This window comes from SAR86 cluster bacterium, assembly GCA_029268615.1.
Taxonomy (GTDB): domain Bacteria; phylum Pseudomonadota; class Gammaproteobacteria; order Magnimaribacterales; family Magnimaribacteraceae; genus JAQWNM01.
The window spans coordinates 113,166-153,989 of sequence record JAQWNM010000007.1 but is presented as its reverse complement, the minus strand read 5'-3'; the positions used below and the strand labels follow the sequence as shown (position 1 = coordinate 153,989).

38 protein-coding genes and 1 tRNA gene (1 of these 39 cut by a window edge) are annotated in these 40,824 nt (G+C 32.8%); 17 read left to right on the top strand and 22 right to left on the bottom strand.

Going from position 1 to position 40,824, the window contains the following annotated elements; genetic code table 11:
- On the top strand, window positions 1-2,994 hold a 2,994-nt coding region (locus tag P8J93_03275), incomplete at its 5' end, for a cadherin repeat domain-containing protein (protein MDG2060824.1).
- Window positions 2,995-3,057: 63 nt separating this feature from the next.
- Here P8J93_03275 and P8J93_03270 read toward each other — a convergent pair.
- Both P8J93_03270 and P8J93_03265 read right to left on the bottom strand, forming a co-directional pair.
- Complete coding sequence (locus tag P8J93_03270; protein ID MDG2060823.1) at window positions 3,058-3,447, bottom strand: nuclear transport factor 2 family protein; 390 nt, start codon at window positions 3,445-3,447, stop codon at window positions 3,058-3,060.
- A gap of 44 nt (window positions 3,448-3,491) precedes the next feature.
- Window positions 3,492-3,893 carry a nuclear transport factor 2 family protein gene (locus P8J93_03265; protein ID MDG2060822.1) on the bottom strand — a complete coding sequence of 134 codons (402 nt, stop codon included), beginning with the start codon at window positions 3,891-3,893 and terminating at the stop codon, window positions 3,492-3,494.
- 405 nt (window positions 3,894-4,298) lie between these two features.
- Here P8J93_03265 and P8J93_03260 point away from each other — a divergent pair, with 405 nt between their 5' ends.
- The 3 genes from P8J93_03260 to P8J93_03250 all read left to right on the top strand — a co-directional run bounded on the left by P8J93_03260 (window position 4,299) and on the right by P8J93_03250 (window position 7,393).
- Complete coding sequence (locus tag P8J93_03260) at window positions 4,299-5,750, top strand: NAD(P)/FAD-dependent oxidoreductase (protein ID MDG2060821.1); 1,452 nt, start codon at window positions 4,299-4,301, stop codon at window positions 5,748-5,750.
- A 38-nt stretch (window positions 5,751-5,788) separates the two neighbouring features.
- Window positions 5,789-6,298: a hypothetical protein gene (locus P8J93_03255; protein ID MDG2060820.1), complete on the top strand. Its 510-nt coding sequence runs from the start codon at window positions 5,789-5,791 to the stop codon at window positions 6,296-6,298.
- A gap of 114 nt (window positions 6,299-6,412) precedes the next feature.
- The gene (locus P8J93_03250) at window positions 6,413-7,393 is read left to right on the top strand and encodes a sulfotransferase domain-containing protein (protein MDG2060819.1); all 981 of its coding nucleotides are present in this window, start codon (window positions 6,413-6,415) and stop codon (window positions 7,391-7,393) included.
- Here P8J93_03250 and P8J93_03245 read toward each other — a convergent pair.
- Window positions 7,387-9,540 carry a pyruvate kinase gene (locus P8J93_03245; protein ID MDG2060818.1) on the bottom strand — a complete coding sequence of 718 codons (2,154 nt, stop codon included), beginning with the start codon at window positions 9,538-9,540 and terminating at the stop codon, window positions 7,387-7,389. The two genes, P8J93_03250 and P8J93_03245, sit on opposite strands and share 7 nt — an antisense overlap.
- Window positions 9,541-9,640: 100 nt before the next feature.
- Entirely contained in the window at window positions 9,641-10,372 is a 732-nt protein-coding gene (locus P8J93_03240) for a TSUP family transporter (GenBank protein ID MDG2060817.1), read from the bottom strand.
- Window positions 10,373-10,690: 318 nt separating this feature from the next.
- On the opposite strand from P8J93_03240, the gene P8J93_03235 reads away from it, so the two are divergent.
- Window positions 10,691-11,866: an acyl-CoA dehydrogenase family protein gene (locus P8J93_03235; GenBank protein ID MDG2060816.1), complete on the top strand. Its 1,176-nt coding sequence runs from the start codon at window positions 10,691-10,693 to the stop codon at window positions 11,864-11,866.
- Complete coding sequence (locus P8J93_03230; protein ID MDG2060815.1) at window positions 11,863-12,993, top strand: acyl-CoA dehydrogenase family protein; 1,131 nt, start codon at window positions 11,863-11,865, stop codon at window positions 12,991-12,993. The genes P8J93_03235 and P8J93_03230 overlap by 4 nt, the downstream gene beginning before the upstream one ends.
- Before the next feature lie 36 nt (window positions 12,994-13,029).
- On the opposite strand, the gene P8J93_03225 is transcribed toward P8J93_03230, so the two are convergent.
- The 10 genes from P8J93_03225 to P8J93_03180 form a co-directional block, all read right to left on the bottom strand.
- Window positions 13,030-14,259 carry a hypothetical protein gene (locus tag P8J93_03225; GenBank protein MDG2060814.1) on the bottom strand — a complete coding sequence of 410 codons (1,230 nt, stop codon included), beginning with the start codon at window positions 14,257-14,259 and terminating at the stop codon, window positions 13,030-13,032.
- Between the two features lie 28 nt (window positions 14,260-14,287).
- Complete coding sequence (locus P8J93_03220) at window positions 14,288-15,226, bottom strand: tyrosine-protein phosphatase (GenBank protein ID MDG2060813.1); 939 nt, start codon at window positions 15,224-15,226, stop codon at window positions 14,288-14,290.
- 28 nt (window positions 15,227-15,254) lie between these two features.
- Window positions 15,255-16,064 carry an SDR family NAD(P)-dependent oxidoreductase gene (locus tag P8J93_03215; protein ID MDG2060812.1) on the bottom strand — a complete coding sequence of 270 codons (810 nt, stop codon included), beginning with the start codon at window positions 16,062-16,064 and terminating at the stop codon, window positions 15,255-15,257.
- Window positions 16,065-16,157: 93 nt separating this feature from the next.
- The gene (locus P8J93_03210; GenBank protein MDG2060811.1) at window positions 16,158-17,078 is read right to left on the bottom strand and encodes a putative sulfate exporter family transporter; all 921 of its coding nucleotides are present in this window, start codon (window positions 17,076-17,078) and stop codon (window positions 16,158-16,160) included.
- A gap of 10 nt (window positions 17,079-17,088) precedes the next feature.
- A tRNA-Ile gene (locus tag P8J93_03205) sits at window positions 17,089-17,165 on the bottom strand.
- 28 nt (window positions 17,166-17,193) lie between these two features.
- A complete protein-coding gene (rpoD, locus tag P8J93_03200; protein MDG2060810.1) occupies window positions 17,194-19,071 on the bottom strand; it encodes an RNA polymerase sigma factor RpoD in 1,878 nt (625 codons plus the stop codon).
- A 76-nt stretch (window positions 19,072-19,147) separates the two neighbouring features.
- Complete coding sequence (gene dnaG, locus P8J93_03195; GenBank protein MDG2060809.1) at window positions 19,148-20,971, bottom strand: DNA primase; 1,824 nt, start codon at window positions 20,969-20,971, stop codon at window positions 19,148-19,150.
- 1 nt (window position 20,972) lies between these two features.
- On the bottom strand, window positions 20,973-21,377 hold the full coding sequence (gene ruvX, locus P8J93_03190; protein ID MDG2060808.1) for a Holliday junction resolvase RuvX: 405 nt from the start codon (window positions 21,375-21,377) through the stop codon (window positions 20,973-20,975).
- A gap of 18 nt (window positions 21,378-21,395) precedes the next feature.
- The gene (gene gshB / locus P8J93_03185) at window positions 21,396-22,337 is read right to left on the bottom strand and encodes a glutathione synthase (protein ID MDG2060807.1); all 942 of its coding nucleotides are present in this window, start codon (window positions 22,335-22,337) and stop codon (window positions 21,396-21,398) included.
- A gap of 25 nt (window positions 22,338-22,362) precedes the next feature.
- Window positions 22,363-23,088 carry a 16S rRNA (uracil(1498)-N(3))-methyltransferase gene (locus P8J93_03180; protein MDG2060806.1) on the bottom strand — a complete coding sequence of 242 codons (726 nt, stop codon included), beginning with the start codon at window positions 23,086-23,088 and terminating at the stop codon, window positions 22,363-22,365.
- A 62-nt stretch (window positions 23,089-23,150) separates the two neighbouring features.
- Between P8J93_03180 and P8J93_03175 the strand changes: the two genes are divergently transcribed.
- The 6 genes from P8J93_03175 to P8J93_03150 all read left to right on the top strand — a co-directional run bounded on the left by P8J93_03175 (window position 23,151) and on the right by P8J93_03150 (window position 27,940).
- The gene (locus P8J93_03175) at window positions 23,151-23,726 is read left to right on the top strand and encodes a histidine phosphatase family protein (GenBank protein ID MDG2060805.1); all 576 of its coding nucleotides are present in this window, start codon (window positions 23,151-23,153) and stop codon (window positions 23,724-23,726) included.
- A gap of 97 nt (window positions 23,727-23,823) precedes the next feature.
- Window positions 23,824-24,087, top strand: coding sequence for a helix-turn-helix domain-containing protein (locus tag P8J93_03170; protein ID MDG2060804.1), 264 nt, complete (start codon window positions 23,824-23,826; stop codon window positions 24,085-24,087).
- Window positions 24,088-25,659: a bifunctional phosphoribosylaminoimidazolecarboxamide formyltransferase/IMP cyclohydrolase gene (gene purH, locus P8J93_03165; GenBank protein ID MDG2060803.1), complete on the top strand. Its 1,572-nt coding sequence runs from the start codon at window positions 24,088-24,090 to the stop codon at window positions 25,657-25,659.
- A gap of 4 nt (window positions 25,660-25,663) precedes the next feature.
- Window positions 25,664-26,944 carry a phosphoribosylamine--glycine ligase gene (gene purD, locus P8J93_03160; GenBank protein ID MDG2060802.1) on the top strand — a complete coding sequence of 427 codons (1,281 nt, stop codon included), beginning with the start codon at window positions 25,664-25,666 and terminating at the stop codon, window positions 26,942-26,944.
- Window positions 26,941-27,573 carry a 2-polyprenyl-3-methyl-6-methoxy-1,4-benzoquinone monooxygenase gene (gene coq7 / locus P8J93_03155; GenBank protein MDG2060801.1) on the top strand — a complete coding sequence of 211 codons (633 nt, stop codon included), beginning with the start codon at window positions 26,941-26,943 and terminating at the stop codon, window positions 27,571-27,573. The genes purD and coq7 overlap by 4 nt, the downstream gene beginning before the upstream one ends.
- Window positions 27,574-27,694: 121 nt before the next feature.
- On the top strand, window positions 27,695-27,940 hold the full coding sequence (locus P8J93_03150; GenBank protein ID MDG2060800.1) for an RNA-binding protein: 246 nt from the start codon (window positions 27,695-27,697) through the stop codon (window positions 27,938-27,940).
- Window positions 27,941-27,989: 49 nt separating this feature from the next.
- Here P8J93_03150 and trpC read toward each other — a convergent pair whose 3' ends face one another.
- From trpC to P8J93_03110, 8 genes are read right to left on the bottom strand one after another with little or no spacing between them, the layout of a single operon-like run.
- Window positions 27,990-28,781 (bottom strand): indole-3-glycerol phosphate synthase TrpC, encoded by a 792-nt coding sequence (gene trpC / locus P8J93_03145; protein ID MDG2060799.1) that lies wholly within the window; start codon window positions 28,779-28,781, stop codon window positions 27,990-27,992.
- Between the two features lie 2 nt (window positions 28,782-28,783).
- Complete coding sequence (gene trpD / locus P8J93_03140; GenBank protein MDG2060798.1) at window positions 28,784-29,806, bottom strand: anthranilate phosphoribosyltransferase; 1,023 nt, start codon at window positions 29,804-29,806, stop codon at window positions 28,784-28,786.
- Between the two features lie 5 nt (window positions 29,807-29,811).
- The gene (locus tag P8J93_03135) at window positions 29,812-30,375 is read right to left on the bottom strand and encodes an aminodeoxychorismate/anthranilate synthase component II (GenBank protein ID MDG2060797.1); all 564 of its coding nucleotides are present in this window, start codon (window positions 30,373-30,375) and stop codon (window positions 29,812-29,814) included.
- Between the two features lie 2 nt (window positions 30,376-30,377).
- On the bottom strand, window positions 30,378-31,823 hold the full coding sequence (gene trpE, locus P8J93_03130; GenBank protein ID MDG2060796.1) for an anthranilate synthase component I: 1,446 nt from the start codon (window positions 31,821-31,823) through the stop codon (window positions 30,378-30,380).
- 13 nt (window positions 31,824-31,836) lie between these two features.
- Window positions 31,837-32,505 (bottom strand): ribulose-phosphate 3-epimerase, encoded by a 669-nt coding sequence (gene rpe / locus P8J93_03125; GenBank protein MDG2060795.1) that lies wholly within the window; start codon window positions 32,503-32,505, stop codon window positions 31,837-31,839.
- A gap of 33 nt (window positions 32,506-32,538) precedes the next feature.
- Window positions 32,539-33,195: a sugar phosphate nucleotidyltransferase gene (locus tag P8J93_03120; protein MDG2060794.1), complete on the bottom strand. Its 657-nt coding sequence runs from the start codon at window positions 33,193-33,195 to the stop codon at window positions 32,539-32,541.
- Complete coding sequence (locus P8J93_03115) at window positions 33,192-34,232, bottom strand: phosphotransferase (GenBank protein MDG2060793.1); 1,041 nt, start codon at window positions 34,230-34,232, stop codon at window positions 33,192-33,194. The genes P8J93_03120 and P8J93_03115 overlap by 4 nt, the downstream gene beginning before the upstream one ends.
- Complete coding sequence (locus P8J93_03110) at window positions 34,233-35,093, bottom strand: NAD(P)-dependent oxidoreductase (GenBank protein ID MDG2060792.1); 861 nt, start codon at window positions 35,091-35,093, stop codon at window positions 34,233-34,235.
- A gap of 116 nt (window positions 35,094-35,209) precedes the next feature.
- Here P8J93_03110 and lptD point away from each other — a divergent pair, with 116 nt between their 5' ends.
- The 5 genes in view from lptD to P8J93_03085 are tightly spaced (at most 27 nt apart) and all read left to right on the top strand, a layout consistent with a single transcriptional unit that may run on beyond the window.
- Window positions 35,210-37,426, top strand: a complete 2,217-nt coding sequence (lptD, locus tag P8J93_03105; protein MDG2060791.1) for an LPS assembly protein LptD — start codon at window positions 35,210-35,212, stop codon at window positions 37,424-37,426.
- Window positions 37,427-37,453: 27 nt separating this feature from the next.
- The gene (locus tag P8J93_03100; GenBank protein ID MDG2060790.1) at window positions 37,454-38,776 is read left to right on the top strand and encodes a peptidylprolyl isomerase; all 1,323 of its coding nucleotides are present in this window, start codon (window positions 37,454-37,456) and stop codon (window positions 38,774-38,776) included.
- Complete coding sequence (gene pdxA / locus P8J93_03095) at window positions 38,773-39,750, top strand: 4-hydroxythreonine-4-phosphate dehydrogenase PdxA (GenBank protein MDG2060789.1); 978 nt, start codon at window positions 38,773-38,775, stop codon at window positions 39,748-39,750. Before P8J93_03100 ends, pdxA begins: the two co-directional genes overlap by 4 nt.
- A gap of 5 nt (window positions 39,751-39,755) precedes the next feature.
- A complete protein-coding gene (gene rsmA / locus P8J93_03090) occupies window positions 39,756-40,538 on the top strand; it encodes a 16S rRNA (adenine(1518)-N(6)/adenine(1519)-N(6))-dimethyltransferase RsmA (GenBank protein ID MDG2060788.1) in 783 nt (260 codons plus the stop codon).
- 2 nt (window positions 40,539-40,540) lie between these two features.
- Window positions 40,541-40,824, top strand: partial view of a symmetrical bis(5'-nucleosyl)-tetraphosphatase gene (locus P8J93_03085; GenBank protein ID MDG2060787.1) — the start only. It continues 553 nt past the right edge of the window; the window shows 284 of its 837 coding nt (coding positions 1-284); the start codon lies at window positions 40,541-40,543; the stop codon falls past the right edge of the window.

The window sequence follows — 40,824 nt, the reverse complement described above, 5'->3', positions numbered from 1 at the left end:
AGTACAAATAATTCTTCTAGCTTGGCAAGTTCAGATTCTTCGAATACTTCTAATTTGGCAAGTTCAGGTTCTGCAAATACTTCTGCATCTGGTTCTAGTGCTTCAGAAGACTCCTCTAATTCTTCAATTCAAGCTTCTGAGATAAAATTAAATCGCGCTCCAGTTATATTGAATACCTTGAGTAGTTCTATGGATTTTTCTGAGAATCAAAAGGATTTACTTTCTGTATTTACAGAAGATGATGATGGAGATGAAATAAGTATTTCTATTACAGGTCCTGATGCAGATATTTTTGAATTAGTTAAAGTAGAAAACATTATTGATATTAGTTTGTCATCCATTGAAGTTAAAGACGGTTCCTTTTCTTCATCCATTTCTGAAACGGGATCTAAAGGTTCAACTAACTACACGATAGGTGGTACGGATAGTGAATTATTCGAAATTCTATCGAGTAATTCTGGAGAAATTCTTTCTTTAAAATCTGATTCAGAGATCAAGTCTACATATTCCGTGTTTCTGACAGCAACAGATGAACAAGGCAATTCATCCACAAAATATTTTACTATTACAGGAAAAAATACCAGAGAAGTTGATTCTTCTTCACTTAATTCTACTAGCTCTTCAAGAGCTTACTTAAGTTCGACAGGTAATATCACAGATGACTCTTTAGTTTGTGATTCATCATTTACATCTGGATTAGATGGATTTAGATATTGCTGGGAAGAAGATCAAACAACTTCAGGTACAGAGTATTCCGCAACCCCTATCAGTCCTTTAGAAGTAGAGTTTCTAAACGAAACTGTATCCGTTGTAGATTCTTCCTTTGCGGAAAGACTTTATATAGATTACGGAATTATTTTATCTGATGAAGGTGAAAGAATATGGACACAAGACATGTCCTTTGCTGTGTATGAGACCATGCAACAAATTCCACAATTTGTACGTAATGAAAACTTTAATAGTGAAAATAGGACTTTAAGTAAGTGGACTTTAACAGACTCTAATTTAGTTGATGATATTTCTATTGAAGATAATGGAGAAGTAAAAAATGTCAATATATCCAGTATTACTTTTGAGAATGCAAATCCAAGGATTGCTTTAATAGAAGGCAAAAGAGGTACATATTTTTCCAATAGACTTCATCATGCAATAATAAGATTTGTTACCAATAATGGAAATGATTCTGTGGCTGTGTCCAAGATTCTTTTTGAGAAGTATGGCATTAAGACAGAAATACCAGATTATCTAGAACTTACTGGTGAGGTTGAACAAAGGTTTCAGCCTTTTCATCCATCTGAGCTGGTAGAAATTATTAGTATGTTTGAAGAGATGCCAAGAGGCATGCATAAGATAGTAGGATTGAATTATTTAGTTAGAAGACTGGATGGAACGAGAAATGATTACATGCCAGAAGCTCCAGCTATAGCTTGGGTAGATTCTGGTTATATAGAATTTATGGAATTAGGATTTAATAGTGATAGTTTAGATTATGTCCACAGACTAATTCTTCATGAAAAAGCACACTTTTTATGGGGATTAGTATTTGATGAGACTTTAAAGGATGACTGGATTGAGCTAGGTGGATGGTATGAAGACTCAAGCAAAGTAGAGGGCTGGTCAACTACAAAAACTACAGAATTTGTGAGTGCTTATGCACATCTCAAGAATCCCAATGAAGATATGGCTGAATCTATTTCATTTTTTATTATCAATCCAGATAAATTAAGATCCAGGTCCAATTCTAAATATGAATTTATAAGAGATAGGATTATGCAGGGAAATGTTTATATCTCAAAAATAAGAGAAGATTTAACATTTGAAGTTTACAATCTTTATCCAGATTATGTGTACCCTGGAAAAATAAGAAGAATAAATGTTTCTGTAATAGGACAGCCCACGGATGAAAAGCTGGTCACAGTAGAGTTGGAATTACATGCGCTAGATGGCGTTTTAGAAGGTGCTCAGTGGGCAAGAATGAGAATCTTTAGCACTGAAGATACTTACTTTGATTTATACATGTATCCAAAAAATGGTAACTCTACAGGAACTGTATTAAGTGGATCTTATACACTTCCCGCGAACGCTGCCAATGGCTACTGGCAAACAAGTCAAATTGTTCTTCAAGATCAAGTGGGGAATCAACGGATGGAGTCTACGAATGATTTCGGTTGGCGAATGTATGTAGATAGTCCTGGGGAAGATCTGATACCACCAGAATATATAGCTAATAGCGCAGCTCTCTCTTTAGACACCAAAATAATTGAAGATAAGATTACTGACGTCATTATAGCGACTTGGGATTTTTCTGAAAATAGCAATAATAGAGATGATTTTACATGTTACGGTGCATTAAATGACGAGTTAATCTCCACTTATTCATTAGAACTTTATGGAGAAGCAAGGAATAACCAATGTTACTTAGAATATTGGATGCCAAATTATATGCCTAGTGGAATATATAGGCTTAACTATACTAGAATGCTTGACCAAGCTGGCAATGAAACAAGAACCTATCTAACTGCTCCAGAAGAATCAAGAGGCTCTTTAGTGAGTAAGGAAAATAATGGCTCTGCAGATGAAGCGGCACCGCAAATATATTTGGAAACGACTAATCCTGATACCTCTCCACCTCAGTTAGATTTAAATATCATCAGTATTTCTGCAGAATCAACTAATCCTTCATCACCTAATGGTGAAACGGAAGTAAAATTTACTTTTAGAATAAAAGATGACATTTCAGGTTACAAGTTAGGTTACTTTACCTTCAGGGATCCCCAGGGTCTGACAAAAGGATATTATCATTATCCACCGAGAAGGTCGGATCTTTATCCTAATAATATAGATTTAGATTGGTATGAATATACAGCTACCGTGATGCTGCCAGCAGGATCTGCTCCGGGTACTTGGGGAGTTACTGAATTTACTTTAAGAGATAGAGCTTTAAATTTTAAAACTTATGATTTTACCGAGACCATCACATTCATAACAGAATAATCTAATCTCTTCCTTCAGGGGGCACCAAACTATAGAAGGTCTAATAGATTTATATTTACGACTCTAAGTCCAGAAAGGATCTAAAGCCTGATCTTCAGATGGATTAAAATACGTATGACATCGGACAATTCTGCCGCAATCACCAATCCAATAAATTTCTATTGATTCTAGTTCAATTTTATTGCCGTTAACATTTCCATGATTGAGAAGGTGAACAGCTACTTGATCACCACACACTGACATAAACAATAATTCTAAATTCCAACTATGCCCTGGTTTAAAAGCATTTTCCCACATTCCTTCTATTGCGGATAATCCTTGCTTTACTTTTCCAGTCCCAACAGGATCTTGCATGATTACATCTGGATGCCAAGCAGGCGTCCATTTTTCTCGATCGCTAGCATTCCAACAATCTATGTGGGTATGCACAGCCGTTTCAATTGATTCTTTCATAATATTCCCCTAAAAAACTATTTCTAATAATACACTAGTTCTTTTTATTCAGTCCATCCTGTTGTAAACCACGGATCCAAAACCTGATCTTCAGATGGATTAAAATACGTATGACAGCGAACAATTCTTCCGCAATCACCAATCCAATAGATTTCAATAGATTCTAGATCAAAAATATTGCCGTCCAAGTTACCATGGTTGATAAGGTGTACGGCTACTTGATCACCACAAACTGACATAAAAGCGAGTTCTAAATTCCAACTATGCCCTGCTTGAAAAGCTTTATCCCAAGTATTTTCTATGGCAACTATTCCATTCTTTTCCTTACCGCCTACAGGATCTTGAAAGATGACATCAGGGTGCCATGCACTTAGCCACTTATCTCTATCTCCGGCATTCCAACAATCTAGATGAGTATGAACAGCTGTTTCAATTGGGTCTTTCATAAGGCCTCCTAACAATAATATACATACAAAATAGCATTATTCCTCCCAAGAGCGAGAAATATTAATAAAATCTTCAATTAACTCTTTCTCATTATCTAATTCACTCATTAATAAAGAGAAAAATTCTGAGAAAAAAATTGAGGATCAATCACTCCAGATTCAGGAGCCAAAACACCTTTTTTGGTTATCTTTCCCTCTATTAGCATCTTTAACGCGCAAGCTAACGGGTATCCCGGTTATTGCGCCCATTCCTCCGCTGCCACCAATTGCCAAAACTTTCATGTTTGAGTTCCTCTTTTATTGTTTTCAAATATTCTTGTAAATATTCAAGAAGTCAGTTTAACTAACTCAGAAGAAAATTTACTTAAAATTTATATTAAATAGTTAACTGGGTCTTAAGATTTTATGGCTAAAGAGATAAAAATTATTATCTTAGGAGCTGGCATGGCAGGAATACTTGCGGCGATTAAGCTTATAGAGAATGGATTTTCAAATATTATTATTTATGAGAAAGCGAATAATCTTGGAGGCACATGGAGAGATAATACTTATCCGGGTCTTATCTGCGATGTCCCTTCACATCATTACACTTACAGCTTTAAAAGAAACCCTAATTGGTCAACACACTATTCTACTGGTAAAGAAATCCAAGAATATTTCGAAAATGTCGCTATAGAATATAATCTTAGATCTAAAATAGAATTTAATAAAGAAGCTGTAAAAGCTAATTTTGTAAACAAAAAATGGCTTCTAGAATTTAATAATGGGCCTAAAGATGAGGCTGATATTCTCATAGCGGCAACCGGTGTCTTGCATCATCCAAAATATCCAAAAATTGATGGCATAGATTCTTTTGAAGGTGATATATTCCATAGCTCAAACTGGAACCACTCCATAGATTTAGAAAATAGTAGAGTAGGAATAATAGGTAATGGCTCAACGGGTGTTCAGATATTAAGCTCACTGGCAGGTAATTGCTGGCACACCTATCATTTTCAAAGGACACCACAATGGATGATGCCATTAATAAATAACTCTTTTACAAAAAAAGAAAAAGAATCTTTTAAAGATCCTTTAATTTTAGAAAAAGCAATGGGATTTGAAGAATACCAAGCTGGAGTTGAATTATATTCTCAAGCTATTTTAGATATGAATTCACAAGAAGCCGAGCAGTTACAAAAAATATGTTTAGATAATTTAAACCTAAATGTAATGAACCGTATTTTAAGAGAGAAACTTATGCCAGATCATAGAGCTCTTTGTAAAAGATTAATTTGGTCGTCTGAATATTATCCTGCTATACAAAAACCGGACACTTCTTTAGTAACAGAAGAAATTTTAAAAATAACTAAAAATGGGATAAAAACTAACAAAAATTCTTTTTCTCTAGATGTGATCGTTCTTGCTACTGGATTCAAAACTAATCAATTCATGAGGCCAATGAATATTTATGGAAGACACTCCACAAGCTTATCAGAATATTGGAACCCTTCACCAGAAGCATATCTTTCAATCTGCATGCCTAACTTTCCAAACTTTTTTATGCTGAATGGCCCAAATGGTCCTGTTGGTAATTTTTCTTTAATTGACATAGCTGAGCATCAAATGAACTACATCTTGCAATTAATTAATGGGATTGCAAAAGAGGAATTTAATTTTATTGAACCTAGTAAAAAAGCTACTCATTCATATGAGAAAGATAGAGTGAATGCAGCTAAAAAGACTGTATGGTACCTTGGAGGCTGTTCAAGTTGGTATCTAAATGAAGCCGGTATACCTGCAAGCTGGCCTTGGACCTATTCTAGATTTACTAAAACAATGGAGAAACCTAACTTAGCAGACTTTATTCTTACCTAATCAAAATCTTATATAAATTAAATAAACATTTTTAATACATGAATCAAATTAAAAGGTACAAAATATTTTCTGGGCAACCTAAAATACTAATTATATCTATTGCCCTTCTCTTACTTTGTTCTTTAGCTTTCCAAGCGCTTCCAAGTAGTATTTATGAAAATATGCTTGATCTAAAATTCGGTTTTAACTATCAAGATATTATTACCCTTTTTGAAGTTCTTAGCAGTGAAGAAAGAAATGTATATATTATTTCCTCTTTAACCTTGGATATCATTTTTCCTGCCCTATACGTAACTTTTTTTTTGGGTTTATACTCTGTATTAGAAATAAATAATAATAAACTAATAATCGTCCCAGTACTTACCGGAATAAGTGATATTCTAGAAAATATCCAAATAGCTCTTCTGATGTATTCAAAACCTGATCAAATCACTAATATACAGCTTATTTTCGGAAGCAGCTTCAACCAAATTAAATGGATCTTGGTATTTCTATCTTTAGTAATATTAATTTTTGCAATATTCAAGAAAGGATTAAAAAGATTTTAAATTTTAATACATCATATACTATAAAATATTAGTTAAACCTAGGAACATTTTTCTTAAATAAAAGCAAAACTATTATTTTAAACTTAAAAAGATGGAACGCTTAAAAAATAATAAATGAAAGAATTAAAAACAAAAATTTCTTCGAGAGAACCTATCTATGATCAAGTCCTTTTTTTAGATGGTGTATCAAGAGCGGGAAAGTTTTTATTGGGAAAAATCTGTTCAAATTTCAAGAGGGTTGAATATTTTCAATATATAGAATCTTTAGAACATTTTCCTATATTAAATTCTTTAGGCTTCATAGAAAAAGATGCAGCTAAATCTATGATGCAAATATATTTAGACTATGCCATCTATAATATGTCCATAGGTAGAGGCCTCAACCAAAGGTTAGATGATAGCTCCTCAATAACTCATGCAACTGACTTTGAAGACTATGCAAACAGGTCAAAAGATCATGATGGCGAAGAAGCAATTCAAAAACTAAAGATCAACAACCGGCTTCCATCTTTTCTAATTCATGAATGCATGCCTTTCGTAGAGTTCTTTTTTGAGACATTTCCAAATCTCCAAATGATTCATATTGAAAGACACCCGATAGATCTTGCCCACTCTTGGTTTTCAAGAGGTTTAGGTAAAAGGTTTGGATTAGACCCTCTGGTATTTGCACCAACCTTACAAAGTAAAAAAGGACCCATACCTTGGCACGCAGAAAGCTGGAAAGATCTATATGCAGATATGTCTGAAGTCGATAGAGCTATAAAAAGTGTCTGTAATCTTTATATGATGAGTGACAAGAGTTATGAAAAAATAAACTCGGATAGAAAAGATAGAATATTGAAATTAGGCTATGAAAATTTCTTTTCTAGTCCCAATACTGTAATTGAACAGTTATCTAAATTTCTAGAAAGTTCTCCCTACTCTAATATGGGAGAAGTATTGAAAAGAGAAGGTTGCCACTCAGAAATCCCCCTCAGTTCTAGGCAAGCAAAACTCAAAGAACTAAAGAATTCTGCTTCTAAAGAGATATTTGAAGAGTTAAAGGAAGCTTCTGCAAAGTATGAATCTTATTGGGATCTAGAAAAGTCTTATTGAATAAATACTTTTTTCTTTTGATTGATTTTTAAACGAATCATATTTTGAATTTCTTTTCTCATATACCAATTGGGAAGCTTTTTATTAGTCTTAAAAGAGGCCCTTACATCCGAACCGCTTATTTCTTTAAATGACTTTGAATTTGAGTAATTAGCAAACTTTTTTTGTTTTGAATTAAAACCTATCTTATTAAAGAAGATTAGTTCAATCTCTAGATTGTTGAGTTTATTAAAGAACTCTTTATTTTCATTCTCTTTGTAGAAATCCTGAACGCCAGTATGATCTCTTCCTATGATGAAATGACTGCAACCTAAGTTCTTTCTGCATATCGCAGTAAAAATCGCTTCTCTAGGCCCTGAATATCTAGAATAAGTATTAAAGCCACCTAAAAGAACAGATTTATCTGGATATATTTTATTAGCTATTAATATTTTATAGCTCTCTAGAATAATTTCAGTCGAGAAATCTCCAGTTTTTTTCTCACCTATGACAGGATTAATAAACAGGCCATCTGCCTCAGACTCTTTTAACGCCCTCAATTGAATATGTTCATGGACTCCATGAGCAGGATTTCTAGTATGAAAACCAACTACTCTAGACCAATTTCTTTGGCTGAAAATATATCTTGTTTCATGAGGTGTAAGTTCATAGCTTCTATAGACAGATTTTCTTCTATTAATAAGAGTAACTTTTCCATTAATTACTATATTTCCTTTAGATAAAAACCTTTTTACCCCTGGATGGTCTTCAGAATTAGTTCCAAACCACTTTAAGGCAACTTTCTCCAAGTCAATATTATAAATATTTTGAACATCTAAAAATGCTATTTTTTCTCCCTTTTTAGAAGTTAAAATGACTCTCTCTCCAATTTCAGGCATCAAACCATTTCTTTTTATTTGAAGAATAATTGGCAAAGTCCACACATTTCCATCTAAAAGCTTATTTGTTTTTAAAACACTATTTAATTCTTCTTTACTCATAAATGAATCGATAGGAGAAAAAGTACCTAAAGCAATTTGCTCTGCATCAATTAAATCAGAATCTTCTACAACCAACTTCCTTGAACTCCCATCTCTCTTAACTTGTTCTATGGATGCCATATTTAGAATTAAAGAACCTCCATGTGGCTTGATTAAAGAAGGATCTTCAAATAATAAATTTGATGACGCAACAGGTGCATTAAATTCATTAATTAATTTCTTAATCATATTTGCACATGCAATAGGATGATTTCCTATGGCAGTTTCTGCTGCTAAAACTAGGCCATTTGCGCCTGACTCTAGAAGATTGTAGACATCATTTACTTCTGCCCTAGTAGGAGATGAATTCTGAATCATAGATTCTAGAAGGTTAGTTGCAACATAAACTTCTGTTTTCTTACTATTGGCTAGTTTAATAATATCTCTTTGAACCTGAGGAATTCTATGGATAGAAACTTCTCTTGATAAATCTCCTCTATCTATTAGGACAGCATCTGAAAATTTAATAATTTCTTTTTTGTTAATAAGCCCTTCTGCAGATTCAATTTTTGATATCAAAAAACTCTTTTTACCTATTCTCTTTCTTATGCCTTTGACATCTTCACCTTCATTAGCAAATGATAAAGCGAAGTGCTTAATATCATTTTTTAGACCTATATCAATGGCTCTTATATCTTTGGCAGTCAAAGAGCTAAGGTTTACTTTTCTGTTCACAGATACTGCCTTATTACTTCCAATCATTCCTCCAGTTATGACTTTAAGATCTAATTTATTTTTAGATTTTTTAACTACCTGAAGTAAGGCTGAATTAAAATCTATGCTTAAAATATCTCCTACATGAAGCTCTTGAATAATATTCTCTGGGTATAAGTTAAATTTCTTTTCATCCCCTTTAATTATCTTCTCTGAAACCTCTACGATACTATTTTCTATCAAACTTAATTCACCTTTTTTTAAGGTTCCTGTTCTTATTTGAGCTCCTTCAGTATCCAAGCATAAGGGTATATTGGTATTGGACTGGATTAATTTGATTTGATCCTGGAGATTTTCTATCTTAGTGTGTGAAAGATTTAAACGAAATATTTCGACACCCAAATCCTCTAATCTGCCAATTACCTTTTTATTTAAAGACGCGGGACCTAATGTACAGAGTATCTTTGTGTGCATTTTAGATTTTTTAAGATTCTCAAGGTTTGATAAATCAGAAGTTTAGACTTCTTTTCAATCCTTATCAATCTTTTAGCCAGTCAAAACCTTATTGGAAAGGTTAAAGAAAAGAGAATATCCCATAACAAAGAATAAGTAGAGTAATGAAATACTGATATTTTTCATTACTCAAAAGTAGTGATAATTTTTTTCCCAGAAAGAAATAGCTTATTATCGCAACTAAGGTGAGCATCAAGTATGAAGGGTTAAATGACTCTAAGCGAGTTATTGAAAGAACTAGTAGTTGAAAAAATGCGAATAAAAAATATATTTGAGCAATGTTTGCCCTAATAGATTCTTTGGTCGCATGCAGACTTGACATTAACACAGTAAGTGGACCTCCGCCCATATTTGATATTCCATGAATCCCGCCGAGGAAGAAATAAAATAAGATTGTATTTTTTGATAAAAATATCTTGAGTATTTTCTCTAAACGCTTGGATATTCTCAATAAGCCTATTAATATTAGAGCTGCTCCTACAACTTTAGTTATATCTATAAAGTTTTCATTAGTCACTACTAAAAAAAGGCCTAAAACAAGCGGTGGTAAAGTCGCAACATATAATTTCTTTTCAGTTACAATCAAATCATTATTGCCTATGACTTGGGATAAAGAAATAAGCATTGAAGCAGGTAATAAAATCCATAAAGTAACATCATAAGAATAGCCTAAAAGTAATAAAGTAGGAGTACCAAATAAAAGAAGACCAACTCCAAAAATAGACTGAACTAGACTTAATAATAAAATTATTAAGGATAACAACATGAATTCAAGATTTAAGAAAACTGACATAATTTAAGAATAATTAGAAAATTTTTAGTGATTTTTTATTAAAATAATTAATGTTCTTTGATGCAAAATTACTATCGTAAGTACAAAATATAAGTATCTCGAAACAAGCTCATAATAACGGATAATCACCTTCTTAACCATCAACAAGAATGATAAAAGAAGCCTTGTACCAATAATCATAATAAAAATAAGTTATATGATTTATAGAAGTAATCTAATGTAATGATGATTACTACTTTTTAATAAATCTTCCCTTTGTAAAAATTCTGAAAACAAACTAGTATGCAAAGTCTTGAATCAATAAATTTTTGAAAAATTATGGATATAGAACTTAGTAAAGAAGATCTCTCATTTAAAAAAGAAGTTAATGATTTTCTTGAGCTCAATAAAAGAAAAAAAGATTCGGACTATTTCAAATGGCGTTTTGAGTGGTTTGAAAAAGCAAAGGAAAAAGGTGGCTGGGATGTACCTAAATGGCCTTCAGAGTTTGGTGGTCCAGGATGGAGTCCAACGCAACATTACATATGGGAACAAGAAACTGCAAAAATAGATATACCTTTTGATATCCCTATGGGAATCGGGATGTTAGCTCCAATATTAATGACTTATGGAAATAAGGTACAGCAAGAAAAATTCTTACCAGATATAAGGGCTAGAAAAGTAAATTGGTGTCAGGGTTATTCAGAACCAGGGGCTGGATCTGATTTAGCTAATTTAAAAACAAAGGCAGAAATTTCTAAAGATGGTAAATATTATCTGGTTAATGGCTCAAAGATATGGACATCTCTTGCTCATATTGCAGATTGGATTTTTTGCTTAACTAGAACAAACGATCAAGGAACAAAACAACAAGGTATTACCTTCCTTCTCTTTCCTATGAAACAAGAAGGTATTGAGGTAAAACCAATTATTACACTTGGAGGTTCACATACTGTAAATACTGTGCATCTAACTGATGTCAAAGTTCCAGTGGAAAATAGAATAGGTGAAGAAGGTAAAGGTTGGACCTATGCAAAAGGTTTGCTCCAACATGAAAGAACGGGGCTAGCTGGTTTGTCTAAATCACTATTTGCTCTTGAAAAGTTAAAAGAAAATGCAAGATCAGTAACACGAGGTAATGAAACTTTAATGGATGATCCTTCTTATCAGTCAAAGATAGGAGAACTGGAAATCGATTTGATGGCTGCTGAATTTACTGAACTAAGAAGCTTAGCCAGTGCAACATCAGGAGGTGAATTAGGGCCAGAATCATCAATTCTTAAATTAAAAGGAACTGAAATCCAGCAAAGGATCCAAAAATTGACTGTAGAAGCTAGTGGAATCTATGCAGCAGCCTGGGGAAATAGCTCCATCGGCACACCTTTTGCAAAGGCAGGAATGTCTGGATATTTATCAAGTAGAGCTTATACAATTTATGGAGGAGCTAGTGAAGTTCAGCGCGATGTTATTGCTAAAAATGTACTTGGGATTGCAAGTAAGAGGAAAGAAAAATGAACTTTGATTTCACGGAAGAACAAACAATGATTCAACGAAGTGTAGAACGCTTTGTACAAGAAAAATATGATTTGGATAATAGAATAGAGCTGAGTAAAAATGAGCTTGGCTATAGTTTTGAAAATTGGAATTCTATGGCTGAATTAGGATGGCTAGGATTGCCTTTTGAAGAATCTGATGGAGGTTTTGGCGGAAACCAGATAGATGTACTTTTAATCATGGAACAATTCGGAAGAGGTTTAGTTCTTGAACCTTATCTAGCTAGTATTGTCATGGGCGGTGGAGCTTTAAAACGAAGTGATTCAACCAAGATAAAAGAAGAATTTATTCCGGGACTAATAGACGGAAGCAGACATATTGCTTTTGCGTATGCTGAAAATCAAAGTAGATTTGACTTAGAGAATGTCCAGACTTCTGCCATTATAGCTAAAGAAGGCTTCATTCTAAATGGCCAGAAATCAATGGTACAAAATGCTGAGAGTTCTGACCAGATTATAGTTACGGCTAGAACGAGCAATAGTAATACGAGTAAAAAAGGCATTTCTTTATTTCTAGTAGATACAAATCAAGAGGGTATAACATGTGAAAACTTTCCAACTGTAGATGGATTAAGAGCCTCAGAAATAAATCTTAAAGATGTCCATATAAACCCAGATAGATTGGTAGGACCAATAGATGAAGGATTTAAAATATTACAAGGGGTATCTAATGACGCTATTTTAGCTTTGTGCGCTGAAGCTATTGGTATTATGGAAATACTTTATAAAGACACGTTGGAGTATACTCAACAAAGAGAACAATTTGATCATCCATTATCTGAATTCCAAGTCATTCAGCATAAACTTGTCGATATGTTTATGGAATATGAACAATGTAAATCATTATTATATCGGGCAACAATGGAATCCGTTGAAGGAGAAACTTCAGCTCAAAGAACTGTTCATGCTCTAAAACATTTGATTGGAAAATCTGGAGTTTTTATAGGAGAAAATTCAGTACAACTTCACGGAGGTATGGGAGTAACAGAAGAACTTAGAATAGGACATTATTTCAAAAGGTTAATAATTATTGATTCCATCTTTGGAAATTCAGATTATCATCTCCAGAAATTTAATAGTTATAAATAATGAATGCCAATTTGATAATCTTTAAATCAACAAATATTACCTAGATTTCAGTGTTTGCAAAGATTCTAAGTAATTATCTTCCTCTATCAATTCTTTAATTAATCTTGATTCTGAATTCCAAAAATAAGATCTTCTTTCTAAAGGGTAAACACTTTCTAACTTATCATATTTATTCTTTGTATTATCAGAGATGCAGATTGGAATTATTCCAGCATTCAGAGATTCACAAATAGTAGTAGAAAGAAAAGAAACTGTAAATTCAGGTTTTTCTATATCTAATAGTTGATTTATTTCTATTTCCTCATCACAAAATCCAATATTTAATAAACTACAAAGATTTCTTCCTATCTCACCCCATTCTGCTGGATGTCTACGAGCAAAGATCTCATAATCTTTTGAATTAAAAAATTGAACTAAATCTTTGATATGCTCTAGCTCCTTTTCTGACATCCTTGAATCTGGATTAAGAAATAAAATAACCTTTTTTTCCTTTTGCTTTAATTCCAAACTTGGGTATTTTTTAATCTCTGAATTTTTAAGGATAGCAGAAAGATAGGTAACTTCTTCATCTGAATATACATAAATTTTATCATCTCTTGGTATATTTATACTGGGGATTTTATTTATGAAACCATGAGAATATAGAGATGTTCTTATATTGATCATATTTGCAGCCAAAGCAACTAGGCCTGCACCTCCATGATAAATTTCTACACTTTTATTCATTGATTTGAGTTCACTCAAAAGAGCGCAAAAATAAGAGTAAATAGGTATATTTCTATAAATTATTCTAAAAACCTTAATTCTTACTTCGCTAGACATGCCAATACTTAAAAATTTATATACTTGAATTAGATTTTTAAAAAAATTTTGTAAAATTTTTATCAAAGGAATATATGTAATCTTAGTAAAATCATCTTTCTTAAAACATTTTATTAACAAATAGTTTTGACCGTGACCTTTTGGAAAAAACCTAAAATAATTCTTATGATGATGTTTTGCTTCAGACTCCACTAAAATATGATTTGGTACTTCAGATTTATTAAGGGTATTTGAAGGAAACTGTTTTAGAAATAAATAAATTGAATATATAAATCCTCTACTAAGAATTGGAATTAAAAATATAAACCTTTTTAAAGCAATATTTCTACCTAGTTCATTAACTGAAGATTTATTAAATATAAGATCCAGCTCTTCATCTCCAAATAGCATCCATCTATTAAATTCATTAATATTTTCTTCTAAGCTTGTCTTATTTGAAGCCATGATTTAAAGACTAGTAAAAAAATATTTTTTACTCAAGATATAGTGATTTAATTTTCTCTATCTCAAATTTGGAAAGCATTAACCCTTTTTCAAAGTAATTATCCATACCTCCCCACTGCTCATCTATTTGATTAAAAGCTGCCCTTAAATAACGCTCCTCTACGCCCAAAACTTTTTTTATATTCTCAGTATCCGCCTGAAAAAGGGAGAAAAGATTAATTTTAAATAGTTTTTTGTTAGTTTCATCTTCAGTATAAAAATTAGTCGCAAGATAATCATCCATCACTATATCTCTTGGAACTCCTAAAACTGACAATAAAAGAGCTGCTGCAAAGCCAGCTCTGTCTTTACCTGCAGTGCAATGAAAAACCAAAGGTAAGCCTTTATTGTTTATCAAGGTGTCGAAAAAATCTTTATAAACAGGAGTAAAATTAGATACGAGATCTCTATTAAAATCTACCAAATAATCTGAAAGGTCAAGATTTCCAGAAAACATTTCTTTTTGAAGATCTTCAAAAGACTGATCAGAATTCTCTGGTAAAATATCCTTAAAAGGATCAATACTCAGAAGATACATTCTAGTATTACCAATAAGTTTATCAGGATGGTCTTCTCTTTCGAAAGTAGATCTGAAATCTACAATGGAACTTAGCTTCAATCTTAGAAGATAATCTATGTCTTCATTGCTTAAAGCGTGAAGTGAGTCAGAACGATATAAAAGTCCCCACTTTATAGACCTATTGTCTAGTGTCTTAAAGCCTCCTAAGTCTCTAAAATTATGAGCTCCTTCTAATGGTAATTTTCTGAAATCTTGCCTATCAATAGAAATTGATTCTGAAGGAATAGGTCTATCTGCAGCTGGTAGATCATTAAGTTCTTTAGAGCAAGAATAAAGAAATAGAATCAAAATGAAGAAAGAGCAGTAAAGAATTACTCTGCTTAGATTTTTAAAAATAGCAAAATCCATGATCCTTTTGGGCCTTATAAAATTTTTATTAATCTCTAATAGGATATGGCGCAGCAAGGTTGCCATACTCATCTCTAATATCAAATTCTTTGCTTATATCTTCTACCCATTGAATTGATCCAGATCTCTCAGAGAGGTCTTCGGCAACCGCCAAAGCAACAACTGATCTTCCCACCAATAAAGGTGTTTGAGCATTCTCAACCGGATTGCCCATTTTTGCTGCATTCTCTAGTACGAACTCTGTCGAGACAGCGCCCGGATATAATGAAATGGTATTAACTTCCTTTTCCTTTAATTCAACAGCCATGTCTGCTGTCAATCTATCTAAACCTGCCTTTCCAGTCCCATAAGAGGAAGAAAAGTGATATGAAATTCCTCCAGGTGAAGAAATATTCATAATCAATCCACCCGATCCAGAATTAAAAATTAAGGGGGCTGCATGCCAACTAGCCACATAGTGGGCTCTTAAGCCAACACCCACTTGATCATCCCAAACTTGAATTGGATGTTCCCAAAATCCTCCTGCCCAAACAGGTTCATCAGGAATCTTGAAAACATTATTTACCAAGATATCTATCTTTCCTTGCTCTTGTCCTATTCTTTTAAAAAGGTTTTCAATTTCAGCATCAATGCTGTGATCCACGACAACACCGTGACCTTCGCCACCAACTTCATTGATTGATTTTACACTGCTCTCTATACTTAAAGGTCCTGTTTCAGTTCTCCCTGTGACGTAAACAGTTGCTCCTTCTTCTGCTAAAGCAATAGCAGTACCTCTACCTATTCCTCTCGTTGCTCCAGTAACTACACATATTTTATCTTTTAATCTTTTATTCATATCTTTTTTAAAATTAGAGAATGGATTGTGACTACAATTATAAAAGCCGTCAAGAAAGCTTTATATTTTAAGAAGAATAGAAAAATAATTATATTAATAAAATAAAACTATTAATAATGCTATTGGAACTACGAGAATCCATAATAAAGAACCTTGGAAGACTGCACTACTACTTAAGTGTGATAAAGATTCCTTATCTAATTGAGTCCCTATACAAAATAGTCCAATTAGAAGAAGTGTCCTAGAAATATTGCTCAAAATATCAACTAGAAATAAAGGAAAACTAAATATGTAATTTATAAATACTGCTAGTAAAAATAATAACGCAAAAACAGGAATCCCTAAAAAGTTTCTTTCTCCCTTGTATATATAACTGGTAATAAGAACAAGAGGTACAAGCCATAGAGTCTTGATGATCTTTATAGTAGCAGCTGCTTTCATCGCCTCATCTCCATATAAAGACGCTGCACCTAATACAGAACTTGTATCATGGATGGCTAAAGCAGACCAAAATCCAAAATCCACCTGAGATAAGTTCATAATTTTTCCAAAATAAGGAAAAGAGAATATTGCTATAAGATTTAAAATAAAAATTAGACCTATTACTGTTGAAATTTCCTTTGGTTTTGCGTTTATTAGAGGAGCTATAGTTGCTACAGCTGTTGCACCGCAAATAGCTGACCCAACTGCGAGTAAATAACTTTCCCTACTAGAAACCCTTAAAATTTTACCAATAAATAGTGCTAGTAAAAAAACAAAAATTACAAAACTAGAAATAATTAAAGAGTAATCTTGTCCGTATTCTATAGCTATATTCAGATTTATAGTTCCTCCAAGGATTACTATGGCAACTTGTAGAAGTTTTGAACCAATTTTTTTGGAAAAGAAATTTTCTGGTGTTGACCTTGTTAATACAAATAATATACCTCCAAATAAACTTAGAGCTGCATTACCCATAAAAAGACCAGGCAAACCAAAACAGGCCATTAAAAAGATTGTAATGAAATTTTGCACTTATTTACTTTGGTGGGCCCACGAGGACTTGAACCTCGGACCTGCCGATTATGAGTCGGACGCTCTAACCAACTGAGCTATGGGCCCTATATGAAAAATATACACTCTAATCTACTTAATCTCCAAGAAAACCTTTAAGGTGAGAAGATCTTGTAGGATGTCTTAATTTCCTTAGAGCCTTAGCTTCAATCTGTCTAATCCTTTCTCTAGTAACATCAAACTGCTTTCCAACTTCCTCTAAAGTATGATCAGTATTCATTCCAATACCAAACCTCATTCGCAATACTTTTGATTCTCTAGCAGTTAAACTCCCAAGAATGCCTTCAGTAGCATCTGTTAAGTTTTCATTTGTAGCTGAATGGTCTGGTGATTCTATCGAAGTATCCTCAATAAAGTCTCCAAGGGTAGTATCATCTTCATCTCCGATAGGTGTTTCGGTGGAGATAGGTTCTTTAGCTATCTTTAAAACTCTTCTCACTTTGTCTTCAGAAAGCTCCATTCTTTCACCTAACTCTTCTGGGGTAGGCTCCCTACCCATCTCTTGGACCATGGCTCTAGATATTCTATTTAACTTATTAATTGTTTCTATCATATGCACCGGTATCCTAATTGTTCTTGCTTGATCAGCTATCGATCTAGTGATGGCTTGTCTTATCCACCAAGTTGCATAAGTAGAAAATTTATACCCCCTTCTATATTCAAACTTATCCACAGCTTTCATCAATCCAATATTTCCTTCTTGGATTAAATCTAAGAATTGTAAACCCCTATTTGTATATTTCTTAGCTATAGAAATCACTAAACGCAAATTAGCTTCAACCATGTCCTTTTTAGCTCTTCTTACTTTGGCTTCTCCGATAGACATTTTTCTATTAATATTCCTAATCTCGGATATTTTCATTCCTACTAATTCTTCTAATCTATGAAGTTGTCTTTGAGATCTCTCTATTTCTTCTTTATGCCCCCTTGCTACTTTGCTCCATGCAGTTCTCTTATTTAATATTTTTGAAGCCCATTTAGTATCTGCTTCGCTACCTTGATATTCTTCTATAAAAAGCTTTCTTGGCATCTTTGCCTTCCTAACGAATAAGTTATAAACAGTTTTCTCATTTTTCTTAATTATTTGTAAGGCCTCTCTAGCAGGATTGGCTATCCTATCTATAAGATTTGGAGAGAGCTTAAGATATTTGAAAATTTCTCCTAGTTTCTCTAACTCTAATGTCGCTTGTTTCGAGCCCTTTTTAGATTCGATGACCTTTTCAGACTTATTAAACTGTCTTTTAACAGCCTTGAAACGCCTGTCTACTTCTTCTAGATCTATACCTACATTTTCTTCTTCTTCATCATCATTTCCTGATTCTTCTTGAAGCTTCTTTTGTTCTTGCGCAGAAGGAACAGGTTCGCTCTCTTCATCCATAAACCCTACTATGACATCAGTTATCCTTTTTTCTTCCTTTAGAAATAAAGCGTAATCATCAAGCACACCTTCTACTAAACCAGGATAAAAACAACAAGCATAAAGAAGCTCTCTTGCACCTTCTTCTATTCTTTTAGCAATAGCTATCTCACCTTCTCTAGTAAGTAAATCAACGGTACCCATCTCACGCATATAGAGTCTTACAGGATCAGTTGTTCTTCCTACCTCTGAATCAACGGAAGTCAATGTAGTTCTAGTATCGGCTATAGTTTCAGGAACGCTGTCATCTGAATCTGATCTTGAAGATTCATTAATCTCTACGCCTAAAGCTTCTAACATCCTAATAGCCTCTTCAACCTGGTCAGGATCAGAAACATCTTCTGGAAGCATCTCGTTAATGTCTTCGTAAGTTAAGAATCCCTGCTCTTTTCCCTTCTCAACCAATTCTGATAAACCAGAACTTTCTATTTCATCTTCGCTTACTACAAGCTCTTCTGTCTCATTTGTAAGTGAAGATTCATCTTTAGACTTATCTTGAGAAGACTTTTGTTGATTGTCTTTTGTTTTTTGTGCCATATTTAACTTTTTTTAGGATGAGCATTATATAGTTTTTACATCAATGATGCCCTTTTTTTATTCAATAGATTTTGAGTTACTTCTTTTGGCTAAGATTTTTGAGAAGCAACCTATCATCTTCTTTTAATTCACCAAGGTTTGAAACCAAATGTTGTTGCAATTCAAAAGTCTCATCGTCTGAAAGCTGCCTTTCCATATACATCTTTTTTAAATCTCTAATTCTTGAGGAAGAATCTTCTGCCAGAATTTTAGTGATACAATCTTGAAGATATAATGTCATATTTGTGTCGCCAATAGTTTCACTATTAGCTGCTAAATTACCTATAAAATATTTTTCGTCTGAATCTAATTCTTGTAGCAATTCAGCTAAACTACAATCAATATTTTGTTTAAATTTGTTTGCAACTTTTGTCAACAACATAACTTCTGGTTTTTTATTATCGCCTAAAGCTTCATCTATATTAATTTCCATAACTAACTTAGGATGTTGAAGAAGAACCTTTAAAGCCTTAGCAGAAAAAGAGGCTTCTTCAAAAATATTGCTTACAATGGTACTAGGATCTCCTTTTTGGATATTGCTACTTTGGTAAGTTCCTTTTAAAGGCTTGCTTAATTTCTTAATATCCTCTTCACCTAGCCCGGTTATTTTAGAAACTTCAAGTTCTAAGAGATTTTTTAATGCTCCATTAGGCATTGAATGTAACAAAACCATTGCTTTAGATGCTAATGAAGCTTTTTTTTCTAGAGTGGAAATTGTTCCAACGACTTCTGTTAATCTTTTAATGAAATAATCAGATAAGACTAAAGAATCAAATTCTCTTTTTAAAAAATCTTCCTTATCTTCATTTTCTAATAAGCTTGCCGGATCCTCGCCTTCAGGTAAAAAAAGGAATCTCATTTCAGCCTCGTCTTTTACAACTGGTAAACAGTTCTTTAGAGCATTCCATGCTGCTCCCCTTCCAGCTTCATCGCCATCAAAACAAAATATAACTTTATCCACCAATTGTAGAATCTTTTGTACATGAAATCTGTTAGAAGCAATTCCTAATGTTGCAACTGAATTATTGATATCTTGCTCAAACATAGAAATAACATCCATATATCCTTCTACTACAAAAATCTTGTTTAGACCTTTCTTGAACTTATTGGTTTCGTATAGACCATAAAGTTGATTACTTTTTTTGAACACAGGAGTATCTCCTGTATTAAGATATTTAGGCTGATCTTTATCGTTCATAACCCTGCCACCAAAGCCAACAGTCCTTCCTCTAGTGTCCCTTATAGGAAAAATAATACGATCTCTGAATATATCAAATAATTTCTTATCTTGATTCTCTTTCGCAAGACCGGCACTTATGATAATTTCTTTACTAAATCCTTTTTTAATTAAACTATCTGTTAAATAATTCCATGAATTCAAAGAATATCCTACCTCAAATAAATGACATGTTTCAGGAGATATCTTTCTTTGTTCTTTCAAATAAATTCTGGAATCATTGGCTGAACTGTGTTCTAAGAGATTTTTTTGAAATATTTTAGAAGCCTCATCTAGGGCTTCATAAACTAATTTATTGTCCCCATGTCCTTCTTTTTTATCTGAATAAGGAACTTGTTGGCCAGCTGATGCTGCCAAGGATTCTATAGTTTCTACAAAATTCATTCCAAGATGACTTTGAAGGAAGCTAACTATGTTTCCTGTTTCGCTGCATTTGAAGCAATAGTAAAATTGTTTTTGAGCACTAACACTAAAAGAGGGATTATTCCCATCGTTACAAAATGGACAAAGACCCCAATGATCTTTTCCCTTCTTTTTTAGAGGTACATAAGAATCAATCAACGATACAATATCAGAAGAAGATATTAAATCTCTTATAAATTCCTGAGGAATTGATCCAGACATATTAATGCTTTTCTCTAAACCAATCTTCTAAAATAATCTGCGCAGAGATACTATGAATATCTGACCCTGAAGAGGTTAAGTTTCTTAGATGAAGATCTTTTTGTCTTAACAAAGCCTCTTTTGAAGAAAGTCTTTCATCAACCAACTCAGGAATAATCTTATATCTTTCTTCTAATCTTCTTCCAAATAAATCACTCTTTTTCTTCATTAAACTTGGGGTACCATCCATATTAAGAGGGTTACCTAAAACAAAAATATTTGGTTCCCATTCTTTTACCAAACTATCTAAAAATTTCCATTTTGGTAATCCATTGTTAGCTTTTAAAGTATAAAAAGTATTAGAAGATCTAGAAATGTCCTGACCAATAGCTATGCCTATATTTTTCAAACCAAAGTCAAAAGCCATAATAACCATAAAAGCTAGTTAAAACTCATTCTTTTCTAGGCAATCAATAAAGATGCTCGCTACATCAATTCCACAAAGTTTTTGGTATTCTTGAATACAAGTTGGGCTAGTTACATTAATTTCAGTTAAATAATCTCCAATTATATCTACTCCAACAAATACTAAACCTAATTTCTTGAGTTCTGGACCTACTTGATCACAAATCCATTTATCTCTATCGGATAGAGGCCTGGCTATTGCTGTACCTCCTGCAGCAAGATTGCCCCTAAGCTCACCTTCAGCTGGCACTCTGGCAATGGCAGCATCCATAGCAATACCGTCTATTATAAGAATTCGTTTATCGCCATCCAGGATTTCAGGAATATATGTTTGAGCCATTATTTTTCTTGAAAAATTATTTGTCATATCCTCTAAAATTACACTAATGTTATGGTCATCTACTTTTAATCTATATACAGAAGACCCTCCCATCCCATCAAGAGGTTTAATAATAATATCTTCAAATTCTTCAATAAATGACTTAAGTTCAGAATAATTACTAGAAACTAAAAAGGGAGTTGAGCATTCAGGAAATAAGGTAGTGAAAACTTTTTCATTATAATTTCTTAAGCTGCTTGGTTTATTTACTACCAGCACTCCATCTTCTTCTGCCTTGTCTAGGACATAAGTACTATAAATATAGTCCATATTAAAAGGGGGATCTTGTCTCATCAAAATTATATCAAAGTAACTTAAATTACGTTTCTCTTCATCGGAAAGAATAAATTCTATGTCTGATTTGAGATCTACCTGAACCTTACTGGTTATAGCAAAAGAAGAATCAGGTTCAAGAGTTAATGAATTTGGACTTATATAATGGAACTCATAGCCTCTAATCTGCATTTCAAGCATCATTGCAAAAGTACTATCTTTAGAAAAATTAATTAACGCCAAAGGGTCCATAACGATCCCTATCTTCATAATTCTCCTTTAATTTTTATAATCATTAAAATTCTCCCTTAAGAGTTCTAAGAGAACTTAATGCTACTATTGCTGCAGTATCAGATCTAAGAATTCTTGAGCCTAAATTAAGTGTATCAAACCCATTAAGATTCAAAAGCTTAATCTCAGAATCTGAAAAATCACCTTCTGGGCCTATTATAATATCTAAATTAGACTTCAACTTTATTTCTGATAACCTTTTTGAGGCTCTTGGTACAAAGGCTAACCTTTGATTAGTATCCAAACTTCTTATCCAGTCCTCTAAGGAGTGAATACTTTTTATTTCAGGAAGCCAGTTCTGACCACATTGCTCACAAGCACCTATCGCTATCAATTTCCATCTTTCTAGTTTAGACCTGACCTTTTTAGGATCTAATTTAAAAATACTTCTTTCAGTCAAGATAGGCGAAATAGACCTAACGCCTAATTCAGTACACTTTTGAATTGCATATTCGAAAGGGCTAGGTTTTATAATACTAAGAGCAAGATTAACCTCGATTCCATCATTCTTCTGTTCTTGAATCTTAGACACTATTTTAACTTTAAACTCTTTTAAATCTGAACTAATAACTTCTGCAAAGCCAGAATTCCCTTTCCCATCAAATAATTCTATTTTTGCTCCCTGTTTCATTCTTAGAACTCTTGATAAATGCTTAGAGGCTAATCTATCCAAAGTTATATCCATATTTTTATATAATTTAGTATCTAAAAATACCCTCTGTAAATTCATAAATTGCACCTTTCTTTATTTAATTCTTACGTGTTAATCTTAGACAATAACAAATAGTCTTAATGGAAAAAAAAAATAATTCAATACCTATCTATTTAATTCGTCATGGCGAGGCCGGAAAATCTTGGGATGAGGATAAAGATCCTGGTCTAAGTTTTAAAGGAAAAGAGCAAGCTTTAAAGCTAGGAAGATTTCTTAATGAAGACTTAAAGAATAAAAAATTTAAAATTATTTCTAGCCCACTTAAAAGAGCCCAAGAAACAGCAAGACCTTTTTCAAAAGAAAGAAAACAAAAAATTACTATCAATACTAAATTTTCAGAAATCCCCTCTCCAGGAGTTTCAATGAAAGATAGAAGTAATTGGCTAGGCACTATTTTTAATATTGATATTGAAAACCTAGAAGAACCTCAAAATCTTTGGAAAAATAATATTCTAGAAGAAATTAAAAATACAAAAGAACCGACATTAATTTTTAGTCATTTCATGGTGATAAATGTTGTATTAAATAAAATTTTTAACCATAAGAAATTAGTTGTTTTTAGACCCGACAATTGTTCTGTCACAAAAATTCAAGTTCTAAATCAAAAAATAAAATTAATTGAACAAGGCCAAGAACTGTTTACCATTGTAAATTAAAGAAATAAACCATTTCTTTTAAAAAATCTCCTTGAAAGAAATAAAACGGTATGTATCATTGATGTTCTATTTTTTTAATTTTTTTCTATAAACATCAATGCTCAAATCATCACAGAAGAAGTTCAACGGAGAGGGTAAAGACCTTAGCAAGGGAGTTGAAAAAAGTTTAAAAAAATATTTTAATCAATTGGAAGGTGAAAAGCCTTGCGGGGTATATTCAATGGTTCTAAAAGAAGTTGAATTACCTTTACTTAGGGTAGTCATGGAACAATGCAACGGAAATCAAAGTCATGCTAGTGAGATCCTAGGCATCAATAGAGGCACTCTTAGAACTAAATTAAAAGAGTACAAGCTACTCTAAATGCCAGCAGACACATCTTCCCCGATAAAAAGAGCCTTAGTTAGTGTATCTAACAAAACAGGTTTAGTAGACCTTTGCTCTAAATTAGTTTTAGATTTTGGTATAGAAATTATTTCAACTGGTGGCACTTTAAAAACTCTCAAAGATGCTGGAATAAAAGCAATTGAGATAAGCAGCTTTACTGGGTTTCCTGAAATGATGGAAGGAAGAGTCAAAACACTTCACCCAAAAGTTCATGGGGGAATACTTTCTAGGAGAGAAGTTGATGAGGAAGTAATGAAAGAAAACGGAATTAAAGAAATTGATCTTGTAATTGTAAACTTATATCCATTCGTTGAGACGATTTCTAAACCAGAAACTACTTTAGAAATAGCTATAGAGAATATAGATATAGGCGGTCCTAGTATGCTTAGATCTGCCGCAAAAAATAATAAATATGTAGGAGTAGTTGTTGATCCAAAAGACTATGACTCTATCCTGGAAGAAATGAATAAATCCAAAGGAGCCCTTTCTTTAGAAAGGAGACAAAGTCTAGCAACCAAAGCATTTACTCATACTGCAGCTTACGATACTGCTATTTCTGGTTATTTATCTTCTCAAGATAAAAAAGAATTTCCAGATACAATCTTTTCAAGATATCAGATTAAAGAAAATCTACGCTATGGCGAAAATCCTCACCAAAAAGCAGCCTTCTATACAGACATTATAAAAACTAAAAATTATGGAGTTTCAAACTCTTCTCAACTCCAAGGTAAACAACTTTCTTATAATAATATAGCTGATACAGATGCAGCTTTCGAGTGTGTTAAATCATTCGATGAACCAGCATGCGTAATAGTGAAACACGCAAATCCTTGCGGAATAGCTACAGACAAAAATATTACCAAAGCTTACGAAAAAGCTTTTGAATCAGACACTACTTCAGCTTTTGGAGGAATCATTGCATTAAATAGAGAACTTAATGCGCAAACAGCTCATAAAATTATTAATAACCAATTCGTAGAAGTGATTATAGCTCCAAGTATTTCAGAAGATGCTCTTTTAATAACTAAAACTAAAGAAAATGTAAGAGTTTTAGAAACTCAACACCTTGGTGATCCAACAGTAGATTTTAAATTTCTAAGTGTAACTGATGGTTTACTAGTTCAAGAAACAGATAATGCAATCATTTCAAAAAATGATTTAACTATAGTTTCTAAAAGAAATCCTAGTGACATTGAAATAGCCGATTGCTTATTTGCTTGGAAAGTTTGTAAGTTTGTTAAATCTAACGCAATTGTATACGCAAAAAATAATCAGACTATTGGTATCGGTGCTGGTCAGATGAGCCGAATAGATAGCGCAAAGATAGCTGCTTCTAAAGCTTTAGAAAGAGGATTTAAAACTTCTGATTGCATCATGGCATCTGATGCTTTTTTTCCCTTTAGAGATGGTATAGATGCAGCAGCAAAAATTGGTATAACTTCTGTTATCCAGCCTGGGGGGTCAATGAGAGATAATGAGGTAATTGAAGCTGCAGATGAAGCGGGAATGGCAATGCTATTTACCGGAGTAAGACACTTCCGCCATTAAAAGTATGAAAGTATTGATTGTCGGTAGTGGAGGAAGAGAACACGCCTTGGCTTGGAAAATTGCTAAAAGTAATATTGTCACAGAAGTATTTGTTGCCCCTGGTAATGGTGGTACTGCAATGGAAGACTCTCTAATAAATATAGATATTCAATCTAATGATATTGATAGTTTGTCTAAATTTGCCTTAAAAAATAATATAAATCTCACAATTATTGGGCCTGAAGAGCCATTAGTAAATGGAATTACAGATAAATTTAATTCTATGAATCTAAACTGTTTTGGGCCTACAAGAGCCGCATCACAATTAGAGGGCTCGAAGGAATACATGAAAGAATTTCTGCAAAGGCATAATATTCCTACTGCTGATTACAAAAGTTTTGTGGATCCAGAAAATGCAATCAAATATATAAAAGAAAAAGGATGTCCTATAGTTATAAAAGCTGATGGACTTGCCGCAGGTAAAGGTGTCACTGTCGCATTAAATGAACAAGAAGCCATTCATGCGATAAATGAATGTCTAGTTTCAAATGTTTTTGGAAATGCTGGTTCAAAAGTTGTCATAGAGGAATTTCTTACTGGCGAAGAAGCAAGTTTTATAGTCCTTACAGATGGCAATTTGATTATTCCTTTTGCATCCTCTCAAGACCATAAGGCCAGAGATGATAATGACCTTGGACCTAATACCGGTGGAATGGGTGCCTATTCTCCTGCTCCTGTGGTTACAGATATAATTCATGGAAAAATACTGGAACAAATAATTGAGCCTACAATTTATGGACTAAATAAAGACAATACAACTTATTGCGGTTTCTTATATGCAGGAGTTATGATTGATAAAGAGAACAATTTGAAGGTTCTAGAATTTAATTGCAGGTTTGGAGATCCTGAAACTCAACCAATCATGATGAGGTTAGATTCAGATTTAGCTAAAGTTTGTTATGAAGCTACTACAGGAAATTTAAAACAACAAAGCCTTAAATGGAAACCAGGGGTTGCCTTGGGAGTAGTAATGGCATCTGGTGGATATCCTAATTCATACAAGAAGGGTTCTGTGATCAATGGAATTCCTGTTGAAAATAAAAAAATGAAGGTATTTCATGCAGGAACAAAACTGGTAAATGATGAATTGCTATCATCTGGCGGAAGAGTATTGTGTGTAACTGCTTTAGGAGACAATACACTTGAAGCTCAAGAACGCGCTTATGCTTCTGCAAAAATTATTACTTGGGAGGATTGTTTCTATAGATCTGACATAGGTTATAGAGCAATAGAGAGGGGGAAATGACTAAATTTATAGATTCATTAATTTTAGAATTAGATAAGGGTATTAAATATTCTATTGATAACCATGTAAGCAGTAAAAGGAAATATCCAGCGAGAGAGTTAAAAAAAGATTTACTTTCTTCCAAAGATAGAAATCATTCCTCTGCCTTAATGAGAGTCAATCATACTGGAGAAGTCTGCGCACAAGCCTTATATAGGGGCCAGGCATCAACAGCAAAACTCAAGGGTATGTCAAAAAACATGGAAAAAGCAGCTGAAGAAGAGTTAGATCATCTAGCTTGGTGCAATGAAAGACTTGATGAGCTTAATGCATCGCCTAGTATTTTTAATCCAATTTGGTATGGCCTATCATTTTCTTTAGGAGCATTAACTGGGCTTATTGGAGATAAATTTAGCCTAGGATTTGTTGAAGAAACTGAAAAACAAGTGGTGAAACATCTTGAAGGTCACCTTGAGGGCATATCAGACAAAGATGAAAGATCAAAAGTAATAATAAAAGAAATGAGAGCAGATGAGGAAGAGCATGCCTCCAAAGCTCATGAGGCAGGAGCAGAAGAATTACCTAGTCCAGTAAAAAAGGTAATGTCTGTAATGGCAAAAATTATGACAACCACTAGTTACCGCATCTAATTCAAAAATTTTAATTCTCCTTCAATAAAAAAATATGTGTATTGTAGGTTGCTAAATAGCAATAAGTAAGTATAGTAGCGGTGCGATTTCGCATGGATTTAATTAACAGGACAATTATCAAATGAATTTATATGTAGGTAATCTTCCGTGGTCTTCCACAGAAGAAGAATTAGAGAATCACTTTTCACAATATGGATCGGTAAAAGCAGTAAGAATAATTACTGAAGGGCACTCCGGACGATCTAAAGGTTTTGGGTTTGTAGAAATGGAAGATGCAGCCGCTGGGCAAGCAGCCATAGATGCACTAGATGGTAAAGATTACCAAGGAAGAGACCTTAGAGTTAATCAAGCGAAGGAAAGAAGCTAATTTTAAATTTCTCAAGAAAGCCGGCAAAAGTCGGCTTTTTCTTTTTAACTTACATCAATATCTCTTTTATTTTTGAACCTGGATCATCTTCTCTCATAAAAGCTTCCCCTATTAAATAGCCAAAGATTTTATTGTCTTTTAATAAAGCTATATCTTTAGCTGAATTGATACCACTTTCTGAAATTAAGAAAGTGTTGGGCTGTAATTTCTTATTCAATTCAATACTAGTGCTTAAATTGACTTCAAAAGTCCTTAAATCTCTATTATTTACTCCAATTAATTTAGGTTCTAAATTTAAGGCTAATTCAAGTTCTATTTCGTCATGTACTTCTAAGAGAACATCAAGATCAAGTTCCCCTGCTATAGCATAGTAATCTTCTAATTGAGTCAAACTTAAAGCGGCAACTATTAATAGGATGCAGTCAGCTAAGGCTTGCCTGCTCTGATAAATTTGAAATTCATCTATAATAAAATCTTTTCTTAAAATTGGTAAATTGACTACCGAACGTACTTCACCTATATGGCTCAAGTGTCCATAAAAAAAAGGTTCATTAGTCAAAATACTTAAGCAATCTGCTCCTCCATTTTCATAACTTTTAGCTATTACTCTTGGTTGAAAGTTCTTTCTAATAACTCCCTTGCTAGGCGATGCTTTTTTCATCTCAGCTATGATGGCACTTTCTCCTCTTACCATCTTTTGTAAAAGAGTATCAATAAATGGAAGTGAAGGAGGAAGATCTTTAATTACTGATTTCATGTCTGCTAGGGACGAGGATAATTTCTGCTCTAATATTTCTTCAGCAGTTTTTTCTAAAATTCTATTTAAATAAGATTCTTTCAATTTTAATTTTCAAGTTTTTTACTTAATTGAATCCATTCATCTAGTTTTACTAATCCTTTTTTATTTAAGATAGCATCTTGAGCAATTTCAATACCTTCCTTTAGGGATCCTGCCAAGCCAACCAAATAAATTCCAGCGCCTGCATTTAAAGCAATGATTGAACTGGCTATTTCATTTTCTCCACTTAGGCCTGACTTTACTTTTTTAAGACTTTCAGTGGAAGAATCTACCTTTAATTCTTCCAACGAAGAAAAATTAAACCCATAATCTTTAGGATCTATTTTGTAAGATTTTATCTGATTGTTATGCAACTCTGAAACAAAAGTCTTTTTAACCACACTTATTTCATCTAGACCATCTTCTGAGTGAACTATCATTGCTCTTTTTGTACCTAAAGACTTTAATACTTGAGTAATTGGCAATATAAGATCTTTCTTATAGACCCCCATGATCTGATAAGAAGCTCGTGCAGGATTAGTTAATGGCCCTAAAATATTAAAAATAGATTTTATTCCAAGTTCTTTCCTAGGACCGATAGCATATTTCATTGCGCTATGGTGCAAAGGTGCAAACATAAAACCAATACCTATCTTATTAATACATTTTTTAACAGATTTAGGAGATAGGTTTATATTAATACCCGCTTCTTCTAATAAATCTGCACTTCCACTCTTTCTCGTAGCCGTCCTATTTCCATGTTTAGCAACTGATACCCCGCAGGCTGCTGCTAAAATTGCAGAAGCCGTTGATACATTAAAAATTCCTAATGAAGCTCCACCTGTGCCGCATGTGTCTAATAAAAGATCATTATCTAACTCGACTGACTGAGACAAAACTCTCATAGCTTTTGCTGAAGCGGTTATTTCGTCAATTGTTTCACCTTTTACACTTAAACCCATCATAACTGCACCTATTTGGGCATCAGTAAGCTCGCCTGAAAGAATTTTAATCATCAAAGAATACATTTCATCAAAGGATAAATCTTCTTTATATGAGAGTTTCTTGACGGCTAATTTGATGTCCATAATCCTCAAATACTTAGGTAGTTTTCCAAAATTTGAATTCCTGATTCGGTTAATAATGACTCTGGATGAAATTGTAAACCAAATAAAGGGTATTCTTTATGGGATATTGACATGATTGTTTTATCTTCTGTTCTGGCATTAATAGTTAGTTCCTCTGCCAGAGTACTTTCATCAATAACTAAGGAGTGATATCTAGTTGCTTCAAAACCTTGCTTTAGATCTTTAAAGATTCCTGACGAATCATGAAAAATTTTAGAAACCTTTCCATGCATTAATTCTTGAGCTCTTATTATTTGAGCTCCAAAAGCCATACCAATACATTGATGACCCAAGCAAACACCAAGTATTGGTACTTTTCCTTTGAAGAAATTAATTGCATCAACTGAAATACCTGCCTCTGAAGGAGTACAGGGCCCAGGAGAAATCACTAGATAATCTGGTAATTTTTTTTCTATATCTTTTAAAGATAACTTATCATTTCTATGAACATGAACTTCTTGCCCTAACATTTCAAAATATTGAACTAAGTTATATGTAAATGAATCATAGTTATCTATTACCAATAACATTATTATCCTTTTAACTTGTCTTGAACCATTTCTACAGCTTTAAAAATAGCTCTACCTTTATTCATGGATTCTTTCCATTCTAGTTCTGGGTCTGAATCAGCAACAAATCCTCCCCCTGCCTGGATATATAGCATGCCATCTTTTATGACAGCTGTTCTAATTGCTATTGCCATATCCATATTACCATTCCAAGAAAAGTATCCCACTGCCCCTCCGTAAACTCCTCTCTTTACTGGCTCAAATTCATCAATTATCTCCATTGCCCTTATCTTAGGCGCTCCTGATAAAGTTCCAGCTGGGAAAGTTGCTTTGAAAACATCCATAGCTTTCAGACCATCTTTAATTCTAGCTTTTACATTAGACACCATATGCATTACATGACTATATTTTTCTACTCCAAATTTTTCTGTTACTTCTACAGAACCAGATTTTGCTATTTTGCCTATATCATTTCTTCCTAAATCAATGAGCATTAGATGTTCTGCTATTTCTTTAGGATCATTTACCAAATCCCTTTCCATAGCTAAATCATCAGAAGAATCTTTACCCCTTCTTCTTGTTCCTGCTATCGGCCTTACAGTTACTTCTCCTTCTTCCAATGTAGCTAAGATTTCTGGCGATGAACCCACAATATGAAAATCATCTAAATTTAAACAGTAAAGATAAGGAGAAGGATTTAAGTGCCTTATAGATCTATATAGTTCAGTTGGATCAGCTTCAAAAGGCACTGAAAGTCTCTGGGAACAGACAACCTGCATAACATCACCAGATTTTATATATTCTTTTACCTTTAGCACTGTTTCTTTAAATTCTTTTTCTCCAAAACTAGAGATAAAATCATCTTCGGAAATAGGATTATTAGCTTTGATTAGCTCTTTATCTATTAAAGGTTTTTTTAGTTTTTCTGAAAGCTCTAAAAGTCTTTTCTTGGATTTCTCTTTGTCTTGCTTAGATTCGCTATCTGAAAGCACTATAAGATGAAGTGTATTATTCAGATTATCAAAAACCGCTACCTCCTCAGAGATCATAAAAAGAGCGTCGGGAGTTCCTAGAGGGTCAGGAGGTTCTTTATTTTTGAGCCTAGGCTCTATATACCTAATACAATCATAACCAAAGTAACCTACTAATCCTCCTATAAATTTAGGGAGACTTTCAATGTGTTTAATTTGAAAAGTATCTTGAAAATCCTCTAAAAATTTTAAAGGATCTGGAGATATAACTTCTTCTATAATTTTACCATTCTCTATAATAAGAACTTTATTACCCTCAATCTTAATAATTCTTTTTGCTGGCAAACCTATTAAAGAATATCTTGCCCATTTATCTCCGCCTTCTACCGATTCAAATAAATATGAAAAAGGTTTATTAGCTAGTTTCTTGTAAACACTCAGAGGCGTCTCCATATCAGCTAAAATTTCAATTGAGATGGGTATCTTTGTAGACGTCATATAGAGATCTTATTTAAGAGATAAGTTTTCGCATTTTAGAAATAATTTCCTTATAACTGGAATGACCAAATATTGCAGATCCAGCAACAAAAGTATCAGCTCCAGCTTTAGATATCTCCTCTATATTGCTTAGTTTTATTCCTCCGTCTACTTCTAATCTAATATCAAAACCAGAATCATCTATTAATTTTCTGAGATCTTTTATCTTACTAAGAACAGAAGATATAAATTCTTGACCTCCGAAACCAGGAAAAACAGACATCAATAAAATCATATCCAACTTTGGTATATAATCTTCTATGACTTCTAAATCAATATCAGGGTTTAATACTAAGCCTGACTTGCAGCCTAATTTAACAATTGATTCAATAGATAGATTCACATCTTTTGATGCCTCCGGATGGAAAGTGATATAAGTCGCTCCTGCTTCACCAAAAGTTTGAATTAAACTATCCACTGGTTCTACCATTAAATGAACATCTATAGGTGCTTTTACTCCATAATCTCTTAAAGATTTACAAACCATGGGTCCAATTGTTAAATTGGGTACAAAATGATTGTCCATAACGTCGAAATGAATCCAATCAGCACCTGAGCTAATTACTTCTCCAACCTCTTCCCCCAATCTAGCAAAATTAGCTGATAATATTGAAGGGGCTATAATTTTTTCTTTTTTTGCCATACTTTTCTACTTAAAATATTAGAAGTCTAATCCTTAGAATATATTGTCGTCTATTTTCTGAATATCTTCTAATTGATTAACATTTATAATCTGATGTGAAGAAAGCTGTCCTGTAACCTTTCCTTTATCAACATTTGGTTTTAAAAAAGTTTCCCATAAATCTAAATTCTTTTTTTCATAAGAATAAAATAACAAGGGATTTATAATTGAAATGCCCGAATAAGAATATCTAGGGCCTTCATCTAAGTTATTTACAAGACCTAGTTGCAAATTTAAATCCCCTTTGCCATCCAAGGGTTCTACTAACACTAAATGCGCAATGGATTCCACTGGAAGCGACAAATCTTTAAAAGGAAACTTTGTCCAGATATCACTGCTCATCAACAAGAAAGGTTCGTTTCCAATTAAATCCAAAGCATTTACTATAGCTCCTCCTGTTCCTAGTAAACTTTCTTCTCTTGAGTATCTTATTTCAACACCTAATTTAGACCCATCACCTAGAAATTCTTCTATCTTGTTACCTAAGTAAAATAAATTAATAATTATTTCTTTAATTCCTGATTCTCTTAATGTTTCAATATTCCATTGAATTAAGGGTTTCCCATGAATTAATACCATAGGTTTTGGAATACTATGAGTTAAGGGCTGAAGCCTTTCTCCTTTGCCGCCAGCTAATAGAAAAGCTTTCATTTATAAGGAGCTAGAAATGCTAATAATTTAGGCTTGATATCTACTAGGAAGTTATAAAAATCTATCATTCCATGCAAACCTTCAGAGGACTTAATTAAATAATTCATAGTAGTCTCTAGATCTAAAAGCCTACTTTTCTTTTTATCTAAAATGTACATTCTTGAAAGCACTCCCATTATTCTTAATTGCCTCTGAATACCAGACCACTCAATCCAAGAGATAAATTCTTCCAGATTAACATTTTTTAAAACTCCACTATCAATTCCTTTACTGAGGTAAAGATCTGCATAATATATGATTCTATCATCACTTAAAGGATGATAAAGGTCCTTTAATAAGGATACTAAATCTAAACTTACAGGGCCTATTAGAGCATCTTGAAAATCAATAATGCCTGTACTTTCTTCTCCATCTGGATTTTCTAAAGCTAGTAAATTTCTTGATTCAAAATCAAAATGACAAATAGATTTTGGCTGTATCTCTAAATTCTTCCATACATTCTCGTAGGCCTCTTGTAAAACATTATAAGAATTAGACTCTTTTTCTTCATTTACAGAGATCACCAAAAGCTTTTCCAAAAACCAACTTCTAAAAAGATCCATTTCAGAAAATGCCCTGCTTTCATTTAACACCGGTAATGACAAACTATTAGTAGGTATATTCTGGATAATAAGAATTTCATCAATAGCGGCTGATAGCAACTTATCTGAATTAGAAGTATTTAAATGATACTGATAAAGTCTATCACCAAAATCTTCTTGCAATAAAAAACCTTTTTCTTCTTCTAATGAAAAAACTCTTGGAACCTTTACTCCTGCATTTAGAAAAATAGCACTTAATTCATTAAATTTAGAATTATCATTTTCTTTTGGGTTAAGGGTATTAACAATTAAAGATTCCCTCTCATTCTCCACCCTATAATATCTTCTCTTGCTTGCTTCAATTCTCAAAGGTTTAATGACATTAAATTTAGAAAAACCAACTTTTTGTGCTTCTTGGTTTACCCATTCTAGTAGTTCTTTAGTTTTAGGTTCCACTTAACTATCAAGAGATCCTTTTGGAGGAGGAATGTCACCTGGAACAAAAAAATCAGGAGCTAATTTATTGAAAGGAACATCTGCATAGATAGAAAAATCTTCTACACCATTTTCAGCTAAAATATTATCATCCAAGCAAAATTGTCCAGTAAATTCTTTTGAATTCTTTATTAGAATTACATGAGCAGCATCTGCCATAATAGAAGGATACCTAGAAATATTTATTGTTTCTTCGCCTCCAAGTATATTCTTAACTGCGGCTGTGGCTATAGCCGTACGCGGCCATAGTGCATTTACAGCCACTCCTTGTTCTTTAAACTCTTCTGCCATTCCTAAAACGCATAGGCTCATTCCATATTTAGCCATAGTATAAGCAACATGAGGACCAAACCAATTTGGCTTCATATCAAGAGGAGGAGAAAGGTTTAAGATATGAGGATTATCTGATTTTAATAAGTGAGGTAAACATACCTTACTTACTAAAAAGGTTCCTCTTGTGTTGATTTGATGCATCAGATCAAACCTTTTCATATCTGTTTGAAGGGTATTTGTAAGCTGAATAGCGCTGGCATTATTTATACAAATATCTATACCTCCAAACTCTTTAATCCCTTGATCAACAGCGCTTCTTACTTGATCTTCATATCTAATATCGCATAGAACAGGCAAAGCTTTTCCACCATTCTCTTCTACTTCCTTTGCTGCTGAAAAAATAGTTCCAGGTAGCTTTGGGTGAGGTTCAGCAGTTTTTGCAGCTAGAATTATATTAGCTCCATCTTTAGCAGCTCTATTTGCTATTGCAAGACCTATTCCTCTGCTTGCTCCTGAAATAAATAACGTTCTTCCTTTTAAATTTGACATATCTAATCTACTCTAATATTTAATTAATCGTATTTTAACCGCGCTGAGCATTATTTATCACCAAAAAATAAATAATTACATGAACCATAATAGTAATTAATGATCTAAAAAAGCTTATGTTATCTAAAGTAATAAGAAAACAATCAATAATGGGGCTATGTCTTATTATTTGTTTGTTCCGTATTAGTGTCATTAATTCTGAAATAAATGACATAGTTGAGATAAACAGCATTGATGCAGAAAAGATCACCAGTAATGAGAATGGTGACCTGATTTTCTCAGGATCTGTTGAAGTAAAAACAAATTTCTTAGAGCTGTCATCTAACAAAGCTGTATACAATGAGGAGAAGGAAATCTTAAATCTTTATGGAAATATTTCTATTTCATCTTCTGGAACTAAAGTTGAAGGAGAAAAGATGATTGCTAATTTCTCAAACCAACTATTCTCTGCAACAGATGCTAGATATACTCTTAATAAAGGAGCATCGGGCATAGCTTCAAACATTACATTGAATGCAGATGGTAATATTAAATTAGAAGGAGCTACATACATAAACTGTAATATTTCTGACCCTTTCTGGGAGATATCTGCAAAAGAGATTAATCTCTTAAAAAACCAAAAAAATGCAATCATCAAAGGGATTTCATTAAAGATAAAAGGGAAAAAGGTATTCTCTTTACCCATCTTGAGAACTGCAATAGGCAATGAAAGAATGACTGGATTTCTAGCTCCAGATCTAAAAAAAAGCAGCAAAGGTTTGGATATATCAATGCCATATTATTTTAACTTAGCTAAGAATTTTGACCTCACCCTGACGCCTAGACTAATTCAGGAAAGGGGGAATGGTATTTCAAATGATTTTAGGTATTTAAAAACCCATTCCAAAGGAAATATATTCTTTTCAGGAATCCTTGATGATAAGAAATTTGAAGAGGATACCGGTAGATCTCAAGATAGGTGGATAGTAAAATGGCAGCATGAAAGCCAATTCTTAGATAGCCTGTCTGGAAAGATTAATTTGAATAAAGTAAGTGATATCTACTATTTTAAAGATATTGGCAATGACCAATATGGAGAAGACAAAACTACATATCTAAAAAAAGAAGCTGAGATTAAATGGAAAAATAAATATGCCCAACTTCTTATAGGATTCAAAGATTATCAAAACTTAAACCCCTTTTCCCAAAAAGAACTTAGGTCTTATCCAAGAGTAGAACTTTCTGTTGACAGGAAAATAGAAAATTTTTATTACTCTATGCACACTTTATTAAATAAATATGAAGCTAACTCCAGAAAAATTCTAGGTAGAGAATTTAATAAGTTAGATAGAACCTTTATTTCTAATTCAATCCAATATAAAAAAGAAAACACGTTTTCTTCTAGTTTTATAAAAATAGGATTTGATTATTTAAATCACAAATCCTCTTTTGCTAATAAATCAGAAAACCTTAAATGGCTTACACTTGAAAGTAAGATTTTTTTTGACAAGAAGACTGAATCTTCTTTTATGTCTATTTCTCCGTTATTAAGATACGTTTATTCTGAAGAAAGTAATAATCCTTTCTTAACAAGAATTGACTCAGCAATACTCCCTTTAAGTTACAGTAATCTTCTGAACGGTAATGTTTATTCTGGCTATGACGGAAGAAGTGGAGCAGATAATATTATTTTAGGGCTTGAGCATAGTTCCATTAAAAGAAATTCTTTTGCAAAACTAGTTATAGGAAAAGCATTCTATTTAGATAATAATCCATATAGTTTCATAGAAAAAAGAAAGGAGAATTCTCCTCTTATTATTGAGTATTCTTTATCTTCAGATAAAAAATTTAGCTCTTATGGGTCCTTAGAATGGGATAATAAAAGTAAGAAAGTTAACTCTGCCTTTTTAGCCTTGAGCTATAGCAAAAAAAACTCTTACAGAGCTGAAGTTAGGTCCATCTTTAGAAGAGATCAAAATTACATGATTGAACAAGATTCTTCTAAATTAATTATCCCAAAAAAACAATTAGAAGGAATCTTAGAAATGCCTATTGGTAAATCATGGAAATTATTTAGTAGATGGCAAAAAGACCTAAAAGATAATAAATCTCTTGATATGATTTATGGTTTAAAATTTAGTAGTTGCTGCTTAAGAATTGGTATTATGAAGAGAAGATGGGCAGAAATAGATTACATTTACCAACCAGAACATTTCTTATTGAATGAATTTAACTTTATAAGATCAAATTCTGTCATCAAACCTAAGGATAGTTTATTTATTACAATTGAGTTGTTAGGTTTAGGAAGAGTTGGAAGAAACTTTATGAAAGCTATATCCTCCTCACGTTTATAAGAAATAAGTAGTAAAATATAAAAACAAATGAACAATGAAATCATTAAATCAAATTTCCAAGTTAAATTGCTTGGTTTTTTTATCTTTTCAAGCCTGCTCTTAATAAGTCCTCAAAAAATCTCAGCTAAAATAGAACTTTTGGATAGGATAGCGGTAATTGTAGATTCAGGGATTATTATGGAATCTGAGTTAAATAAGAGAACAAAAGAAATTATAGGTCGTCTAAGAGAAACCTCGACCCCCTTACCTCCTGAAAAAATCTTAACAGAGCAAATTTTAGAAAGAATGATTATTGAAGAAATACAACTTCAAATAGGAGATAAAGCTGGGGTGAGAATAAGTGATGCGGAACTTAACGAATCATTAAATGCAATTGCATCTCAAAACTCTCTCTCTATTGATGAATTTAGAAAATCATTAGAAGGTAAAAATATATCATATAGAGATTTAAGAGAAACTATAAAAAAAGAAATGATTATTCAAAGAGTTCAAAGGGGCAAGGTAGGTGCCAGAGTTGATATTAGTGAGCAAGAAATTGAAAACTTTCTGAATTCAGAAGAAGGTCAGGTTCGTCTATCTGAAGAATATAGAATACAACAGATCCTCATTCCTCTCAAAAAGAATGCTTCAAATAAAGAAAAAGAGACAGCTGAAAAGAAAGTTACAGAGATATCAACTAGATATAGTGATGGAGAAGAATTTGAAAAATTAGCAGCAATTTATTCAGCAGATCAGAGCGCCCTTGAAGGAGGAGAAATGGGCTGGAAAAAATTAGTAGAACTTCCTACACTTTTCGAGCCTATAGTAAAAAACTTATCTCTGAATTCTTTATCTACACCTTTAAGGAGCGGAGCCGGCCTTCATATTCTGAGACTAGTTGAAAAAAGAGGCGACTCAATAAAATTTGAAGATCAAACATTAGCTCGTCATATTCTAGTTAAACCTTCAGAAATAAGAACAAAAAAACAAACTGAACAATTAATCTCTACTATTTCTGATCAGCTAAAAAATGAAGGTGACTTTTCTAAGTTAGCTAAAGAGTTTTCTGAAGATCCAGGAAGTAAGATGGATGGAGGAAATTTAGGATGGAATGTATCTGGAGTATATGATCCAGTATTTGCAAAGATCTTAGACTCAACAAACATAGGAGAAACCAGTGAACCGTTTGAGTCATCCTTTGGGTGGCATATTCTAGAAGTCCTAGACAGGAGAAATGAGGACGTTAGTGAAGAGGTAAGAAAAAATAGAGCTTTTCAATTAATTTATGGAAGAAAATATGAAGAAGAGCTTCAAAGAACCTTAATAGAGTTAAGATCTGAAGCATATGTTGATATAAAAATTAGCCTATGAAGGTTAAGCTTGCAATCTCGCCAGGAGATCCCACAGGTATTGGACCTGATATATGTATCCAAGCATTTTCATCGCAAAGACAATTAGATTATTTACCTGTTATTTTTGGAGATCCCTATGTTTTTGAAAAAAGAGCAAAAGATTTAAAAAAGAATCTCAAAATAAAATTATATTCTGGTAATGAAGAAAATATAGAGGATGATTGTTTGATTATCCATCCAGTAAATATGACAGAAGAAATCATAACTGGGGAATCTAATCCTAAAAATGCGCATTACATTATTTCCATTCTAAAAGAATCTGCTACCCGAACACTAAATGGAGAATTTGATGCTTTAGTAACTGGACCTATTAATAAGCAAATAATTAATCAAGGTGGAATAGATTTTCTCGGTCATACAGAATTTCTAGCTAATTTATCAAATACTCCAAAAGTAGTAATGATGTTAGTAAATGACTCTTTAAAGGTTGCTCTTGCTACTACTCATGTGCCTTTAAATAAAGTCTCTAAAATGATAACTGAAGAAAATATAGAGCAATGTATTAATATTATAAGAAAAGACCTTCAAACCAAATGGATGATAAATAATCCTGTTATTAAAGTCCTAGGTCTGAACCCTCATGCAGGAGATGGAGGATTCTTAGGACAAGAGGAGAAAGATATACTCATTCCATTAATTAAAAAATTAAGAGGTTTAAAGTATAAGATCATAGGTCCAGATTCTGCAGATACAGCGTTCGTAAAAGATAACATGAAAGGAGTAGATGCCATACTTGCTATGTACCACGATCAAGGACTGCCTGTAATTAAATCTAGTGGATTTGGAAACATAATTAATATTACTCTTGGACTTCCATTCATCAGGACTTCTGTAGATCATGGGACAGCTTATGATCTTGCTGGTTCAGGAAAAGCTAATGAAAATAGCATTTTGAATGCTTCAAATCTAGCCTACTCAATGAGCTTAAATTAATATTTGTGAGAATAAAAAAACATTTAGGCCAAAATTTCTTAGTAGATAAGAATATTATTAATAAAATTATTAAGAATATAAATCCAAGCCCTAAAGAACATTTTCTAGAAATTGGACCAGGTCGAGGAGCATTAACATCTGAGATCATAAATCTTGCTGGCTTTTTAGACGCCGTTGAAATTGATAATGACCTAATAAATTCTTTGGATCATTTAAAGAAAATTAATAAAGATTTTAGGGTCTTTAATGAAGATATCCTTAAATTTGATCTAAAAAAAATTCTATTAAATAAGAATAATTCATTAATTAGAATGGTGGGAAACCTTCCATATAATATATCTTCTCCTATTCTTTTTTGGGCTTATAACTATGGTCAATATATAAAAGATTGTCACTTTATGTTTCAAAAAGAATTTGCTGAAAGATTAATAGCAAAACCTGGAAGTAAATCTTATGGAAGGTTAAGTATTATTTCCCAATATTTAAATGAAATAAACTTATTATTTTCTGTGTCTTCAGAATGCTTCAGACCTATCCCTGACGTTGATAGCTCTATTATTCAAATTAAACCAATTAGGAATGTTTCATTTAATTCTGAGACCTGTAAAACACTCCAAAAATTGACAAATATTTTATTTTCTAAACGAAGGAAGATGATAGGAAAATCTTTACAAAGTTTTTTACCTCTAAGAAAATTAGATCTTTTAGAGATAAAACCATCTCAAAGACCAGAAGAATTAAGCGTAGAAAAGTTTGTAAAGCTTTCTGAAATGATAAACTCTTTATAAATATGGCAAACTATGCAATTGGTGATATACAAGGATGTTATAACGAGTTTTCATCTATTCTTGAGTTAATTTCATTTGACACTTCTACTGATAAGTTATGGCTAACTGGAGATCTTGTAAATGTTGGACCTAATTCGCTTGAATGTTTAGACCTTATTTATTCTATAAAGAATAATTGTAATATTGTTCTTGGAAACCATGATCTTCACTTGTTAGCAATTCTTGAAGAAGTAAGACAAATGCGCAAGGAAGATACTCTTGAGCAAATTTTGAAGACAGATAAAAA

What these genes read in the sequence shown, in the direction of transcription:
- P8J93_03270 (MDG2060823.1), bottom strand. Translation starts at nt 3,447, where the DNA reads ATGAAAGAATCAATTGAAACGGCTGTGCATACCCACATAGATTGTTGG.
- P8J93_03265 (MDG2060822.1), bottom strand. Translation starts at nt 3,893, where the DNA reads ATGAAAGACCCAATTGAAACAGCTGTTCATACTCATCTAGATTGTTGG.
- P8J93_03260 (MDG2060821.1), top strand. Translation starts at nt 4,299, where the DNA reads ATGGCTAAAGAGATAAAAATTATTATCTTAGGAGCTGGCATGGCAGGA.
- P8J93_03255 (MDG2060820.1), top strand. Translation starts at nt 5,789, where the DNA reads ATGAATCAAATTAAAAGGTACAAAATATTTTCTGGGCAACCTAAAATA.
- P8J93_03250 (MDG2060819.1), top strand. Translation starts at nt 6,413, where the DNA reads ATGAAAGAATTAAAAACAAAAATTTCTTCGAGAGAACCTATCTATGAT.
- P8J93_03245 (MDG2060818.1), bottom strand. Translation starts at nt 9,540, where the DNA reads ATGCACACAAAGATACTCTGTACATTAGGTCCCGCGTCTTTAAATAAA.
- P8J93_03240 (MDG2060817.1), bottom strand. Translation starts at nt 10,372, where the DNA reads ATGTCAGTTTTCTTAAATCTTGAATTCATGTTGTTATCCTTAATAATT.
- P8J93_03235 (MDG2060816.1), top strand. Translation starts at nt 10,691, where the DNA reads ATGGATATAGAACTTAGTAAAGAAGATCTCTCATTTAAAAAAGAAGTT.
- P8J93_03230 (MDG2060815.1), top strand. Translation starts at nt 11,863, where the DNA reads ATGAACTTTGATTTCACGGAAGAACAAACAATGATTCAACGAAGTGTA.
- P8J93_03225 (MDG2060814.1), bottom strand. Translation starts at nt 14,259, where the DNA reads ATGGCTTCAAATAAGACAAGCTTAGAAGAAAATATTAATGAATTTAAT.
- P8J93_03220 (MDG2060813.1), bottom strand. Translation starts at nt 15,226, where the DNA reads ATGGATTTTGCTATTTTTAAAAATCTAAGCAGAGTAATTCTTTACTGC.
- P8J93_03215 (MDG2060812.1), bottom strand. Translation starts at nt 16,064, where the DNA reads ATGAATAAAAGATTAAAAGATAAAATATGTGTAGTTACTGGAGCAACG.
- rpoD (MDG2060810.1), bottom strand. Translation starts at nt 19,071, where the DNA reads ATGGCACAAAAAACAAAAGACAATCAACAAAAGTCTTCTCAAGATAAG.
- dnaG (MDG2060809.1), bottom strand. Translation starts at nt 20,971, where the DNA reads ATGTCTGGATCAATTCCTCAGGAATTTATAAGAGATTTAATATCTTCT.
- ruvX (MDG2060808.1), bottom strand. Translation starts at nt 21,377, where the DNA reads ATGGCTTTTGACTTTGGTTTGAAAAATATAGGCATAGCTATTGGTCAG.
- gshB (MDG2060807.1), bottom strand. Translation starts at nt 22,337, where the DNA reads ATGAAGATAGGGATCGTTATGGACCCTTTGGCGTTAATTAATTTTTCT.
- P8J93_03180 (MDG2060806.1), bottom strand. Translation starts at nt 23,088, where the DNA reads ATGAATTTACAGAGGGTATTTTTAGATACTAAATTATATAAAAATATG.
- P8J93_03175 (MDG2060805.1), top strand. Translation starts at nt 23,151, where the DNA reads ATGGAAAAAAAAAATAATTCAATACCTATCTATTTAATTCGTCATGGC.
- P8J93_03170 (MDG2060804.1), top strand. Translation starts at nt 23,824, where the DNA reads ATGCTCAAATCATCACAGAAGAAGTTCAACGGAGAGGGTAAAGACCTT.
- purH (MDG2060803.1), top strand. Translation starts at nt 24,088, where the DNA reads ATGCCAGCAGACACATCTTCCCCGATAAAAAGAGCCTTAGTTAGTGTA.
- purD (MDG2060802.1), top strand. Translation starts at nt 25,664, where the DNA reads ATGAAAGTATTGATTGTCGGTAGTGGAGGAAGAGAACACGCCTTGGCT.
- coq7 (MDG2060801.1), top strand. Translation starts at nt 26,941, where the DNA reads ATGACTAAATTTATAGATTCATTAATTTTAGAATTAGATAAGGGTATT.
- P8J93_03150 (MDG2060800.1), top strand. Translation starts at nt 27,695, where the DNA reads ATGAATTTATATGTAGGTAATCTTCCGTGGTCTTCCACAGAAGAAGAA.
- trpD (MDG2060798.1), bottom strand. Translation starts at nt 29,806, where the DNA reads ATGGACATCAAATTAGCCGTCAAGAAACTCTCATATAAAGAAGATTTA.
- P8J93_03135 (MDG2060797.1), bottom strand. Translation starts at nt 30,375, where the DNA reads ATGTTATTGGTAATAGATAACTATGATTCATTTACATATAACTTAGTT.
- trpE (MDG2060796.1), bottom strand. Translation starts at nt 31,823, where the DNA reads ATGACGTCTACAAAGATACCCATCTCAATTGAAATTTTAGCTGATATG.
- rpe (MDG2060795.1), bottom strand. Translation starts at nt 32,505, where the DNA reads ATGGCAAAAAAAGAAAAAATTATAGCCCCTTCAATATTATCAGCTAAT.
- P8J93_03120 (MDG2060794.1), bottom strand. Translation starts at nt 33,195, where the DNA reads ATGAAAGCTTTTCTATTAGCTGGCGGCAAAGGAGAAAGGCTTCAGCCC.
- P8J93_03110 (MDG2060792.1), bottom strand. Translation starts at nt 35,093, where the DNA reads ATGTCAAATTTAAAAGGAAGAACGTTATTTATTTCAGGAGCAAGCAGA.
- lptD (MDG2060791.1), top strand. Translation starts at nt 35,210, where the DNA reads ATGTTATCTAAAGTAATAAGAAAACAATCAATAATGGGGCTATGTCTT.
- P8J93_03100 (MDG2060790.1), top strand. Translation starts at nt 37,454, where the DNA reads ATGAACAATGAAATCATTAAATCAAATTTCCAAGTTAAATTGCTTGGT.
- pdxA (MDG2060789.1), top strand. Translation starts at nt 38,773, where the DNA reads ATGAAGGTTAAGCTTGCAATCTCGCCAGGAGATCCCACAGGTATTGGA.